The 56,090-nt window shown below is 71.0% G+C and carries 51 protein-coding genes (2 of these 51 cut by a window edge); 28 read left to right on the forward strand and 23 right to left on the reverse strand.

Annotation, left to right across the window (positions count from 1 at the left end; genetic code table 11):
• Nucleotides 1–154, reverse strand: partial view of a LysR family transcriptional regulator gene (locus ACFYRY_RS39410; protein WP_389157253.1) — the 5' end (the start) only. The gene continues 731 nt to the left of window position 1, outside the view; the window shows 154 of its 885 coding nt (coding positions 1–154); it begins with the start codon at nt 152–154; its stop codon lies beyond the left edge, outside the window.
• Between the two features lie 118 nt (nt 155–272).
• Between ACFYRY_RS39410 and ACFYRY_RS39415 the strand changes: the two genes are divergently transcribed.
• The 5 genes from ACFYRY_RS39415 (at nt 273) to ACFYRY_RS39435 (ending at nt 5,528) form a co-directional block, all read left to right on the forward strand.
• Nucleotides 273–944 (forward strand): succinate dehydrogenase, encoded by a 672-nt coding sequence (locus ACFYRY_RS39415; RefSeq protein WP_389157442.1) that lies wholly within the window; start codon nt 273–275, stop codon nt 942–944.
• 2 nt (nt 945–946) lie between these two features.
• Nucleotides 947–2,896: a fumarate reductase/succinate dehydrogenase flavoprotein subunit gene (locus ACFYRY_RS39420; RefSeq protein WP_389157255.1), complete on the forward strand. Its 1,950-nt coding sequence runs from the start codon at nt 947–949 to the stop codon at nt 2,894–2,896.
• Nucleotides 2,893–3,639 (forward strand): succinate dehydrogenase/fumarate reductase iron-sulfur subunit, encoded by a 747-nt coding sequence (locus ACFYRY_RS39425; protein WP_389157258.1) that lies wholly within the window; start codon nt 2,893–2,895, stop codon nt 3,637–3,639. Before ACFYRY_RS39420 ends, ACFYRY_RS39425 begins: the two co-directional genes overlap by 4 nt.
• A gap of 276 nt (nt 3,640–3,915) precedes the next feature.
• Nucleotides 3,916–4,686, forward strand: a complete 771-nt coding sequence (locus tag ACFYRY_RS39430; protein WP_389157261.1) for a GNAT family N-acetyltransferase — start codon at nt 3,916–3,918, stop codon at nt 4,684–4,686.
• Nucleotides 4,686–5,528 (forward strand): lysophospholipid acyltransferase family protein, encoded by an 843-nt coding sequence (locus ACFYRY_RS39435; protein WP_389157264.1) that lies wholly within the window; start codon nt 4,686–4,688, stop codon nt 5,526–5,528. Before ACFYRY_RS39430 ends, ACFYRY_RS39435 begins: the two co-directional genes overlap by 1 nt.
• 221 nt (nt 5,529–5,749) lie before the next feature.
• On the opposite strand, the gene ACFYRY_RS39440 is transcribed toward ACFYRY_RS39435, so the two are convergent.
• Together ACFYRY_RS39440 and ACFYRY_RS39445 are read right to left on the reverse strand one after the other, a co-directional pair.
• The gene (locus tag ACFYRY_RS39440; protein WP_389157267.1) at nt 5,750–8,092 is read right to left on the reverse strand and encodes an ATP-binding cassette domain-containing protein; all 2,343 of its coding nucleotides are present in this window, start codon (nt 8,090–8,092) and stop codon (nt 5,750–5,752) included.
• Between the two features lie 106 nt (nt 8,093–8,198).
• Nucleotides 8,199–9,197 (reverse strand): LLM class flavin-dependent oxidoreductase, encoded by a 999-nt coding sequence (locus tag ACFYRY_RS39445; protein WP_389157270.1) that lies wholly within the window; start codon nt 9,195–9,197, stop codon nt 8,199–8,201.
• Nucleotides 9,198–9,360: 163 nt separating this feature from the next.
• Here ACFYRY_RS39445 and ACFYRY_RS39450 point away from each other — a divergent pair, with 163 nt between their 5' ends.
• The gene (locus ACFYRY_RS39450; RefSeq protein WP_389157273.1) at nt 9,361–10,053 is read left to right on the forward strand and encodes a DNA polymerase beta superfamily protein; all 693 of its coding nucleotides are present in this window, start codon (nt 9,361–9,363) and stop codon (nt 10,051–10,053) included.
• 45 nt (nt 10,054–10,098) lie between these two features.
• On the opposite strand, the gene ACFYRY_RS39455 is transcribed toward ACFYRY_RS39450, so the two are convergent.
• Nucleotides 10,099–10,503, reverse strand: a complete 405-nt coding sequence (locus ACFYRY_RS39455; protein WP_389157275.1) for a (2Fe-2S) ferredoxin domain-containing protein — start codon at nt 10,501–10,503, stop codon at nt 10,099–10,101.
• A 136-nt stretch (nt 10,504–10,639) separates the two neighbouring features.
• Here ACFYRY_RS39455 and ACFYRY_RS39460 point away from each other — a divergent pair, with 136 nt between their 5' ends.
• Complete coding sequence (locus ACFYRY_RS39460; protein ID WP_389157278.1) at nt 10,640–11,131, forward strand: hypothetical protein; 492 nt, start codon at nt 10,640–10,642, stop codon at nt 11,129–11,131.
• A 47-nt stretch (nt 11,132–11,178) separates the two neighbouring features.
• Here the strand turns inward: ACFYRY_RS39460 and ACFYRY_RS39465 are convergent, their stop codons facing one another.
• Nucleotides 11,179–11,394, reverse strand: coding sequence for a dodecin (locus tag ACFYRY_RS39465; RefSeq protein ID WP_356773504.1), 216 nt, complete (start codon nt 11,392–11,394; stop codon nt 11,179–11,181).
• A gap of 337 nt (nt 11,395–11,731) precedes the next feature.
• Here ACFYRY_RS39465 and ACFYRY_RS39470 point away from each other — a divergent pair, with 337 nt between their 5' ends.
• The 3 genes from ACFYRY_RS39470 to ACFYRY_RS39480 all read left to right on the forward strand — a co-directional run bounded on the left by ACFYRY_RS39470 (nt 11,732) and on the right by ACFYRY_RS39480 (nt 15,024).
• Nucleotides 11,732–13,093 carry a sugar transferase gene (locus ACFYRY_RS39470; protein ID WP_389157445.1) on the forward strand — a complete coding sequence of 454 codons (1,362 nt, stop codon included), beginning with the start codon at nt 11,732–11,734 and terminating at the stop codon, nt 13,091–13,093.
• Between the two features lie 171 nt (nt 13,094–13,264).
• A complete protein-coding gene (locus ACFYRY_RS39475; RefSeq protein ID WP_389157281.1) occupies nt 13,265–13,900 on the forward strand; it encodes a putative colanic acid biosynthesis acetyltransferase in 636 nt (211 codons plus the stop codon).
• Entirely contained in the window at nt 13,897–15,024 is a 1,128-nt protein-coding gene (locus tag ACFYRY_RS39480; protein WP_389157284.1) for a glycosyltransferase, read from the forward strand. Before ACFYRY_RS39475 ends, ACFYRY_RS39480 begins: the two co-directional genes overlap by 4 nt.
• An 86-nt stretch (nt 15,025–15,110) precedes the next feature.
• On the opposite strand, the gene ACFYRY_RS39485 is transcribed toward ACFYRY_RS39480, so the two are convergent.
• Together ACFYRY_RS39485 and ACFYRY_RS39490 are read right to left on the reverse strand one after the other, a co-directional pair.
• A complete protein-coding gene (locus ACFYRY_RS39485; RefSeq protein ID WP_389157287.1) occupies nt 15,111–16,310 on the reverse strand; it encodes a glycosyltransferase family 4 protein in 1,200 nt (399 codons plus the stop codon).
• 32 nt (nt 16,311–16,342) lie between these two features.
• Nucleotides 16,343–17,323, reverse strand: coding sequence for an NAD-dependent epimerase/dehydratase family protein (locus tag ACFYRY_RS39490; protein ID WP_389157290.1), 981 nt, complete (start codon nt 17,321–17,323; stop codon nt 16,343–16,345).
• Between the two features lie 300 nt (nt 17,324–17,623).
• On the opposite strand from ACFYRY_RS39490, the gene ACFYRY_RS39495 reads away from it, so the two are divergent.
• The 5 genes from ACFYRY_RS39495 to ACFYRY_RS39515 all read left to right on the forward strand — a co-directional run bounded on the left by ACFYRY_RS39495 (nt 17,624) and on the right by ACFYRY_RS39515 (nt 24,391).
• Nucleotides 17,624–19,108, forward strand: coding sequence for a hypothetical protein (locus ACFYRY_RS39495; RefSeq protein WP_389157293.1), 1,485 nt, complete (start codon nt 17,624–17,626; stop codon nt 19,106–19,108).
• Nucleotides 19,105–20,685: a hypothetical protein gene (locus ACFYRY_RS39500; RefSeq protein WP_389157296.1), complete on the forward strand. Its 1,581-nt coding sequence runs from the start codon at nt 19,105–19,107 to the stop codon at nt 20,683–20,685. Before ACFYRY_RS39495 ends, ACFYRY_RS39500 begins: the two co-directional genes overlap by 4 nt.
• On the forward strand, nt 20,682–22,220 hold the full coding sequence (locus ACFYRY_RS39505; RefSeq protein WP_389157299.1) for a lipopolysaccharide biosynthesis protein: 1,539 nt from the start codon (nt 20,682–20,684) through the stop codon (nt 22,218–22,220). Before ACFYRY_RS39500 ends, ACFYRY_RS39505 begins: the two co-directional genes overlap by 4 nt.
• A 141-nt stretch (nt 22,221–22,361) precedes the next feature.
• Nucleotides 22,362–23,846, forward strand: a complete 1,485-nt coding sequence (locus ACFYRY_RS39510; protein ID WP_389157302.1) for a fibronectin type III domain-containing protein — start codon at nt 22,362–22,364, stop codon at nt 23,844–23,846.
• Complete coding sequence (locus ACFYRY_RS39515; protein ID WP_389157305.1) at nt 23,843–24,391, forward strand: adenylyltransferase/cytidyltransferase family protein; 549 nt, start codon at nt 23,843–23,845, stop codon at nt 24,389–24,391. Before ACFYRY_RS39510 ends, ACFYRY_RS39515 begins: the two co-directional genes overlap by 4 nt.
• Here ACFYRY_RS39515 and ACFYRY_RS39520 read toward each other — a convergent pair.
• Nucleotides 24,281–24,982 carry a CDP-alcohol phosphatidyltransferase family protein gene (locus ACFYRY_RS39520; RefSeq protein ID WP_389157307.1) on the reverse strand — a complete coding sequence of 234 codons (702 nt, stop codon included), beginning with the start codon at nt 24,980–24,982 and terminating at the stop codon, nt 24,281–24,283. The genes ACFYRY_RS39515 and ACFYRY_RS39520 overlap by 111 nt on opposite strands.
• 62 nt (nt 24,983–25,044) lie before the next feature.
• On the opposite strand from ACFYRY_RS39520, the gene ACFYRY_RS39525 reads away from it, so the two are divergent.
• Nucleotides 25,045–26,532, forward strand: a complete 1,488-nt coding sequence (locus tag ACFYRY_RS39525) for a hypothetical protein (protein WP_389157310.1) — start codon at nt 25,045–25,047, stop codon at nt 26,530–26,532.
• Between the two features lie 74 nt (nt 26,533–26,606).
• Here ACFYRY_RS39525 and egtD read toward each other — a convergent pair whose 3' ends face one another.
• The 8 genes from egtD to ACFYRY_RS39565 form a co-directional block, all read right to left on the reverse strand.
• A complete protein-coding gene (gene egtD, locus ACFYRY_RS39530; RefSeq protein ID WP_389157312.1) occupies nt 26,607–27,569 on the reverse strand; it encodes an L-histidine N(alpha)-methyltransferase in 963 nt (320 codons plus the stop codon).
• Entirely contained in the window at nt 27,566–28,393 is an 828-nt protein-coding gene (gene egtC / locus ACFYRY_RS39535) for an ergothioneine biosynthesis protein EgtC (protein WP_389157315.1), read from the reverse strand. Before egtC ends, egtD begins: the two co-directional genes overlap by 4 nt.
• Nucleotides 28,393–29,739 (reverse strand): ergothioneine biosynthesis protein EgtB, encoded by a 1,347-nt coding sequence (egtB, locus tag ACFYRY_RS39540; protein ID WP_389157318.1) that lies wholly within the window; start codon nt 29,737–29,739, stop codon nt 28,393–28,395. The genes egtC and egtB overlap by 1 nt, the downstream gene beginning before the upstream one ends.
• Nucleotides 29,736–31,073 (reverse strand): ergothioneine biosynthesis glutamate--cysteine ligase EgtA, encoded by a 1,338-nt coding sequence (gene egtA / locus ACFYRY_RS39545; RefSeq protein WP_389157321.1) that lies wholly within the window; start codon nt 31,071–31,073, stop codon nt 29,736–29,738. The genes egtB and egtA overlap by 4 nt, the downstream gene beginning before the upstream one ends.
• Nucleotides 31,074–31,519: 446 nt before the next feature.
• Entirely contained in the window at nt 31,520–31,966 is a 447-nt protein-coding gene (locus tag ACFYRY_RS39550) for a type II toxin-antitoxin system PemK/MazF family toxin (RefSeq protein ID WP_389157324.1), read from the reverse strand.
• Nucleotides 31,967–32,076: 110 nt separating this feature from the next.
• A complete protein-coding gene (locus tag ACFYRY_RS39555; protein ID WP_389157327.1) occupies nt 32,077–33,561 on the reverse strand; it encodes a flotillin family protein in 1,485 nt (494 codons plus the stop codon).
• Nucleotides 33,562–33,717: 156 nt separating this feature from the next.
• Complete coding sequence (locus tag ACFYRY_RS39560) at nt 33,718–33,936, reverse strand: hypothetical protein (RefSeq protein ID WP_389157330.1); 219 nt, start codon at nt 33,934–33,936, stop codon at nt 33,718–33,720.
• 26 nt (nt 33,937–33,962) lie between these two features.
• A complete protein-coding gene (locus tag ACFYRY_RS39565) occupies nt 33,963–35,387 on the reverse strand; it encodes an amidase (RefSeq protein ID WP_389157332.1) in 1,425 nt (474 codons plus the stop codon).
• 279 nt (nt 35,388–35,666) lie between these two features.
• Here ACFYRY_RS39565 and ACFYRY_RS39570 point away from each other — a divergent pair, with 279 nt between their 5' ends.
• Complete coding sequence (locus tag ACFYRY_RS39570; protein ID WP_389157335.1) at nt 35,667–37,061, forward strand: glycoside hydrolase family 43 protein; 1,395 nt, start codon at nt 35,667–35,669, stop codon at nt 37,059–37,061.
• A gap of 41 nt (nt 37,062–37,102) precedes the next feature.
• Here ACFYRY_RS39570 and ACFYRY_RS39575 read toward each other — a convergent pair whose 3' ends face one another.
• Both ACFYRY_RS39575 and ppk2 read right to left on the reverse strand, forming a co-directional pair.
• Nucleotides 37,103–38,161 (reverse strand): YihY/virulence factor BrkB family protein, encoded by a 1,059-nt coding sequence (locus ACFYRY_RS39575; RefSeq protein WP_389157338.1) that lies wholly within the window; start codon nt 38,159–38,161, stop codon nt 37,103–37,105.
• A gap of 86 nt (nt 38,162–38,247) precedes the next feature.
• On the reverse strand, nt 38,248–39,159 hold the full coding sequence (gene ppk2, locus ACFYRY_RS39580) for a polyphosphate kinase 2 (protein ID WP_389157341.1): 912 nt from the start codon (nt 39,157–39,159) through the stop codon (nt 38,248–38,250).
• A gap of 168 nt (nt 39,160–39,327) precedes the next feature.
• Here ppk2 and ACFYRY_RS39585 point away from each other — a divergent pair, with 168 nt between their 5' ends.
• The 7 genes from ACFYRY_RS39585 (at nt 39,328) to ACFYRY_RS39615 (ending at nt 47,588) form a co-directional block, all read left to right on the forward strand.
• Nucleotides 39,328–40,206: a hypothetical protein gene (locus ACFYRY_RS39585; RefSeq protein WP_389157344.1), complete on the forward strand. Its 879-nt coding sequence runs from the start codon at nt 39,328–39,330 to the stop codon at nt 40,204–40,206.
• Between the two features lie 220 nt (nt 40,207–40,426).
• Nucleotides 40,427–41,509: a LacI family DNA-binding transcriptional regulator gene (locus tag ACFYRY_RS39590; RefSeq protein WP_389157346.1), complete on the forward strand. Its 1,083-nt coding sequence runs from the start codon at nt 40,427–40,429 to the stop codon at nt 41,507–41,509.
• A 137-nt stretch (nt 41,510–41,646) separates the two neighbouring features.
• Nucleotides 41,647–42,987 (forward strand): ABC transporter substrate-binding protein, encoded by a 1,341-nt coding sequence (locus tag ACFYRY_RS39595; RefSeq protein ID WP_389157349.1) that lies wholly within the window; start codon nt 41,647–41,649, stop codon nt 42,985–42,987.
• Nucleotides 42,988–43,001: 14 nt separating this feature from the next.
• The gene (locus ACFYRY_RS39600) at nt 43,002–43,955 is read left to right on the forward strand and encodes a carbohydrate ABC transporter permease (RefSeq protein ID WP_389157352.1); all 954 of its coding nucleotides are present in this window, start codon (nt 43,002–43,004) and stop codon (nt 43,953–43,955) included.
• Nucleotides 43,952–44,785: a carbohydrate ABC transporter permease gene (locus tag ACFYRY_RS39605; protein ID WP_389157355.1), complete on the forward strand. Its 834-nt coding sequence runs from the start codon at nt 43,952–43,954 to the stop codon at nt 44,783–44,785. Before ACFYRY_RS39600 ends, ACFYRY_RS39605 begins: the two co-directional genes overlap by 4 nt.
• Before the next feature lie 42 nt (nt 44,786–44,827).
• A complete protein-coding gene (locus ACFYRY_RS39610; RefSeq protein ID WP_389157358.1) occupies nt 44,828–46,888 on the forward strand; it encodes a beta-galactosidase in 2,061 nt (686 codons plus the stop codon).
• Between the two features lie 31 nt (nt 46,889–46,919).
• The gene (locus ACFYRY_RS39615) at nt 46,920–47,588 is read left to right on the forward strand and encodes a formylglycine-generating enzyme family protein (protein ID WP_389157361.1); all 669 of its coding nucleotides are present in this window, start codon (nt 46,920–46,922) and stop codon (nt 47,586–47,588) included.
• Between the two features lie 25 nt (nt 47,589–47,613).
• Here ACFYRY_RS39615 and ACFYRY_RS39620 read toward each other — a convergent pair whose 3' ends face one another.
• Complete coding sequence (locus ACFYRY_RS39620) at nt 47,614–48,807, reverse strand: CaiB/BaiF CoA transferase family protein (protein WP_389157364.1); 1,194 nt, start codon at nt 48,805–48,807, stop codon at nt 47,614–47,616.
• Nucleotides 48,808–48,929: 122 nt separating this feature from the next.
• On the opposite strand from ACFYRY_RS39620, the gene ACFYRY_RS39625 reads away from it, so the two are divergent.
• Complete coding sequence (locus ACFYRY_RS39625; RefSeq protein ID WP_389157367.1) at nt 48,930–49,853, forward strand: NADP-dependent oxidoreductase; 924 nt, start codon at nt 48,930–48,932, stop codon at nt 49,851–49,853.
• 75 nt (nt 49,854–49,928) lie between these two features.
• Here the strand turns inward: ACFYRY_RS39625 and ACFYRY_RS39630 are convergent, their stop codons facing one another.
• The 3 genes from ACFYRY_RS39630 to ACFYRY_RS39640 form a co-directional block, all read right to left on the reverse strand.
• Nucleotides 49,929–50,387, reverse strand: coding sequence for a MarR family winged helix-turn-helix transcriptional regulator (locus tag ACFYRY_RS39630; protein ID WP_389157369.1), 459 nt, complete (start codon nt 50,385–50,387; stop codon nt 49,929–49,931).
• 165 nt (nt 50,388–50,552) lie between these two features.
• Complete coding sequence (locus tag ACFYRY_RS39635) at nt 50,553–51,542, reverse strand: helix-turn-helix domain-containing protein (protein WP_389157371.1); 990 nt, start codon at nt 51,540–51,542, stop codon at nt 50,553–50,555.
• A 100-nt stretch (nt 51,543–51,642) separates the two neighbouring features.
• The gene (locus tag ACFYRY_RS39640; RefSeq protein ID WP_389157373.1) at nt 51,643–52,617 is read right to left on the reverse strand and encodes an alpha/beta hydrolase; all 975 of its coding nucleotides are present in this window, start codon (nt 52,615–52,617) and stop codon (nt 51,643–51,645) included.
• Between the two features lie 246 nt (nt 52,618–52,863).
• Between ACFYRY_RS39640 and ACFYRY_RS39645 the strand changes: the two genes are divergently transcribed.
• Nucleotides 52,864–53,832: a TerC family protein gene (locus ACFYRY_RS39645; RefSeq protein WP_389157376.1), complete on the forward strand. Its 969-nt coding sequence runs from the start codon at nt 52,864–52,866 to the stop codon at nt 53,830–53,832.
• Nucleotides 53,833–53,924: 92 nt separating this feature from the next.
• Here ACFYRY_RS39645 and ACFYRY_RS39650 read toward each other — a convergent pair whose 3' ends face one another.
• A complete protein-coding gene (locus ACFYRY_RS39650) occupies nt 53,925–54,488 on the reverse strand; it encodes an NADPH-dependent FMN reductase (RefSeq protein ID WP_389157379.1) in 564 nt (187 codons plus the stop codon).
• Between the two features lie 116 nt (nt 54,489–54,604).
• Between ACFYRY_RS39650 and ACFYRY_RS39655 the strand changes: the two genes are divergently transcribed.
• Complete coding sequence (locus ACFYRY_RS39655; protein WP_389157382.1) at nt 54,605–55,252, forward strand: TetR/AcrR family transcriptional regulator; 648 nt, start codon at nt 54,605–54,607, stop codon at nt 55,250–55,252.
• A gap of 185 nt (nt 55,253–55,437) precedes the next feature.
• A protein-coding gene (locus ACFYRY_RS39660; protein ID WP_389157385.1) for a LacI family DNA-binding transcriptional regulator crosses the window boundary here: on the forward strand, nt 55,438–56,090 show its 5' portion. It continues 382 nt past the right edge of the window; 653 of the gene's 1,035 nt are visible here — the first part of the coding sequence; it begins with the start codon at nt 55,438–55,440; the stop codon falls past the right edge of the window.

Consider the following 56,090-nt stretch of genomic DNA (forward strand, 5'->3'; position numbering starts at 1 on the left):
GCGCCCGCCCGAACAGGTCCGCGCCCAACTCCCGCTCCAGCGCCTTGATCTGCTGCGACAGGGACGGCTGCGCCACATGGACCAGTTCGGCGGCCCGGGTGAAGTGCCGGGTCTCGGCGACCGCCACGAAGTACTGGAGCTGCTGGAACTGCATGCGTCCACGATAGCCCTTGGCTATGGAATCAAGCCGGACCATGTCTTGGACCGATCGCGCGGACGCCCGTAGCGTCAGCGACATGGCTCTGGCAACGCGGACGGACCGACGGCCGTCCTTGGCACGCACCGTGTGGGACTCCTCCGTCGGGAAGAAGACCGTGATGGCGGTCAGCGGCCTGATCATGCTGCTGTACCTGGTCGTCCACATGATCGGAAACCTGAAGATCTTCTTCGGGGCGGGCGAGTTCAACCACTACGCCCACTGGCTGCGCACCGTCGGTGAACCGTTCATGCACTACGAGTGGACACTGTGGCTGATCCGGGTCGTCCTGGTGGTCGCCGTGGTCGCCCACGCCACGTCCGCGTACCAGCTCAGCCGCCGGGACATCAGAGCGCGCCCCGCCACGTACGTCCACAGGAAACCGCGGGCCACCTACGCGACCCGCACCATGCGCTGGGGCGGGATCATCCTCGGCCTGTTCATCGTGTGGCACATCCTCGACCTGACGACCGGCACCGTGCACTCCGGCGGCTTCCAGGAGGGCCACCCGTACCAGAACGTCGTGGACACCTTCTCCACCTGGTACGGCAACGTCATCTACATCGTCGCGATGCTCGCCCTCGGCCTGCACATCCGGCACGGGTTCTGGAGCGCCGCCCAGACCCTCGGCGCCGGCAGCCGGACCCGCGACCGCGCCCTGAAGACCGTCGCCCATATTCTCGCGCTGCTGCTCACGGCCGGTTTCATCGCCGTACCCGTGGGTGTCATGACCGGAGTGGTGAGCTGAAGATGACTTCCTACGCGGACTACCGGACCGGCGAGCCGGTCGTCGATGCCAAGGCCCCCGAGGGGCCCGTCGAGGAGCGCTGGGACAAGCGCCGCTTCGAGGCCAAGCTGGTCAACCCGGCCAACCGGCGCAAGCACACCGTGATCGTCGTCGGTACCGGCCTCGCGGGCGGGTCGGCCGGTGCCACCCTCGCCGAGCAGGGCTACCACGTCGTCCAGTTCTGCTACCAGGACTCCCCGCGCCGCGCCCACTCGATCGCCGCGCAGGGCGGCATCAACGCGGCGAAGAACTACCGCAACGACGGCGACTCGATCCACCGGCTCTTCTACGACACCGTCAAGGGCGGCGACTTCCGGGCCAGGGAGTCCAACGTCCACCGGCTCGCCCAGATCTCCGTCGAGATCATCGACCAGTGCGTGGCGCAGGGCGTCCCGTTCGCCCGTGAGTACGGCGGACTGCTCGACACCCGCTCCTTCGGTGGCGTCCAGGTGTCGCGGACCTTCTACGCCCGAGGGCAGACTGGGCAGCAGCTGCTCCTTGGCGCCTACCAGGCGCTGTCCCGGCAGATCGCGGCCGGGAACATCGAGATGCATCCGCGGACCGAGATGCTCGACCTGATCGTGATCGACGGGAAGGCGCGCGGGATCGTGGCGCGGGACCTGATCACCGGGCGCGTCGGCACCTACTTCGCGGACGCCGTCGTCCTGGCGAGCGGCGGCTACGGCAACGTCTTCTACCTGTCGACGAACGCCATGAACTCCAACGCCACCGCCGTCTGGCGGGCCCACCGACGCGGCGCCCTCTTCGCCAACCCGTGCTTCACGCAGATCCATCCGACCTGCATCCCACGCACCGGCGAGCACCAGTCCAAGCTGACGCTGATGAGCGAGTCACTGCGCAACGACGGCCGGATCTGGGTGCCGAAGGCCAAGGGCGACGACCGGCCCGCCCACCGGATTCCCGAGGACGAGCGCGACTACTACCTGGAGCGCATCTACCCGTCCTTCGGCAACCTGGTCCCGCGTGACATCGCCTCCCGCGCCGCGAAGAACGTCTGCGACGAGGGCCGGGGCGTCGGGCCCGGCGGGCAGGGCGTCTACCTCGACTTCGCGGATGCCATCGAGCGGATGGGACGCGGGGCCGTCGAGGCCAAGTACGGCAACCTCTTCGACATGTACCAGCGGATCACCGACGAGGACCCCTACGAGGTGCCGATGCGGATCTATCCCGCCGTGCACTACACCATGGGCGGCCTGTGGGTGGACTACGACCTGCAGACCACCGTCCCCGGCCTGTTCGCGATCGGCGAGGCCAACTTCTCCGACCACGGCGCGAACCGGCTGGGCGCGTCCGCCCTCATGCAGGGCCTCGCCGACGGCTACTTCGTGTTGCCGGCCACCATCAACGACTACCTCGCCCGCAACCCGCACCACCAGAGCGTCACCGCCGAACACCCCGTCGTACAGGATGTGTTGGCGGAGACCGAGGACCGGCTGCATCTGCTGCTGGCCGTGGACGGCGACCGTACCCCCGACTCCTTCCACCGCGAACTCGGCGAACTCATGTGGGAGTTCTGCGGCATGGCCCGCACCGACAGCGGACTGCGCAAGGCGCTGGAGCGGATTCCGCAGATCCGCGACGAGTTCTGGCGGCGCATCAAGGTCCCTGGCGTCGGCGAGGAGTTCAACCAGTCGCTGGAGAAGGCCAACCGGATCGTCGACTACCTGGAACTCGCCGAGCTGATGTGCCTGGACGCCCTGCACCGGGCGGAGTCCTGCGGCGGCCACTTCCGCGAGGAGTCCCAGACCCCCGACGGCGAGGCCGCCCGCCGGGACGACGCCTTCGGGTACGCGGCCGCCTGGGAGTTCACCGGCACCGGCGAGGCGCCCGTCCTGCACAAGGAACACCTGGTCTTCGAGTACGTCCACCCCACTCAGCGGAGCTACGCATGAAGCTCACCCTGCGCGTCTGGCGGCAGAAGAACGCCGACGCCGACGGCGCGATGTCCACCTACGAGGTGGACGGAATCTCCTCCGACATGTCCTTCCTGGAGATGCTGGACACCCTCAACGAGGAACTCATCCTCAAGGGCGAGGACCCGGTCGCCTTCGACCACGACTGCCGTGAGGGCATCTGCGGAGCGTGCTCACTCGTCATCAACGGCGACGCGCACGGACCGGAGCGCACGACCACCTGCCAGCTGCACATGCGGTCCTTCCAGGACGGCGACACGATCGACGTCGAGCCGTGGCGGGCGTCCGCGTTCCCGGTGATCAAGGATCTGGTCGTCGACCGGACCGCCTTCGACCGGATCATCCAGGCCGGCGGGTACGTCTCGGTGCCGACCGGCGCCGCACCCGAGGCGCATGCCACGCCGGTACCGAAGCCGGACGCGGACTTCGCGTTCGAGCACGCGGAGTGCATCGGGTGCGGTGCCTGTGTGGCCGCCTGTCCCAACGGGGCGGCGATGCTGTTCACCTCCGCCAAGGTCAATCACCTCAACGTGCTGCCGCAGGGCGCGCCCGAGCGGGAGACCCGGGTGCTGGACATGGTGGCGCAGATGGACGAGGAGGGGTTCGGAGGGTGCACGCTCGCGGGAGAGTGCGCGACCGCCTGCCCGAAGGGGATTCCGCTCATGTCCATCACCGGGATGAACAAGGAGTGGCTGCGGGCCGCGCGGAAGGTCAAGCGGTGACGCCGTAGGGGGTACAGAGAACGTTCGCCGAGAACGTGCGGACGGGCGGGGCCGGGAGTGGTGCTCATCCCCGGCCCCGTCTCGCATCGGGCGGCCGCGCACCGGCGAATCTGGGGCCGCACACGACGCAAAAGGGACGGACCGTGCGTGAGTGCGCGCAGTTCAACCTCCCCACATCCGCGCTCCTGGCTCAGGTCACGTCCGCGCCAACCCGTGTCGGAAGAAACAGGGTGTACCGCCACCGTCCCCGAGTTGGCCCGTGCCCTGGAGTTAGCCATGACCGGCGTTTCCACGCTCGTCCGTCCCCCGCAGTCGACCGCTCCCGTCCGCTACACCGTCACCCTCGCCCGCGACGAGGCCGACGTGCGGGCCGCGCAGCGGCTGCGCCACGAGGTCTTCGCCGGGGAGATGGGGGCCCTGCTGACCTCCCCGCAGCCCGGCCTCGACGTCGACCCCTTCGACGCCTACTGCGACCACCTGCTCGTCCGTGACACGGTGACCGGTCAGGTCGTCGGCACGTACCGGCTGCTGCCCCCGGAGCGGGCCGCGATCGCCGGACGCCTCTACTCCGAGGGCGAGTTCGACCTCACCCCGCTCGACCCGATCCGCCCCGGGCTCGTCGAGGTCGGCCGCTCCTGCGTGCACCCCGACCACCGGGACGGCGCGGTCATCGGACTCATCTGGGCCGGCATAGCCCGCTACATGGTCGACCACGGCCACGAGTGGCTCGCCGGCTGCTGCTCGATCCCGCTCGCGGACGGCGGTGCCCTCGCGGCCGGCACCTGGGACCGGGTGCGGGACAAGCACCTGGCCCCGGAGGAGTTCCGGGTGCGGCCGCTGCTCCCCTGGGTGCCGCAGGACGTGAGTGTCCCGGCGCGCACCGAACTTCCCGCGCTGCTGCGCGGCTATCTGCGGCTCGGCGCCTGGGTCTGCGCGCAGCCCGCCCACGACCCGGACTTCGGGGTCGCCGACCTGTATGTGCTGCTGTCGATGCGCCGGGTCAACCCGCGCTACCTGCGGCACTTCCTCTCGCTCGTCCCGGCCTGATGAGCGTCTGGCTGCCCGGAGCGCCCTGCACCCCGAGGGCGTGCGTGGAAGGGACGGCGGCCGCCGCGGCCGTACCGCGGGCCGTGCTGCGGCTGGTGGCGGTCACGGTCCTGGTGCTGGCCGGGGTCCTGCTGTCGACGCTCGGCTGGGGGCGCTCGCGGGTGCGGGGGAGGATCCCGGCGGGGCCGGTGCGGTGGTGGTGCCTCCGGATCGTACGGGCCGCCGGGGTCCAGGTCCGGATCACCGGCGCCGCCGCGCCCGCCGGAGGACTGCTCCTGGTCGCCAACCACATCTCCTGGCTGGACATCCCCCTGCTCGCCGCCGTCCGCCCGGCCAGGATGCTCGCCAAGGCGGAGATCCGGCGATGGCCGGTGGCGGGGCCGCTCGCGGCGCGCGGGGGCGTCCTGTTCATCGACCGGGACCGGCTGCGGGCCCTGCCCGGCACGGTAGCCCATGTCGCGGACGTACTGCGGACGGGCGGGGCCGTCGCGGTGTTCCCCGAGGGCAGCACCTGGTGCGGGCGCGCCCAGGGGCACTTCCGCCGGGCCGTGTTCCAGGCCGCGCTCGACGCGGGCGTCCCGGTGCAGCCGGTGCGCATCCGCTACCGGCTCGCCGGGGGAGCGGCCAGCACCGCGCCCGCCTTCGTCGGCGACGACTCCCTGCTCGCCTCGGTGTGGCGGGTGGTGTCGGCACGGGGGCTGGTGGCCGAGGTCGAGGTACGCAAGGTGATCGCGCCGGGCCACCACCCCGACCGCCGCGCACTGGCCCGGGCCGCGCAACTGGACGCCCTGCCCGAGCCGGACCCCGTCCATACGGTCTCGCCGGCACAGGGGGCGTCCTGACGCGGGGTCGACTCCGGCGGCCTCGGCGGGAGTTCGGCCGCCGGGGCGCGCCGGGCGCGGCCGACCGGTCCGCGCTCCGTCGGCGCCGCCCTTCAGAGCGGCCTTGCGGTCTTGTCGGCGGGGTCGCGGGGCCAGTGGGGGTCGGCGGGGTCAGCCGTGTGCGTGCCCTCAGCCCCGGCGCCCCGCGAGCTCCGCCGGTCCGGCCGGCCCCGCCTGTCGTCTCAGGCGTCCCCGGACAGCGCCCGCCTCAGATACGTGGCCGTGGTGCTCCCCTCCGCCCGCGCCACCTCAGCCGGCGGCCCCGCCGCCACGATCCGTCCGCCCGCGTCGCCGCCACCCGGCCCGAGGTCGATCACCCAGTCCGCGCCCGCGACGACCGCCATGTCGTGCTCGACGACGACCACCGTGTGCCCGGCGTCGACGAGAGCGTGCAGCCGGCCCATCAGCACCTCGACGTCGGCCGGATGCAGACCGCTCGTCGGCTCGTCGACGAGGTAGAGGGTGTGACCGCGGCGCCCGCGCTGCAACTCGCTGGCCAGCTTGATGCGTTGGGCCTCCCCGCCGGACAGCTCGGTCGCGGGCTGACCCAGACGCGGATAGCCGAGGCCGACGTCCAGCAGGGCGCCGAGACTGCGGGCCACGGCCGGGGTGTCGGCGAAGAACTCAGCCGCCGCCTCGACGGTCAGGTCGAGCACCTGCGCGATGTTCCGCCCCCGGTACGTCACTTCCAGCGTCTCGGGGTTGTAGCGCGCGCCGCCGCAGTCCGGGCAGGGAGCGTAGGTGCTCGGCAGGAACAGCAGCTCGACGGTCACGTACCCTTCGCCCTGGCAGGTCTCGCAGCGCCCTCCGGGCACGTTGAAGGAGAACCGGCCGACGCCGTAACCCCGCGAGCGGGCCTCGTCGGTGGCCGCGAACACCTTCCGCACCACGTCGAACAGGCCGGTGTACGTGGCCAGGTTGGAGCGCGGGGTCCGCCCGATGGGCTTCTGGTCGACCGACACCAGCCGCCGCACGCCCGGCAGGTCCTCCGTGATCTCCCCGATGAGTGTGGACTTGCCGGATCCGGAGACGCCCGTGACCGCGGTCAGCACACCGAGGGGGAACTCGGCGCTCACCCCGCGCAGGTTGTGCCGGGTGACCGGACCGACCTTCAACTCGCCGCGCGCCGGGCGCACTTCGCGGTCGGGTACGGAGGACCGGTCGAACAGGTAACGCGCCGTGGCGGACTCCGCGACACCGGCCAGCTCCGCCACCGGCCCGCTGTGCAGCACCCGCCCGCCGTGCTCGCCGGCGAGCGGTCCCACGTCCACCAGCCAGTCGGCGCCGCGTACCACATCGAGGTGGTGCTCCACCACGAACACCGAGTTCCCGGACGCCTTCAAGCGCTCCAGCACCGTCAGCAGCGCCTCGGTGTCCGCCGGGTGCAGTCCGGCGGACGGTTCGTCGAGGACGTAGACGACTCCGAACAGTCCCGACCGCAACTGGGTGGCCAGCCGCAGCCGTTGCAGTTCACCCGCCGAGAGGGTCGGGGTGGCCCGGTCCAGGCTCAGGTAGCCGAGGCCGAGCTCCACCACGGGTGCGATACGGGACCTGAGGTCGGCGGTGAGTACCCGGCCCGCCTCCGAGGCGGCGGTTTCGAGAGCGGCCGCCAGCTCCACCAGCGGCAGTGCCGCCAGGTCGGCGATCGTGCGGCCCGTGAAGGTCACCGCCAGCGCCTCGGGACGCAGCCGGCTGCCGCCGCAGGCCGGGCAGGGAGCGCTGGTGAGGAAGCGCTCCGCCCTGGCCCGCAGGGTGGGGCTCTTCGAGTCCGCGAACGTCTTCATCACATACCGCCGGGCGCTCATGTACGTGCCCTGGTAGGGCCGTTGGATGCGTTCGGCGTCCCGGACCGGGTGCACGGTGACGACCGGCTGCTCGTCCGTGAACAGGATCCACTCGCGCTGCTCGGCCGGCAGCTCCCGCCAGGGCCGGTCCACGTCGTACCCGAGCGCGTCGAGGACGTCCCGCAGGTTCTTGCCCTGCCAGGCGCCCGGCCAGGCGGCCACGGCGCCCTCACGGATCGACAGTGCCGGGTCGGGGACCAGCGACTGCTCCGTCGTACGGTGCACCCGGCCCAGCCCGTGGCACTGTGGGCAGGCCCCGGCCGTCGTGTTGGGGGAGAAGGCGTCCGAGTCGAGCCGCTCGGCGCCCGGCGGGTAGTCCCCGGCCCGGGAGTACAGCATCCGCAGGGAGTTCGACAGGTTGGTCACCGTACCGACGGAGGAACGGGACGTGGGCGCCGACCTGCGCTGCTGGAGCGACACCGCGGGCGGCAGGCCGTTGATCTCACCGACCTTCGGCGCCCCGACCTGGTGGATCAGCCGACGCGCGTACGGCGCGACCGACTCGAAGTAGCGCCGCTGCGCCTCCGCGTAGATCGTGCCGAACGCCAGCGACGACTTCCCCGAACCCGACACGCCGGTGAACACGGCCAGCACGTCCCGGGGGATGTCGACGTCCACATCCTGGAGGTTGTGCTCGCGGGCACCGCGAACGCGGACGTATGGGTCGTGCGAGTCGGGCATGAGGGGGCACTCCGTACGGGTTTCCTGGACGGGTTTCCTGGCCGGGACGAGGACAAACCCCGCGATCCTATGCGAACCCGTGGGGCGGCGGCCGGGCGGGCGGGGCTCAGCGGGCGGTGATCCGGGCCAGCCGCCGATAGGAGTCCAGGAGGGCCTCCCGGTCGTAACCGCTCGTGGTGACCAGGACTTCCTCGGCTCCCGTCTCCTTCAGCACCGTCTCCAGCTCGTGCGCGACCTGCTCCTCGGTGCCGGCGATGTGCCCAGTCAGCCCGGACTCGTAGAAGCCGCGTTCCTTCTCGGTCATCGCCAGTGCCTCCACCCGCTCGGCGGACGGCAGCGGCGGGAAGGTGCCGTGGGTGCGCGCGTACGCCATGGACCAGGCCTCCGGTATCAGCAGCCGTCGGGCCTCCTCGGGCGTGGCGGACACCGCGATCGTGCCCGAGATGACGACGTACGGCTCCCGCGCCCACGGCGAGGGGCGGAACCGCGTGCGGTAGTGGTCGATGCCGCGCCGCATCTTCTCGCGGTTCCGCAGGTCACCGATGACCATGGGCAGCCCGGCGTCGGCCGCGATCGTCGCGCCCTCGCCCATGGCCAGGACGAACGGCGGCACCGTCAGCCCCTCGGCGGGGCGCGCGTGCACGCCCGTGGGGGACGTGCCCCGGAACCAGCCGAGCAGGTCGTCGAGCTGCGCCGCGAAATCGTCGGCCACGTCCTTGCCGCGCCCCAGCGCCCTGCGCACCCCGTCGGTGAAGCCCACGGAACGGCCGAGCCCCATGTCGATCCGCCCGGGGAAGAGGGACTCCAGCACCCCGAACTGCTCGGCCACCACCAGGGGCTGGTGGTTGGGCAGCATCACCCCGCCGGTGCCGACCCGGATCCGCTCGGTCGCGGCGGCCACCGCGGCGGCCAGCACGGTCGGCGCGGAACCGGCGACGCCGGGCACCCCGTGGTGCTCCGACACCCAGAACCGGTGGTAGCCCAGCTGCTCCAGTTCCCGCGCCATGCGCACGGTGTCGCGCAGCGCCTCGGCGTTCGTGTGGCCCTCCCGGGTCCGGGAACGGTCGAGGACGGAGAAGCGGGTGGCGGCGATCAGGGAACTCACACGGGGTTCAACGCGTGGCGGGCGGTGACATTCCCGTCCGCGGTCGGCCCGGCCGGGTCCGGGAAAATCCGGGTGACCGCGATCGGGCTGGTCAGCACAATGGGACACACCCTCCGCGGCGGCCGCACGTCCACCTCGTCACACCCAAGGAAGGCGGCTGACCGTGACCGTCCCGAACCTCCTGCTGTCCGGCGTCGTCGGCTCCACCGCGTACGGACTCGCCCACGCCGGCTCCGACGTCGACCGCCTCGGCCTGTTCGCCGCGCCCACCACCGACCTGCACGGCCTGCGCGGCCCGAAGGAGTCCCACGTCACCACGGCACCGGACCGTACCCTGCACGAGGCCGCGAAGTGGTGCCGGCTCGCCCTCGGCGGCAATCCGACCGTCATGGAGCTGGTGTGGCTCCCGGACGAGCTGTACGAGCTCCGGACGCCGCTGGGCGAGGAACTCATCGGCATCCGTACGTCGTTCCTGTGCGCGAAGCGCGTCCGGGACGCCTATCTCGGGTACGCCACCCAGCAGTTCCGCCGGCTGGAGCACCGCGGCGACGGCTCGTTCTCCGCGGACACCCGGCGGCGTACGGCCAAGCACGCCCGGCACCTGAAGCGGCTGTGCCACCAGGGTCTGGAGCTGTATGCCACCGGCCGGCTGGAGATCCGCGTCGAGGACCCCGAGGAGTACCACGCGTTCGGCGACCGGGTGGCCGCCGACCCGTCGGCCGCGCTGTCCCTGCTCCGCCACTACGAGACCGCCTTCGACGAGACCCGCGGCGTGCTGCCGGAGGAACCCGACGAGGCGGCGGCGGAGGCGTGGCTGCACCGGGTCCGCCGCCACTTCTACACCGCTGGACAGTGACGGGCGGTCGGCGGTCGGCTGTAGTGCTGCGTCCGGCTGGGATGCTCACCGCCGGGACCGGACGCGGGCGTCCCGGGGTGGCTGGATGAACTGCAACTCCAGCGTGAGCGGCGGCTCGGCGACACCGGGCCCGCCGGCCGCCGCCCACCGCACGACCTCCTCGGTGCTGTCGTCGTCCATGACGAACCCGATCCACACCGCCCGCCCGCCGGCCCGGCGCCCGGCAGCCGACGGGCGGACCACGATCACGTTGGCCTGGTCGCAGGGGCCCAGGCAGTCGGTCGTACGGACCCGGAATCCGTGTTCGGCGGCACCCGCCCGCAGCAGCTCCAGTTGCCAGGCCGGGTCGGTGCCGGGCTGTTTGCGGGCGTTGCCGCAGCAGCAGCCCCGGCAGACGACGAGCGTGCAGGAGGCGGAGCCGGACAGGGGTGTTCGGGGCGTCGAAGGCATGGGAGAAGCATGCGGCCCACGATGGTCACGCGATGCCGCCGGGGTGCCCGTCTCGAGGTCGTCGTCGCCGTGACCCGCAACTCCACGCAGTGGCCGCCGGGGGCGTGGGGCCCGCCGGGTGTCTAGGGTGGAACGTGTGACCGACAGCAGCAGTCTTCCGCTCGCCGTGTTCGACCTGGACAACACCCTCGCCGACACGGACCACCGGCAGCGGTTCCTGGAGCGCAAGCCGCGCGACTGGGACGGCTTCTTCGCCGCCGCGCCGCAGGATCCGCCGCTCGCCGAGGGCGTGGCGCTGGCCCTTCAGAGCGCTCGGGAGTGCGAGGTCGTCTACCTCACCGGCCGGCCGGAGCGCTGTCGGCGCGACACACTGGACTGGCTCGCCGCGCAGGGCCTGCCCGAAGGGCGCCTGTACATGCGGCCTGACAACGACCGCAGGCCCGCCCGACGGACCAAGCTGGAGACCCTCCGCCGGCTGGCCGGCACCCGGGAGGTCCGGGTGCTCGTGGACGACGACGAGCTGGTGTGCGAGGACGCCGAACGGGCCGGCTTCAGGGTCGTACGGGCACGCTGGGCGGCCCAGTCCGCGGAGCTCAAGGTGGCGCAGGAACGTGAGGGGCGGACCTGACGCCACTCCGCACGGATCGAGGCCCCACCGGGACCCGGTCCGGGACGTCAGTCCGACTCGTCCAGCCGGAAACCCACCTTCAGACCGACCTGCCAGTGCGCCACCTGTCCCTCCTCGATCTGGCCCCGTACCTGGGTGATCTCGAACCAGTCGAGGTTGCGGAGGGTCTGTGCGGCACGGGCGATGCCGTTGCGGACGGCCTGGTCGACGCCCTCGGGTGAGGTACCGACGATCTCCGTGACCCGATACGTGTGGTTCGACATGCGGGGCTCCTCTCCGCGGTGACCGTGATGTCACCTGTGCCGGCGCGCCTCGGTGCGCCTCGGCGCGTCACTCCACCATGCCCTGAGCGCCACACAGAGGCAGGTATAAAAGTACGATATTGCTACCCATCCAATGATATAAGAATCACATCCAAGGGCGTGACTGCGCGCGACTCTGGTCCGCGCGGTGCGCCCGTGATCTGTGATCGGGGGTTGAGAGGAGACCATGCGGCGGTTCAAGAACGCGATGTCCCGGCAGGCGCCAGTTCCCGTGGCGCGCCGCCCCGTCTACCGTGCGGAGACCCGGGCACGCTGGTACTGCCCCTTCTCGGTGTGTGTGGATCTGCTGTCCGCGGCCCTGCCGGTCGCCGCGGCGATCGTGAAGGTTCACGAACCCCACCCGCTGCGCCTGGCGGCCGCCGCGGCCCTGCTGTGGCCGCTGATCGGCGTGATGAGCAAGCGGTACACGTCCTTGGACTGGGGCGACAAGGGCGGCCTGCGGGCCGTCGTACGGGACTGGCTGGTCCTGGTCGGCGCTCTGGCGACGCTCCGTGTGGTCTGCGGGCTCGACAGCGTGCCCGCAGAGGCGTTCACGGCGCTGATCCCCGCACTGATCCTCACCGGCCTCTCACAGAAGCTGATTCACCGTCATCTGCTGGCGGCCCGCCGCCAGGCCCGCGCCCTGCGCCACGTGCTGGTCGTGGGTGAGCCCCCGACCGTCGACGCCGTGGTCGAGCAGCTCGCCCAGCGCACCGACCACGAGTACGTGATCGTCGGATCCTGCCCGGTGGGCGAGGGCGAGGTGCGCTCCGGGGTTCCGGTGTGCGTGCGACTGCCCTGCGAGGAGCCCGAGACACCCGAGGCGGACGCCACGGCGGTGCTCGGGGCCGCCGACGAACTCGCGGCCGACCTGGTCTTCGTGGCCCCGGGCCGGTACCTGTCCGGCGAGCGGGTGCGCCGGCTGTCCTGGATGCTGCACGACCGGGGCCGCTCGCTCATGGTGCTGCCCGGCATCGTCGACGTGGCACGCCGACGGGTGCAGCTGACCTCGGCGGCCGGCCTCACCCTGCTGCACATCGCACCGCCGCTGCAGCGCGGCGTGCACACGCTGGCCAAGTCCGTGGTGGACCGGGTGTGCGCCCTGGTGTTGATCCTCCTGCTCTCGCCGCTTCTGCTGACGCTGGCGCTCGCGGTCCGGCTGGGATCGCCCGGCCCCGCTCTCTACCGGCAGACCCGGGTCGGCTGGAACATGACGCCGTTCGCCATGTGGAAGTTCCGCACGATGGTGGTCGACGCGGACCGGCTCAAGGGCGGGCTGGAGGCGCAGAACGAGAACGACGGCCACATGTTCAAGATGCGCCAGGACCCCCGGGTCACCCCCGTGGGGCGCGTGCTGCGCCGCTTCTCGCTGGACGAACTGCCCCAGCTGTTCAACATCCTGTTCGGCCACATGTCCCTGGTCGGTCCACGCCCCCCGGTGCCCGAGGAGGTCGTCAAGTACAACGGGACGGAGATGCGCCGGCTCAGCGTCAAACCGGGCCTGACCGGGTTGTGGCAGGTGAGCGGACGGTCGGATCTGTCCTGGCGGGAAACCGTCGCGCTCGATCTGCGCTACGTCGACAACTGGTCCCTGGCCGGGGACATGAACGTCATGGTCCGCACCGTACGCGCGGTGCTGGACGGCCAAGGAGCCTACTGAGCACACAGGTGTCCCCGAGGGGCGTGCCGTCGACCCCCGGCACGCCCCTCGGGGCGGATCCTCCATCCGGGCAGGTCTGCCGCCAACACGCGGTGATCTCGGGTGATCCGTCCGCGGTGACGTGAAGGATCCCGGACGTGGACGTCTTGGGCCTCGGGAAGGGACACCGTCATGGCGCAGACCACAGCCGCACAGAGCACAACCGAACAGCCCCCGGGTGACGCCGGAGCGGAGCGGACGCACCGGCCCGTCGTGACGCGAACCCTCCGGGGCTTCACCGGTGCCGGCTACGACAAGGGGCGGCCCGTGCTGGTGCAGGCGGCCTGGTTCGCCGCCCTCCATCTGCTCTTCGTCAAGTGGTGGTTCCCGGCCCGCCTGCGGCCGGCCCTGCTGCGTGCCTTCGGCGCTCGCATCGGACAGCGGGTGCTGATCCGGCGAGGGGTGCGGATCCACTGGCCGTGGAAACTCGACGTCGGCGACGACGTGTGGATCGGCGAGGACGTCTGGATCCTCAACCTCGAACCCGTCACGATCGGCAGCGACTGCTGCGTCTCCCAGAGCGCGCTGCTGTGCACCGGCAGCCATCTCCGCCGGTGCGCCACCTTCGAGTTCGACAACGGCCCCATCCGGCTGGAGCCGGGCAGCTGGGTCGCGGCCCGCGCGGTGGTGCTGCGCGGCGTCACCGTCGGCAGCGGCGCGGTGGTGGGCGCCGGTGCCGTCGCCCACCAGGACCTCGCACCGGAGTCGGTCCTGACCGTGCGCGCCACCTCGGCGACGGCTTCGTCCGCGAAGGGGGCCACGGCATGAGACTGGTCCATGTGGTCACGCTGGTCAGCGACGACGGTGCCTTCGGCGGACCGACGAGCGTGGCCGTCGCCCAACTGGGGGAGTGCGCCGAACGCGGTCACGAGGTGACCCTGGTATCGCTGTGGCGGGGCCGGACACCGGCCTCGGACCGCATCGGCGCCGTCCGTTTCGTCTCCCGCCCGGCCAAGCGCCTGGTCCCGGGCCGGGGATGTCTGGGTCTCATGCATCCCCTGCTGCTGCGTGACCTGTGGCGAACCATGGGGCGCGCCGACGCCGTTCACCTCCATGCGGGACGGGACCTCGTCTCGCTCGCCGCGCTCGCCGTCGCCCGGCTGCGGCGCAAGGACTTCGTCACCCAGACGCACGGCATGGTCGAGCCCCGTACCGGTGTCGTCGCCCGGGTCTTCGACCGTCTGTACGTTCCCTTGCTGCGCCGGGCACGCTGCTGCCTCGTGCTCACCGACCGGGAGCGGCGCTCCCTGACCGCGGTGCTCGGCCCGGACGGGCCACCGCTGGTGTCCCTGCCCAACGGCCTGCGCACCACCGGTGACGGGCCGGGGCCCCGGCCGGGCGACGACCGCGAGGTGATCTTCCTCGCCCGGCTGCACCCGCGCAAACGCCCCGAGGCGTTCGTCGAGATGGCGGCCCTGGTGCACAAGGAGATCCCCGAGGCCCGGTTCACGCTCTACGGAGCGGACGAGGGATCCCTCCCGGCGGTGAACCGGCTCGTCGCGGACCGCGGGCTGACCGATGTGGTCTCCTACGGCGGTGCGCTGAGCCACTCGGCGGCGCTGGAGGCCTACCGGAGAGCCGCCGTGTACGTCCTCCCGAGCGTGCACGAGCCGTTCCCGATGACGGTCCTGGAAGCACTGGCCGAGGGGACGCCGGTCGTCTGCACGGACAGCAGCGGCATCGCCGCCGAACTGGAACGCAGGCACGCCGCACTGGTCACCGACGGCAGCCCGCAGGCCATGGCGGACGCGGTGGCCGCACTGCTCGCCGACGAGGGGCTGCGCACCGGACTCGCCGAGGCCGGCCACCGCGCGATCGACGAGGTCTTCTCGATCCGCGCGGTCGTGGACCAGTTGGAGGACATCTACCGGGGCCGACCGGGACGCCCGTGACCGGGCGCCGAACGTGCCGGCCGGCTCGGGCTCGCCCAAGCGACGCGAACCCGAGCCGGCCGGCACGTTCAGCGGTCACGCCGCCCTCAGCGCGCGGGGGCCCGGCCCACCGCCCGCAGGATGTCCTCGAAGCGGGAGGCACAGTCCTCCAGGGCGAACTCCCGCTCGGCCAGGGCACGGCTCTCCTTGCCCAGCGACTCGGCGCGCGCCGGGTCCAAAAGGACCTCCTGGACCCAGACGGAGGCCTCGTCGAGTGAGGACTCCTCCGGTGGGAAGACGGCCGACCCCGCCTGATGGAGCAACTGCGAGGCCAGGTTGTCGGCGGGCATCAGCCCGAGCACGGGGCGCCCGGCGCACAGATAGGACAGGGTCTTGGACGGCACCGAGAACTCCCCCGCGTCCGCCGCCAGCAGGACGACGAGGAGATCGCCCGTGCCCAGCACCTCGGGCAGTCGCTCGTAGGGCTGGAAGGGCAGCAGCGTCAGATCGACGCCACGCGCGGCCGCCGCCTGCCTGAGCACGGGCACGGCCGGGCCGTCGTTGACGACGACGAGACGTACCGGAGTGCCGCGGTCACGCAACCGCTCGGCCAACCGCACCAGCAGCTCCGGGTTGTGCTTCAGGCCCAGGGTGCCGGAGTACAGCAGCGTCCGCACACCGCTCAGACCCTGCTCGTCGGACCAGGCGTTGGCCCGGGACACCGGGACGATCTCGTCCAGCGGCGCCCAGTTGGGAATGACGGTCACCTTGCCGGAGGTGCCCCACTGCCGGTGGATCCGCACGAAGGACTCGGCGATCACCACGATGGCCGACGCCCGGCGCGCCGACCACTTCTCGCCCGCCCCGAAGACCCTGGCGGCGACGCCCATCGACTTCGCGACGTCGGCGGCGGCGAAGCTCTTCAACGCGACGGCGGTCACGTCCTGGTGCCACAGCACCCACGGGATGCGCAGCCGCCGCAGCGCGGCCGCCGCGACCACCAGCACCGGAATGGGCAGGTTGGACAGCAGCGCCACATCGGGTCTCTCGCGCTGTACCTGCCGGGCGAGTTCGAGGCCCAGCAGCGTCTCCTGGCGGAGCCGGCGGAAGTAGGCATCCTTCCGCAGCGCGGTGCTGTCCCCGATGGTGACGAAACGGAGGCCGGGGATGTCCCCGGCGAGGTTGCCCTTGCCGGAGACGTAGGCCGTACAGGTCGAGTGGACGACATCGTGGCCGCGTCGCGCCAGTTCCCGGCTCAGCTGGGCCTGGAACGGGTGGCCGCTGTAGTCGTGGACGAGGATCCTCATCGGTTGTCCGTGTCCTGATACTCGGTCGGGTGTCACTGGTGGGAGCGCTTGACCTGGTCGTAGACCCAGGCGTAGGTCCTCTCCAGACCGTCGGCCAGGGCGATCGACGGCTCCCAGCCGTGGATCTCGCGGATCAGGGTGTTGTCCGAGTTGCGTCCGCGCACCCCCTGCGGGGCGTCGAGCCGGTAGCCGCGCTCGCAGCGGACGCCCGCGATCTGCTCGACGATGTCGACGAGCTGGTTGATGGTCACCAGCTCCGACGAGCCGAGGTTGACCGGTACGCCACTGTCCCCGGCCATGATCATCTGGCTGCCGTGCAGGCAGTCGTCGATGTACATGAAGGAGCGGCTCTGCTCTCCGTCGCCCCAGATCTCGATCCGGTGCTCGCCCGAGAAGACCGCCTCGGCCACCTTCCGGCACACCGCGGCCGGAGCCTTCTCCCGGCCTCCTGTCCAGGTGCCGTGCGGGCCGTACACGTTGTGGTACCGGGCGACGCGGGTGACGAACCCGTAGTCCTCGGCGTAGTGGCGGCACATGCGCTCGGAGAAGAGCTTCTCCCAGCCGTAGCCGTCCTCCGGCTGCGCCGGATAGGCGTCCTCCTCCTTGAGGGCGGTGACGTTCGGGTCGGTCTGCTTGTCGGCCGCGTACACGCAGGCGGAGGAGGAGTAGAAGTAGCGCTCCACACCGGCCTCGTGTGCTTCCTTGAGCATGTGGGTGCTGGTCAGCACCGACATCATGCAGGCGGCCTTGTTGTTCTCGATGAAGCCCATGCCCCCCATGTCGGCGGCCAGCATGTACACCTGGCGGGCGCCCCGGACCCCCGCGCGAGCACTGTCCGGGAGCGACAGGTCGGCGATCACGTTCTCGGCGCCCTCGTGGACCTGGTACCACTCGTGGCGGGGCTTGATGTCGATGGAGCGGACGGTCAGTCCCTGGGCAAGGAGGTCGCCCACCAGGTGACCACCGATGAATCCCCCGCCTCCGGCGACGACGACGTCGACCTGCTTGCTCATGCGCAACTCCTCTGGGAATCCGGAGATCTGATGTGCGGTCAGTCGGCCCACCGCTGCGTGACGTGACGCCCGTTCCAGCACCGGCTGCGCGGAGACCTGCGCGATAAGCTATGCAGATTTGTCATGATTTGAGGTAAAAGGCACGCCGCCCGATATCCACAATCACCCGATGACTCTGTCTGGGTATGACCGCGCTGAAGTGGGTGAATCATGCGCGCCTAGGATGATTTGCGAATTAAAGGCGCTATATATCTTTCAGTGAAGATTCAGCCTGAATACTCGTTCGGCAGAGAGGTCGGGATGCAGGACGCGCGCGTCCGCAGTGTGGCTGCGGTCTCTGTCTGGGCCGTGGTGCTGACCGTCTTGCTGCCGGCGCTGATCCTCCAGTCGCACGGCCTGCACCTGTCGGCCGCACTCGCCCTGCAAGGTGTCGTCGTGGCACACACCGGTGGTGCGCTCGCCCGGGTGCTCTCCGCGACCACGGTGCGGTTCGTCGCCTTCGGCTTCTGGGTCTTCGCCTACATCTGGCTCGGCCTCGCGCCCCTGGCGATGCTCGCCACCGACACGTACCCGTGGTCCTACCGGACCAGCGAGGTGACGACCGTCGGGGCGGTGGCGGTCATCGAACTCGGACTCGTCGCCTACAGCGCCGGAGCGGCCCTCGCCGCCCGAAGGGGCCGCGCAAGCGTGGCCCCCACCGCGCCGGGGCTCATGGAACGCCTGCTCGCCCGCCGTCTGGCGCCCTGGCGCCTGCTGGCGCTGTGCGGGATCGCCGTCGTGTTCGCGGTGTTGCTGATCTCGGGCCAGCCCGGCCGGCTGGGCGCGTACTTCACCAGTCGGCAGGCCATCACCAAGTTCGGCGCCACCGACAACGTGGACGGTGCCTTCCTGCAGGTCCTGCTCAGCTGGTCGCTGTCCGTGCCCGCGTTCTGGGCCCTGCTGGGCCTGCTGCGGGTACCGCGCCTGCCCGGCGGCGACCGGTGGCTGCGCGGTGTCCGCTGGCTGCTGCTGCCGGTGCTCCTCGCACTGAACGTCGTCGTCAACAACCCCATCAGCAAGCCCAGGTTCTGGGTCGGCACGATCCTGCTGACCCTGCTGTTCACGATGCCCTGGTTGCGCCGGCCCCGTGTCTTCCGCGTCGCGGCGGTCGGTCTCATCTCGGCGCTCCTGCTCGTCTTCCCGTACAGCGACTACTTCCGCTACTCCGAACGGGAGGACGTCACCGTCGTCTCGCTCGCCGACCAGTTCACCGGCAACGGTGACTACGACGCGTTCCAGCAGGTGCAGACCGGGCTCGACTACGCGCGGGAAAACGGATACTCCCCCCAGGACGCGCTCGGCCCCGCGCTGTTCATGGTGCCGCGCACGATGTGGCCGGAGAAGCCGGACGACACCGGCATCACCCTCGCCGAGTACGCGGGATACGACTTCGTCAACCTTTCCGCACCCCTGTGGATCGAGAGTTACCTGTGGGCCGGCCCCTGGGCGGTGGTCGTCGTGTTCTGCCTGTTCGGCGCCGCCGGACGGCGTATGGACGACGTGCACCACCGGCTCCGGGACCAGGCAGGCACCCTGGCGGCGCTGTTGGTCCCGGCCTTCGCCTTCTACCAGATGGTCCTCCTGCGCGGCAGCCTGCTGGGCATCGCGGGCCCGCTGACGCTGCTGGTGGCCGTCCCGCTGCTCATCAGCACCCCTACCGGCAGGGCATCCCGGTTCCCCTCATCGGCGGTGCCGACCGGACCCATCCGTCATGCATCGATCTCCGGAACAGGAGGGCACCCGTGACCGGCCCCACTCCATTCGACGACCGGTACGACGAGCCGGACCAGCTACGCGACCAACTGCGCCGGCTCCTGCGCCACCGTGTCCTCATCACGCTGGGCATCCTCCTGGGACTGCTCGGCGGGCTGGCTCTGTCCCTGCAACGAGCCCACACCTACGCCGCCACCAGCGAAGTCCTGGTGCGCTCCACCACCGACCCCTTCGGGGCGGTCGGTGTCTCCGCCGACAACCAGGTCAGCATGAGCACGGAGCAACGGATCGCCGGCAGCGCGGCCGTCGCCCACCAGGCGGCGCGCCTCCTGGGCCGCCCCGGCAGCCAGGCCGGCATGCTCGGGGACCGGGTACGGGTCTCCAACCCGATGAAGTCCCAGGTACTCCGCTTCGAGTTCACCGCCCGCTCGCCGGAGCGCGCGGCGCGCGGCGCCAACGCCTTCGCCCAGGCCTATCTCGCCGACCGCAAGATCCGTAACAACGCCACCGTGCAGCGGGCCATCAGCGCCCTGGAGCAGCAGATCGCCGTGCTGAACCAGCGGCTGGCCCAGCAGCAGCTGGAGCGCGCGACCGCGAAGCCCGCCGCGCAGAACCAGCTCTACAACCTGCAAAAGCGCGTCCTCGACATCAGGTCCCGTGACACCGACGGCGGTGACATCGTCCGCGCGGCCCAGCCCCCCACCCTGCCGGTCGGACCGGGCCTGCGCACCCTGCTCGCCCTCGGGCTGGTCTGCGGTCTCCTCCTCGGCATCGTGCTGGCCTGGGTGCGCTCCGCCCTGGACACCCGGGTCCGGTCGGTCGGTGAGGTACGGGCCGCCCTGCGCTCGCCGGTGCTCGGCATCCTGCCGTCCGACGACGGCGGCGACGACGCCCTGCTGACGGTCGGTCACACCGACAGTCCTCGCACGGAGGCATACCGGGCCCTGGCCTTCAGGCTGCGGCAGATCGGCGGTGCCGCAGGTCCGGGCCAGGTACTCGTCGTGGCCCCCCGCCGGGCCGGCGCCGCCGAGGAGGTCGCCGCCAACCTGGCCGCGGCCCTGCGCGAGGAAGGGAGCGATGTCTTGTTGGTGGACGCCGCTCCCGACACCTCCGGCCTCGCCGCCCGTCTGCCGCTGGTTCCCTACGAAGCCTCCGCCACGGGGGAGGGGTACCCCACCGACGGTGGCGTCTACGTCGACGCCGGTGCGGCCGGCCGGTTCGCCTTCGCGTCGGGCGGCGTCACCGGGCCGTTCACCCGGGCGACCACCGCCGAGACGGACGCGACGGTGTCCGAGACCACCTCGTCCACCGTCGTCGTCTCGGGGCCCTTCCTCGCGCACGCCGACGCGCTGGCGGTCGCCCAGCGCGTCGACGGCATCCTCGTCATCGCCAGCCTCGACAGAACCCGGCGGGACGACCTCAGGCAGGTGCAGGAACTGATCGGCTGTGCCGGCGGACGTCTCTTCGGGGCCGTGCTCGACGCCGGGCGCCCCCGCCGTCGCCTCCGTGCCCTGTTCCGCCGCCCGAAGCACCGCCGCCCGTCGCCCGTCGACGCCTCGTCGATGGATCTGCCCCTGCAGGACGACCTGCTCACGGTCTCCCGTCGATGACCGCCGAAGCGACCACTCGTCGCCGCGCCGGGGCCACCGCCCCGAGCGCGGTGGCCGTGGCCGCCCGGGGCGGATGGTGGGGGATGGCGGGTTCCGTCGCGAACGCCGCCTTCTCCTTTCTTCTGGTCGGTCTGATCACCCGTGCCGTCGGGGCGAGCGGGGCGGGTGCCATCTTCACGGGCGTCGCCCTGTTCACCATTCTCAGCAACGCCTGCAAGCTCGGTGCCGACACCGGGCTCGTCCGCTTCGTCCCGCGCGACCTCGCCGTCGACGACGGCCGCTCGGTGGGCGGGCTGCTGCGGATGGCCCTCCTTCCGGCGGCGTTCGTCGCCACCGCGGCCGCCGTGCCCCTGGTCATGTTCCCCGCGGTGGCCACCACGCTGCTGCCCGAACTGCCTCCCGCGGACGCCATCGCCCTGGTCCGGCTCTTCGGACTCTTCCTGCCCGCCGCCACCGTGGGCGCCATCCTGCTGGGCGCGGCCCGGGGCTACGGGACGGTGGTGCCGTTCGTCGGCATCGAACAGATCGGCAAACCGGTCCTGCGGGTGCTGATCGCCGTCCCCGTGGCCTGCTACGCGCCCGGACTGCTGTCCCTGGCCTCGGCCTGGCTGCTGCCCGCCCTGGCCGGCTCGGTGGCCGCCTGGATCGCCCTGCGCCGCTGTCGCGCCCGTCACGGGACGAAGTACCCCACGGGAAACGGGACGCTGACCTGGCGGACCTTCTGGGGCTTCTCCGCCCCCCGCGCCGTCTCCTCCGTCTTCGACATCAGCGCGGCATGGATCGGCGTCATCCTGCTGTCCGTCCTGGCCACCGCCGACGAGGCGGGGGTGTACACCGCCATCGGCCGCGTCGTCACCGCGGGCACCCTCATCCAGCTCGCCGTCCGGCTCGCCGTCGCACCGGAACTCAGCCGTCTGCTCGCGGTCGACAAGGTCCGCGAGGCACACGAGCTGCACCGCGTGTCGACCTGCTGGATCGTGCTGTTCTCCTGGCCCCTGTTCCTCCTGGTCGCGGGATTCCCCCGGACCGTGCTGTCGGTCTTCGGACCGGAGTTCGTCCACGGCGCGCCGGCCCTGGTGGTGTTGTGCGCCGCCTCGATGGTGAACGTCGCGGTCGGCAACGCGCAGACCGTGCTCCTGATGGCAGGCAAGAGCTCCTGGCATCTGGCCGTCACCGCGGCGGCGTGCACGGTCCAGCTGACCGTCGGCTTCCTCGCCGTACCGGCCTGGGGCGTGCTCGGCACCGCCGTGTCCTGGGGCGCGGCCATCATCGTGGAGAACCTCGCGGCGGCCGCGCTCGTCCGGCTGCGCCTCGGCTTCCCCTCCGTGGACGGCGGCTACGTGACCGCCCTCGGACTCGGGCTGGCCGTCTCGGTCGTGTTGGCGGCCGTCCGCACGCTGGAAGGCGACACGCCATCAGGACTCGCCGTGGGAATGGCTTTGGGAATGTGTGTATTTGCTATTAGTTTGTGGCGATATCGGACGTCACTGAGGGTGAACGAGCTGGTCGGAGTGCTGCGCCGTCGCGCCGCATGAGACCGGACACGATCGACCGTCCGGGCCCACTCAGTAGACGTCCCCCCTTCGTTCCACTCACGCCACTGCCATCCGGGGTGTCCATTGCGCTTGAAAAAGCTCCGTACGAAATCGGTCACCAGGGCTGCTGTCACAACCCTCGTGTGCACCGCGGCCCTGCTCGACGCCTCCCTCGCCGCGGCCGCCGACGGCTCCGGCCCGTTCTCCGCCGATCCACTGAGCACCTGGCAGACGGATGGCATCGTCTGGTCGCTGGCCTCGGCGAACGGCGTCGTCTATGTCGGAGGCTCCTTCGACACGGTCCGTCCGCCGGGTTCCGCGCCCGGTCAGAAGACGGTGAAACGCACCAACTTCGCCGCGTTCGACGCCGTGACCGGCAAACTGCTGCCGTGCGCCCCGTCGTTCACCGGCCTGAACCACAGCCTGCGGGCCATGAAGGTCTCGCCCGACGGCCGAACGCTGTACGTGGGCGGTTCCTTCAACAGCGTCGGATCCACCCGGGTGGCCAACGCCGCCGCCATCAACACCGCCGACTGCTCACTGAGCGCGGACTTCCGGCCCGCCGTCTCCGCCACTGTCCGGGCCATCGACGTGACAGCCAACGCCGTGTATCTCGGAGGTGACTTCAGCCGGGTCAGCGGTCAGGCCAGAAGTCGCGTCGCCGCCCTCCAACCCAAGGGCCCCCTGCTGCCCTTCAAGGCGGATTTCGACCACCCGGTGCGCGCCTTGTCGGCCGCGCCCTCGCACGGCAAGCTCTTCGTCGGTGGCGACTTCGATTCGGTCAACGGTAGAAGCGACCACGCGTTGGTCACCCTCGACGCCGGCAGCGGCGCGACGCTCCTGTCCTATCCGGGCTGGTTCTCGTTGCAGGCGTCGGTGAAGGCGATCGTGCGTGACAACAGCCGTTTCTTCGTGGGCGTCGAGGGCCACGGGCCGACCATCCTCGAACCCCGCATCTCCGGCCGTCTCACCAACGGCACCATGGTGTGGAAGGACACCTGCCGTGGCGCCACCCAGGCACTCGTTCCCTTCCAGGGCGTCCTCTACAGCGCCTCGCACGCGCACGACTGCGCGGACACGCCCGGAGGGTTCCCCGAAAGCGGGGACCGGCAGCACCTGATGGCCCAGTCGATGACGGACCGCAGCATCCTGCACTGGTTCCCCGACACCAACGACGGGATGGGCGAGGGCGTGGGGCCGCGCGCCCTGGCGGTCGAGAAGGGCGTCCTGTGGGTGGGTGGTGAGTTCACCAAGGTCAACGAAAAGCCGCAGATGGGCCTCGCCCGCTTCGGAAACCGCGACACCGGAGCGCCCAAGGTTCCCGCCCTCTCGCTGGCAGCCGCCAAGCCCGGCAAGGTCACCATCGCCTGGCGCGCCTCCTGGGACCGTGACGACGCCGCGCTGACGTACAAGATCTACCGGGACGGGAAGCTCGTCGCGCGCAAGACCGAGTCCTCCGCCTACTGGGACCGCGCACAGATGAACTACACGGACTCCGTGAAGGCCGGCTCGCGCCACCGGTACACGATCGACGTGACGGACGGGACGAACACCTCGCGCAAGTCCGCCGCGCTGACCGTGGCCGTGCCGAAGGCCGCGTCCAGAACGGGCGGTGGCCACCGGTGACGCGCATCGGATTCGCACCCGGCGTCTATGACCTGTTCCACATTGGGCACCTCAACATCCTGCGCGAGGCCCGTCGGCACTGCGACCGCCTCGTCGTGGGAGTGACCACCGACGACCTGACCGTGCGTCTCAAGGGGAAGGTGCCGGTCATCCCGCTCGCCGAGCGCCTGGACATCGTCCGCAGTATTCGCTACGTCGACGAAGCCGTCGTGGAGTCGGAGGTCGACAAGCTGAACACCTGGAGACGGGTGGGCTTCCACGTCATCTTCAAGGGCGACGACTGGCGGGGAACCCCCAAGTGGGAGGAGTTCGAGCGCCGTTTCGCGAAGGTGGGCGTCGAAGTCGTCTATTTCCCCTACACCAGGCACACCTCCAGCACCCTGCTGAGCGGCGCGCTGAAAATGCTGTCCGCGCACGAGCCGCCGGAGATCCGCTCAGCTCAACTCGCGGAACCACTTGACCAGGAAGGCGGCCATGAACAGCACGTGGGCCAGCAACAGCGCGCAGTACACCGTGAGGAAGACGTCCTGACTTCCCAGGAATAGGAAGCTGACGCAGGTCAGGCCGTAGTCGACCGGCAGGAGCAGCACGGCCCGCAATCCCGCCGTCGACCCGGCCTGACCTCGGCCCGGAGTCCGCAGTTTGAGCTTCTCCGTCAGGATCCCGCCGAAGAAGATCACCACGGCCGCGAGCTGGAACACCATCGGTGCCAGCAGGTAAGCCGGGCTCGGCAAGGAGAAGAAGCGGTAGAACGACACCAGCACCACCAGGTGGAGGGCGACGATCTTGACGCAGTCCAGGACGTGGTCGAGCCATTCGCCCGACGGGCTTCCCGAGCGCTGCCCGCGCGCGAGCTGACCGTCCGCCGAGTCCAGGGCGAACCCCACTGCCAGAGCCGTGCCGACGCAGACGGACATCGTCGGTCCGGGGGGCAGCAGGGCCACCGCGGCCAGGGCCGGAAAGGTGAACAGGGCTCCTAGAACGGTCAGTTGATTGGGTGTCGCGCCCACTCGGTAGGCCACTGCGGCCAGCACCCGGCCGGCCGGACGATTGACGAACAAGGTGTAGAGCGACGCCCCCTTCGAGGGCTTCTGTGCCGTTGAGAGGTGTCTCAGCGCCTCGGCAAATTCGGACATGTTTCCTCTTGTTTGAAGAAATAGCTGGAAAGAAGGCGATTATGGCAGAAAGAGAAGGCCAGATGCCTCGTGTCAGCCGACGGCACGTTCTGCGTGGCGGAGCCTCGGTGCTGGCCGCGACGGCCCTGGCAGGCCACAGTGCGTACGCCGCCACGGGGCCGGGGGGCGGCCCCGGGCTGGGCCGCTCCTTCACCGGTGCGAAAACCTTCGTGATCGATGTGGCCGAGCTCGGAGCGGTGGGCGACGGGCAGGCCGATGACAGCGGGGCGTTCGAACAGGCCTACCGTCTCGCGGCGGAGAGGGTCCTTCGCGGGGTCGGGCGCACGGTGATCCAGATTCCGGCCGGCGAGTTCCTCATCACCCGTCCGTACGCACTGCTGAACGGTGTCGCTCCGACGCAGCCGGCCAACGGTCTGCGCTTCGCGGGCGCGGGCAAACGCATGACCACTCTGGTGTTCCGTCCGGCGACCGGCCCGGGCTCCTATCTGTGCCGCAACGAGAACATCTGGGCGAATCTCTCCTTCGAGCGCATGCAGTTCCGCTCGGCCACGCCGGGTGCCTCCTTCTTCAGCTCGTACTCCACCGGGCAGGCGCAGGACTACCGGTTCTCGGAGTGCGAGTGGATGGGCGAGTGGGAGTTCGGGCTCGCCCTGGACGGCACGGACACCAACTCGGAGATGCTGTGGGAGGCCTGCCGGGTCGGCGGGCGCTACCGCAGGGCCTTCCTGTACTCGGGTGTCACGGGCCGCAAGCAGGCGGACCCCAACGACCAGGACCAGTTCCTCAACTACTGGTTCAACGACATGAAGGTCGAGTACGAGTGGGGCAACTTCCTCGAGTTCCCCTACGGAGGGTCGATCACCTGCCGGGGCGGCTCGTACATCATCGGCGGCACCCGCCCTCAGAGCACCGAGGAATACGGCACCACCAGTACGTTCTTCCGCTTCCCCGTCGCCCAGCACCACGACTCGGTGCAGCGGTTCCACGCCCAGGACATCCGGTTCGAGGTACGCAACCCGGACGCGCGGATCATCGACAGCATGTGGAGGAGCGGAACGATCCACTTCAGTGACTGTGACGACACCGGGCTCGCCTTCAAGAGCTACTCCGCCGACGTACGTGCGCACCGCTACGCGGTGGGGCCGCGAGGGCCGCTGATCCGCTACGACTCCTGCCAGTTGGTGGGCCGCCACGAGTACCGGACGACCGAGAAGCAAGGATCCATGCCGACCGTCGCCCGCTACGACATGTGTCTGCTGCGCAGCCACCCGGCGAGCGAGTTCGCGGTCCTCGAAGGCACCGACCAGCCCGACCTGGTCAGCTTCGTCGACTGCCTGGAAGTGGCCGCCGACGGTACGCCCGTGGAGTCCGCGCCCTCCGCCGGGGGTACGTCGGCCGAGTCCGCGCCCCCCGCCGGGGGTACGTCGGCGGATTCCACGGCCCCCGCCGACGGCACGCCCACGGAGGCCGCGTCCGCCGCCCCCGTGTCCCCTGCGAGTCCGCCGCCACCGGTCGTCGGTGAGACCGTCCCGTCGACGGCGGGCGGGTGATCGCACCGAAGGGGCTCACCGGGGCCGACGCCGTCACCGGGGTGACGGACGTCGGCCCGCGGTGAGCGCCGCGGTCAGCGCGCCACGCTCAGCGACAGTGCGAAACGGCCCTCCCGATCCGTCCACCAGTGAGTCAACTCCAGCTCGGAGCGGGACAGTTCGGTGCGCACTCCGCTCTCCCGGAACTTCGCCGAGACCTCGGTGCGCAGTTCCTCGCCGGCCGCGAAGTCGACGGCGAGATCGAGCGCGGGGACCTTCACGGTCTGGGCCGTCCGGGACCGCAGCCGCATCTCGATCCAGTCGTTCTCGGCGTTCCACAGGGCCACGTGGTCGAAGGCCGCGGGATCGAAGTCGGCGCCCAGTTCACGGTTGACGACGGTCAGGACGTTCTTGTTGAACGCGGCCGTCACCCCGGCCGCGTCGTCGTACGCCCGCACCAGGACCTCCTCGTCCTTGACCAGGTCGGTGCCGAGCAACAGGGCGTCCCCCGGGGAGAGCAGGGCGCGGACGGCGGTCAGGAACGCGGCCCGCTCGACCGGCAGCAGATTGCCGATCGTGCCGCCGAGGAAGGCCACCAGGCGCGGACCCGGGGTCTCGGGCAGGGCCAGCCGCGCGGTGAAGTCGGCGATGAGCGCGTGCACGTGCAGACCTGGGCGGTCGGCGATGAGGGCGTGACCGGCCTGGGTGAGCGCACTCTCACTGACGTCCACGGGGACGTACGTGTGCAGGTCCGTGAGCGCTTCGATCAGATGCCGGGTCTTCTCCGAGGAGCCCGACCCCAGTTCGACCAGGGTGCGGGCGCCGGTCGCCGCCGCGATCTCGCCGGAGCGGGCGATCAGGATCTCCCGTTCGGCGCGCGTCGGGTAGTACTCGGGCAGCTCGGTGATCTGCTCGAACAGGTCGCTGCCGTGGGCGTCGTAGAACCACTTGGGCGGCAGTGCCTTGGGGGAGCTGGTCAGGCCCTGGAGGACGTCGGCGCGCAGGGCGGCCTCGGTGGCGTCCTCGGGCAGGGTGCGGGTCAGAAGGAACGGACTCACGTGCTGGGCTCCTTCGAGGATGAGGGTCCCCCCGCCCGGGCGGGGCCGGGAACGGGGGCGGGTGCCAGGTCTTCGCCCGGGTCCTTGAGCGGGGTGAGCAGCACCTCCGTGCGGCTCGCCGCGAGCAGGGTGCGGTCGGGGACCTCCCGCCAGTGCGGGTCGTCGTCGTACGGTTCGGAGGCCACGACCGTGCGACGGCCGGGCTCGGTGAGGTACCAGAGGGTGTCGCCCCAGGCGGTCGCGGTGATCGTCTCTCCGTTGGTCAGCAACAGGTTGAGCCGGGAGGCGGGGGCCGCCGCGGCGACCTCCAGGACCGTGTCGGCGAGGGCCTGGCCCTCCGTGTCGCCGCCCCTCAGCCGGGCCAGGACCAGGGCCCACACGAACGCGGAGTCGTTGCGCGCCTCCAGCGACAGCACGTCGGCCGGGGGCAGGCTCGCCACCAGCGGCGCCAGCGAACCGGGCCAGCCGGAGACCGCGCCGTTGTGGCTGAACAGCCAGGGCCCCGCGGCGAACGGCGCCGCCGCGGCCTCCGCGTCCGCGCCCGCCAGGGTCGCGTCCCGTACGGCGGCGAGCACCGCCCCCGAACGCACGACCCGGGCCAGGTCGGTGAGCGACTGGTCCGCCCAGATGGGCCCGGCGCGGCGGTAGCGGGCGGGCACCGGATCACCGTCGGCGTACCAACCCACGCCGAAACCGTCGGCGTTGACCGTCCCGTACCGCTGCCGCCGAGGCGCCCACGACTGCCGGTACAGACTGTGCGGCGGATCGGTCAGGACCTGGGCGAGCGGTTCCGGTGGGCCCACAAAGGCCAGGTGGCGACACATCAGACGGCCCCCGAGCGGGCGGTGCGGAACCCGGAGAAGATCTGCCGCCGGATCGGGTAGTCCCAGTTGCGGAACGTCCCCCGGCAGGCCACCGCGTCCACGGCGAAGGAACCGCCGCGCAGCACCTTGTGGTCCGGGCCGAAGAAGACCTCCGAGTACTCCTTGTACGGAAACGCCCGGAACCCCGGATACGGCAGGAAGTCGCTCGACGTCCACTCCCACACGTCGCCTATCAACTGCCGTACACCGAGCGGGGATTCGCCCTCCGGGTAGCTTCCGGCCGGTGCCGGGCGCAGATGCCGCTGTCCCAGGTTGGCGTGCTCGGGCGCCGGGTCGGCGTCGCCCCACGGATAGCGGGCCGAGCGGTCGCCTGCGGGGTCGTGACGGGCCGCCTTCTCCCACTCGGCCTCGGTGGGCAGCCGGCGCCCGGCCCAGCGGGCGTACGCGTCGGCCTCGTACCAGCACACGTGCAGCACCGGCTCGTCGGGCGGCACGACCTCGGTGACCCCGAAGCGGCGCCGCAGCCACTGCTTTCCGTCCCGGTGCCAGTACAGCGGCGCGTGGATGGAGTTGCGGCGGATGTGCGCCCAGCCGGCCGGTTCCCACCAGCGCTCGGCGTCGTAGCCGCCGTCCTCGATGAACGCCTGGTACGCGGCGTTGGTCACCGGGGTCGTGTCGATGTGGAACGGGGCCACCTCGCGCCGGTGCGCCGGGCGTTCGTTGTCCAGGGCCCAGGGTTCGGTCGAGGTGCCCATGGTGAACGGGCCACCGGGGACGAGGACTTCGGCCGGACCGGTGAACAGCGGCACCGGGTCCGGGTCGGGGGCGGTCAGGGCCTGGGGGCCCCTGCGGAGCTGATGGGTGATCAGCATGGTCTCGTCGTGCTGCTGTTCGTGCTGCGCGATCATCCCGAAGGCGAAGCCGGCCTCGGTCAGCCGGGTGCCGTGGAACGCGGCGCGCTCCAGCACGTCCAGCACCCGTCCGCGGACGTCAGCCGCGTAGCCGCGGGCCTCCGCGGGTGCCAGCAGGGGCAGGGTGGGGCGTGCGGAGCGCGGGTGCTCGAAGGCGTCGTAGATGCTGTCGATCTCGGGCCGTATCGCCTCCTGCCCGGCGACGGTCCGCAGCAGCCACTGCTCCTCCTGGTTGCCGATGTGGGCGAGGTCCCACACGAGCGGCGACATGAGCGGCGAGTGCTGGGCGGTCAGGTCGGGCTCCTCCACACAACTGGTCAGGAGTGTGGTGCGCTCCCGCGCGGTGACGAGGGTGTTCAGCGCCCGGTCACGGAACGTCTCGGCATCGAGGGAGGCGGAGCCGGCGGTATCGGTGTCGATGGCGGCGTCGGTCATGTGCGGATGTCCTTCCCGTGAGCGGTGGGGATCTCTCCGGCCGAGTGGGGCCGGGACCCGGAGAGGTCCGTGCCGCGCAGGTGGTCGAGCAGATCTTCGGCGGGGCAGCGGCCCCGGATGACGTAGCGGTCCCGGTACCCCGCGACGGCGGCCGTCACCTCCGGGGTGGCGCCGAGCCGGGGCAGGGCGTCCAGGGCCGCCGCGAAGCACGCCACGGCCGCCTCCCGCAGCTCCGGGTCCCGCAGACCCTGCCGGGCCGCGTCGAGCCACAGCGGATTGTGCGGCGCGGGCAGCGACCCGCCCCGTTCGGCCAGCGGTTTCACGATCCGGTAGACGGTCTCGGCGGCCTCCGGGTCGTCGAACAGGGCCGTCGTGACGGCGAGCGGCACGATCCAGCCGTCGTCGCCGGGCTGCGCGTCGATCATGCGCAGTTCCAGGTGACCGCGCGGCCTGATCGGCGGGAACAGCGTCGTGACGTGGTAGTCGAGGTCCGCCCGGGTCGGTGGTCTGGGTTCCCGCGAACGGGTCCACTCCCGGAACGTCAGGCCCTCGGGCACGACCCACGGTCCGCTGTCCTGCCGTACGCACATCACCGGGGCGTCCAGGACGTGCCGGGCCCAGGCGGTGCGCGGGTCCGTGTCCAGGGCGGGCGCGCCGGCGCGGCCGGGGCCGATCTCCATCCACAGCAGCTGCCGCGTCGAGAGCCAACCGGTGGGCTCCGACCCTGCCAGGGGGGAGTTGGCGAACGCGGCCACCAGCACCGCGCCCAGCTGGTGCGCGAGCCACCAGCGCCGCCCGAGCCCCAGCGGGCCGGGCTCCTCGTGTCCGGCGTCCAGGCACACCTGGACGGAGGCCGAGGTGCACATCATGGCGCGGCCCGCCGGGCCGGTGCGGTCGAGACAGGCCTCCATGGCGTCATAGCGCGGTTCACGCAGGAACCGGCGGGGCGGGTGCCAGGGATCCTGGCCGACGCCGACGAGACCGAGGCCCTCCACGGCCAGCGCGGCGCGGACGGCGGTCAGGTCGGCGGAGACGGTACCGATGCACTCCATCAGGGAGGCGGCGGGCGGCGAGCTCAGTTCCAGCTGGCCACCGGGCTCCACGGTGAGCGCCGACCTCAGGGGCACGGTACGCGCTGCGGCATAGGCCGCTTCGAGTCGTTCGGGTGTTACGGGGAGCTGCGGCGCGCGCAGCTCGTGGACGAGCCATTCCACCTCGACCCCGACGGTGCGGGGCGGGCCGGTCTTGAAGCAGATGCCCCGGACCAGGGCCTCCACCTCGGGTTCTGTGACTGCGGTACGGGGCTCCGTACAGTCACTTATTGAATCGGACATGTCGGGATCCTCCTGAGATTCCACCATGCCGCCGACCCGGGTTCTGATGGGCCGGGCCGACACCATCCGTCCTACCCAAGACCTTCACGCCGATCAGCACAAGGGGGCAAATCGTCGTCATCGTCGCCTGTGATCTCCGTTTCCTGGATGTTCCGGAGGAGTTCTCCGGATGGCCGGGGGTCGCGAAAACTCATTGCACGACATGACCAGAATCGCTCACGATGCGGGCATGGGCACGGCGGGGAGATCACGGCGGGGGAGTCCGCGCGGCACGCGCTCATGGCGCGCACGGGGGTGGCGCCATGAGCGCGCGCCTGCGCGGTACCGCGCGGCAGACCGTGGGGCGTTTCCGGAGTGTTGGCTTCGGCCATCGGAGTGATGTCGCCGGGGCGGAAGTGCCGTCGACGGGCCGGACGGGGGAGCGGCGCCGGACGGCGTGGGCCCGGTCAGCTCCAGCCGTAGCGTTCCCCCAGCCGGTGGCGGACCAGGTTGAACCGCATCCGGTCCAGGGCGCACGCCTCCCGGCGCATGCCGTCCTCGTGCAGCCGCAGGACGCGGTCCACGGCGACCCATGAGTCCCGCCCGGACCGGTCCCAGGGGCCGCTGCCGATCGGCACCCACTCCCGGTCCCCGTCGTGCCGCTTGCTCGACAGCTGGACGGCGAGGACGGTGCCGCCCGCTTCGCGGGCGACGACGAGGACGGGGCGGTCCTTGCCCCGGCCGTCGTTCTCCTCGAAGGGGACCCAGGTCCAGACGATCTCGCCGGGATCCGGGTCCCCGTCGTGCGCGGGCGAGTACTCCGTGCGCACCCGGCCCACCTTTCGGGGGTCGGCCTCGACGGTGGCGGAGGGGCCGAACCGGCCGGGGACGTTCTCATCGGTAGACGCAGTCACGGAGGCAACGTTAGGGCCGGGGCCCCGGGGCGGCTCACTCGCCCCTAGCCCCGCGCCCGCCACCTCCGGACCACTGCCCGGTCGGTGCCCCCGCCGTCACGCCCCGCCCGTCACCCCCCGTCCTCCACCGCGACCTTCTGCGCCGGCGGCGGCACGGCCCCGTTGAGGGACGAAGTCCCGTGCGTCGCCTGCCCGTTCTGGTTCATCGAGGCCAGCAGCTGACGGGCCAGGCCGAGCCCCGTACCGCCCATGGTGAGCGCCTTGGCGAGCATGTCCGCCATACCGTCGGCGCCGTTGAGCACCACCATGTTGTCCACGCTGCCGAACGCGGACGCGCCGGCCTTCACGATCTCCGGCCAGTTCTCGGCGAGTTGCTGGGCGACGACCGCCTCCTGGTTCTCGGCGAGGGCGGCGGCCCGCGCCTTGATGGTCTCCGCCTCGGCGAGCCCCTGGGCCTTGGTCGCCTCGGCCGCCGCGAGACCCTTGGCCTGCGCCGCCGCGGCCTCGGCCTCACCCGTGGCCCGGGTCGACGCGGCGGTGGCCGCGCCCCTGGCCTTCGTCGCCTCGGCCTCGGCACCCGCGGCCGTCTTCACCCGGGTCGCCTCTGCCGCGGCGGCCAACTCCGTCTCCTTCGCCTTGGCCTCGGCTCCCGAGATCCGCGCGTCACGTTCGGCTTCGGCCAGCGTGCGCTTCTCGTAGGCCTTCGCGTCCGCGGGTTTGCGGACGTCCGCCTGGAGCTGCTGCTCACGGCGTTGCGCTTCCAGCTCGGCGACCCGGGTCTCCTGCACGACGACCTCCTGCCGGGCGGCGGCGTCGGCGAGCGGCCCGGCCTGGCGGGCCTTGGCGCCCGCCTTGTCACGCTCGGCCTGGTAGCCGGCCTGCAGGATCTCGCTGTCCCGGGTGGCCTGCGCCATCCGGGCGAAGGACTGCTGCTCGGCCTCGGTGGCCAGCCGGTTCGCCTCCGCCTGCGCGATCCGCGCGTCCCGCTGCACGGCCGCGGCGTGCGGCATCGCCAGGTTCCGGATGTACCCGGTCGGGTCCTCGATCTCGTGGATCTGCAACGAGTCCACGATCAGCCCCAGCTTCTCCATCTCGGTGCCGCAGGCGGCCCGGGTCTGCCCGGTGAGTTTCTCCCGGTCGCGGATCATGTCCTCGACCGTCAACCCGCCCACGATGGACCGCAGATGACCGGCGAACACGTTGTGCACCCGCTCCGACATCAGCTTCTGCTGGTCGAGGAAACGGCGGGCGGCGTTGGCGATCGACACGAAGTCGTCGCCCACCTTGAAGATGACCACGCCCCGCACCTTGAGCGGTATGCCCTGGTGGGTCACGCAGTCCACGTGCAGTTCGGTCTCGTTCAGGTCGAGTGACATCTTGCGCACCGCCTGCACCCCGGGCAGTACGAGCGTGCCGCGCCCGGTGACGATACGGAACCCCATGCCCTCCTCGAGGCCTTCCGTGCGGTGCTTGGACCCGGAGATCACCAGAGCCTCGTTGGGTTCGGCGACCCGCCACATCATCTTGAACAGACCGATCAGAACGAGAACGGCGACAACCGCCGCTCCCGCAACGACGCCGACAACCATCGGCATACGCCCCCTTTGGATGGTGCCCTCTCGGCACCGAACGAAGGGAGTGTGCGCCTGCCCGGGCCGCGGGTGAAGACGCCGGCGCATCCTTGTCGAAACCTTGACGCGGACGGCTCTCACCTGCGACGCGTGTGGCTCACCTGTCGTACGCCCGGACCCTCAACTGTCGTACGCCGCCGTGACGTAGACCGTCCTGGGCGCCAGGTACTCCACGACCATCACCACCGTGCCCGGCTCGATGCGGTCCGTGCCGGAGGCGGGGTGGGCGAGGAAGTGCTCGGCGCCGCCGCGCACCCGGACGATCACCTCGCCGACCAGCCCCGGCCCGACCGTCCCGGTGACCCGCCCCATCAACCCGACCATCGACGCGTCGTCCATGGGCACAGGGTAAGCGCGGAACCTCCCTAAACGACCGGTGAGTCGGTGGCCGTGACCGGCGGCGGCCACGCCTCGTGCCAGCGCGCCCGCGCCTCCAGCTGCGCGGCGAGGGAGATCAGCAGCGGCTCGCTGTTGGCCGGCCCGAGCAGCTGGGCGCCCACCGGCAGGCCGCCCAGGACGAACCCGGCGGGCACGTTGATCCCGGGCCAGCCCAGGACGTTCCACGGCCAGGCGTAGGGACAGGCGGCGATCATCGCGCGGTCGGTGGCCAGACCGTTCAAGTCCAGCAGCGCGCCGATGCGCGGCGGGGGAGCGGCCGTGGTCGGCGCGAGGACCACGTCGTAGGAGGTGAAGAACCGTCCGATACGACGGTGCAGTACCGCCTCGGCGCGCCGGGCCACCCGCAGCGGCGCCCCGCCGAGCAGGCCGCCCAGCCGTGCGGCCCCCCGGGTCCGGCGGTCCAGGAGCGCCGGGAAGGGTGCCTCGCGGACGCGTTCGGCGATGCCGGCTGTGGCGCGGGGGACGAAGGTCAGCCCGATCTGGCCGTACGGCGGGTCGGCCTCCTCGACATGGTGCCCCAAGTCGGCCAGCAGCTCGGCGAGTTGGACGACCTGGTCGCGCACCTCCGGGCGCAGCCGGGCGGGCACCGCGGTGAACGGCGGCCGGAGGGAGAGTGCGATGCGCAGCCGCCCGGGGTCGCGGCCGACGGCCTCGGCGGCACGTACGGCCGGTGGCCGGTGCGGGTCCTGCGGATGGTTGCCGCTCGCCGCGTCCAGCAGCAGAGCCGCGTCGGCGACCGTGCGGGCGAGGGTGCCGTTGACCGTGATGCCCTGGAAGGACTCGCCGCGCGGCCAGGTGGAGATGCGGCCACGCTGCGGTTTGATGCCGATCAGGTGGGTCCAGGAGGCGGGGATCCGCACCGATCCGGCACCGTCCGAGCCGAGTGCGGCCGGCACCAGACCGGCGGCGACGGCGGCCGCCGAACCGCCCGACGAGCCCCCGGGTGTGTGCTCCGGGCTCCACGGATTGCGGGTCGCGCCGAAGGCGGGGCCCTCGGTGAAGGGCCACTGCCCGAACTCGCAGGTGTTGGTCTTGCCGACGATCACGGCGCCGGCCGCGCGCAGCCGCCGTACCGCCTCGCCGTCCTCCGCGACCGGCGGGAACTCACCCTGACAGCCGAACGCGGTCGGCTCGCCCGCCACGTCCATGTCGTCCTTGACGGCCACCGGAACCCCGAGCAGCGGCTTGCGGATCCCGGCGGCCAGCTCCTGGTCCGCCGCCTCCGCCTCGGCGAGCGCCGCTTTCGTCCGTACGATCCGGAAGGCGTTCAGGGACGACTGGGAGGCCTCGATCCGCGCCAGGGCCGCTTCCACGAGCGCCCGGGCGGTCACCTCCCCGGCGGCCAGCGCGCGGGCGGACTCCGTCAGGCCTGCGGAACGGTCGAGCGTCATGCGGGACACCTCCGAAAGCGCGTTCTCCACCGCACGGTAACGTCCGCGAGGGTTCGGCGGCATGTCTTCGGCGGTGGCGGGTTGGCCGGCGAAGGCGACCCGGGCACCACAGATGGCCCACAGGAAACCGCAGGGTCATGCGCGAACCATTGACGGTTCAGCGGCTCACCCCTACTTTCTGATCGCATTCCCGAACCTTGTTCGGCACATCGAACGCCGCGCGCCCCGAACGTATGAGCCGAACGTTGAGCCGTATGAGTCCGAGAGTGAGAGCCGCCCGTGAGTACCCGACCCCCCACGTCGTCCCCGTCCCGTCGTAGCCTGCTGCGCGCACTGGCCGTCCTGCCGGCTTCGGCGGTGCTGCTCGGCGAGACACCAGGACTGTCCGGCACGGCCCTCGCCGCCGCGCCGCCGAGCGGCTCCGCCACCCGCTACACCATCGTGCCGTTCCTCAACAGCGACGACGGCACCGTGAACGTCTACCAGTCCGACGACGCCACCGACTTCCGGCTCGCCCGGTCCTCCGCGTACAGGCCGCCGAGCAACCGGATCCGCGACGCGAGCGTCCTCAAGCACACCGACGGCTCCTACTACCTCACCTACACGACCCACACCTGGCAGGACCCGAGCACCACGATCGGCTTCGCCCGCAGCTCGGACCGGCTCAACTGGACCTTCCTGTACGACTATCCGGTCCCGATCACCAACCTGTCCCGGGCCTGGGCACCGGAGTGGTTCGTCGACAGTGACGGCAGCGTGAACGTCATCGTGTCCTGCTCGACGGCGAACGACGAGTGGATCTTCACGCCGTATCGGCTGAGGGCAACCAACTCCGCGCTGACCGCCTGGAGTTCACCGGTGGCCCTGTCCGGGATCGGCGCCAACCACATCGACACGTACATCGTGCGGACCGGCTCGACCTATCACGCCTTCACCAAGAACGAGACGGCGAAGTACATCGAGTACGCGACGGCCTCCAGTCTCACCGGCCCGTACACCATCAGACGCACCGGCGACTGGGCGGGCTGGGGCAGTTACCGCGAGGGCCCGGCACTGGTGCAGCTCGACAACGGCGGCTGGCGGATCTTCTTCGACGGCTACGGCGACGGCACCTACTACTACAGCGACAGCTACGACACCTTCGCCACCTGGTCCGCGCCGACCGCGCTGCCCGGCGTCTCCGGAACCGCCCGGCACTTCACGGTGGTCAAGGAGACCGTCTCCGGCGGTCCGAGCCTGGCGAAGAACGTCACCCGTTCCTTCCGGTCGGGCAACTTCCCCACCCGCTACTGGCAGTCCCAGTCCGCCCTGCTCAACCTCCCCGTGGTGACCGGCTCCAGCAGCACCGCCGAGAAACAGGCGGCCACCTTCACCGTCGTCGCCGGCCTCGCGGACACGAACGGCTACTCCTTCCGGGACAGGGCCGGCAACTACCTGCGGCACTGGGACTTCCGGGCCCGTTTCGACGCGAACGACGGCACGTCGACCTTAGCCAGGGACGCCACGTTCATCGCCCGCACGGGCAGCGCGTCGGACTCCGTCCGCTTCGAGTCGTACAACTACCCCGGCCACTACCTGCGCCACTACGACTACCAACTCCGGGTCGACCGCGCGAACGGCACGGACCTCTTCCGGCAGGACAGCTCCTTCGTGCCGGTGACGGCCTGGGCCTGAGCGCCCCCTTGTCGACCTGTCGCCGGCGGGGAGCGCGGTCCTCATGTGAGGCCGCGGCGGTCCTCCTCGTCCCACTTGCGGGTGTCGCGCGGCTGGACGTACGGCTCCTTCTCGGCCGGATGGCCTCCGGCGACGGCGCGCTGGCGCGACAGTTCCGCGTCGAACTCCAGGCCGAGGAGAATCGCCAGGTTGGTGATCCACAGCCACACCAGGAAGATGATCACGCCGGCGAGTGCTCCGTAGGTCTTGTTGTACGAGCCGAAATTGGCCACGTACAGCGCGAACCCCGCGGAGGCGATCATCCAGATCAGCAGCGCGAGGAAGCTGCCCGGAGTGATCCAGCGGAAGCCGCGGACCTTGGCGTTCGGGGCCGCCCAGTACAGGATCGCGATCATGATGGTGACCAGGATCAGCAGCACCGGCCACTTCGCGATCGACCACGCCGTCAGCCCCGCGTCGCCGACCCCGAGGGCGGTGCCCACCTCTTGTGCGAGACCGCCGGTGAACACGACGATCACCGCGCTGATCACGGCCATCACCATCAGGACCGCCGTCACGCCGACGCGCACCGGCAGCACCTTCCACACCGGACGGCCCTCGGGGACGTCGTAGACCGCGTTGGCGCTGCGGATGAACGCGGCGACATAGCCGGACGCCGACCACAGCGCGAGCGCCAGGCCCACGATCGCCATGATCGAGCCCAGTCCGGCGTTGCCCTGCATCTTCTCCACGGCGTTGCGCAGGATGTCCTGCGCGGCGCCCGGGGCGAGCTTCTGGATGTTGTCCAGCACCTGCTGCGTCGCGGACTGTCCGACGACGCCCAGCAGCGACACGAGCGCGAGCAGCGCGGGGAACAGCGCCAGGATTCCGTAGTAGGTCAGGGCTGCCGCCCGGTCGGTCAGCTCGTCCTTCTTGAACTCCTTCAGGGTGCCTCTCAGCACTTCCTTCCAGGAGCGTTTGGGCAGGTCAGTCGGGCTTTTCGGGGCCCGCTGCTCCACCTGCTCGTCCGGCCCCGCGTCCAGGGTCCGCTGAGTTTCGTCCTCGCGGCCGGTGTCGGCGCGTCCGCCGTGCCGTCCATGCCGCCTCAGTGTTCGTACCATTGCGGCCGGGTATCCGGCCTGCCGCCGCTTAGACGTGCATTTCGTACATATCGGATTTTTCTTCCGGGAGGGGTGGAGCTGATCCCCTACACGGGTGCGGGAACGATGTCGTCCTCGCCGGCCTCCAGGAGGGTGGCCGCCGCGCCGACGACGCGCGGGTCGGGACGGCCGACGACCTCGTCGTCCTTGTCCGAGTACTCGAAACGCGCCAGCACGCTTCGCATGGCCTCCACCCGGGCCCGCTTCTTGTCGTTGCTCTTCACCACCGTCCACGGCGCCTGTTCGGTGTCCGTCTCGCGGAACATGGCGACCTTCGCGGCGGTGTAGTCGTCCCAGCGGTCCAGCGAGGCCAGGTCCATGGGGCTGAGCTTCCACTGCCGTACGGGGTCGACCTGGCGGATGGTGAAGCGGGTGCGCTGCTCGCCCTGCGAGACCGAGAACCAGAACTTGATCAGGTCCACTCCGTCGTCGACGAGCATCCGCTCGAAGGCGGGCGCCTGCCGCATGAAGCGCCAGTACTCGTCGTCCGTGCAGAACCCCATCACCCGTTCCACACCGGCCCGGTTGTACCAGGACCGGTCGAACAGCACGATCTCGCCGGCGGTCGGCAGATGCTCGACGTACCGCTGGAAGTACCACTGACCGCGTTCGCGTTCGGTCGGTTTCTCCAGGGCCACCACACGGGCACCGCGGGGATTGAGGTGTTCGGTGAACCGCTTGATGGTGCCGCCCTTGCCGGCCGCGTCGCGCCCTTCGAAGACGATGACGAGACGACGGCCGGTGTCCTTGATCCAGCTCTGCAGCTTCAGCAGTTCGATCTGCTGGAGCCGCTTGTGCAGGTCGTACTCCCCGCGCTCCATGCGCTGGTCGTAGGGGTAGTTCTCCCGCCAGGTGTCGATGGGGGTGCCGTCCGGCCGGATCAGCACCGGGTCGTCGTGGTCGGTGTAGTCGACGCGCAGCCCTGACATCAGTTCGGTCGTCTCGCCCTTGTGCTCCATGCCCCGATGGAAGCAAGCGCGGTCGTACTCCAGGCGAACCCTAGGCAAAGCCCGTGTGCGGGGCGCGTCGGGCGGAGGACGCCTCGAAGAGGGCGCGACGCGGCAACCCGTACGGCTTCGGCGGCGACGTGTGGGTGAAACCCCGCCCCCCACCGAGGGAGTTCACCCATGCGCACCCGCTTAGCGCGCCTGGCCGCCGTCCTCTCCGCCCTGGCCGTGCTGTTGGCCGCACCCGGCATGGCGGCCTCCGCGGCGTCGGCCGCACCGGCGACGTCCGCCGCGCGCGCCGCCGAGGACTGGAACCCGCCCGCCAACCTGGTCCAGCCGCTGAACGAGGTCTGGAACCACGTCCAGTCCACCTACCCGGACCTGTACGGCTTCCGTAACTACGGCTGGGACCAGGTCATGGCCAACAAGGGAAGCGTCAACTACTGCGTCCGCTGGGAGTCCGACGCCCCCGTCTCCGCCGCCCTGCGCGACCGCGTGCACGCCGCGCTGAAGAAACAGTTCGCCAAGTGGATGGCCGCCATGGTCGAAGGCGGCAAGGGACACAACGCGTGGCCATACACCACCGTCCCCGTCAACATCGTCGGCTGGGCGGTGAAGAACCGCTCCACCCTCCAGTGGACCGACAACTCCGTCGACATCTACGCCGGAAACCTCGACGGCGGCGGCGCCCCGCAGTGCTCCCCCGACTGCGGCCGCTTCTTCCACCAGGACGGCAACTACTCCAGGTGCCCGGGCGGCGCGGCCCGCCACTACGACCAGTCGCTGTGGCTGACCAAGGGCTTCCAGGGCGGCGCCGGCGGCGACTGGGGCCAGCGGGTCGGCCAGGAGTACTTCACCGGCGCGCTGAGCCAGGAGAACATCCACATCTATCTGCACGAGGTCGGCCACACCTTCGGCCTCGACGATTTCTACGACTGGACTCCGACCGGCCAGTGCTGCTTCCTCATGAACGCGGGCAGCGCCACCCAGATCACGGAGTTCGACAAGTGGATGTTCCGCGACTTCTGGCGCCACCTCAAGAACCGCTACGGCCTCTGACCGTCCTCACCCGGCCTCTCGCCCACGGATGACCGAGCCCTCTTCGGCCGGTCACCCGTGGGCACGACCATCCGACGGCGCCGTTCGACGACGTCCGACCCATTGACGTGCCTCCGGGCCTCTGGCAACGTCTGACTACGTAGTCATGCAGTTCCGCCCCATCCGTGCGGGCTGTTATGACTACGTAGTCCATGGTTCGGAACTCCCCGAGGAGGGGCACATGGCGACCACCGGAACCGCACGTCGGCGTCGTGGGCCCGGCATGACCGAGGTCGCCCGGGCCGCCGGTGTCTCGCAGAAGACGGTGTCCCGGGTCGTCAACGGCGAACCGTACGTCAGCCCGGAGGTGCGCGACCGCGTGCTGCGGGTGATCCGTGAGCTGGACTACCGCCCGAACAACGCGGCCCGCGCCCTGCTCCTGGGCCGCTACCGGCGGATCGGCGTCGTCTCGCTGGGCACCGCCCTGTACGGCCCCTCCACCCTGCTGATCGCCCTGGAACGGGCGATGCAGCGGGCGGGGTACTCGTTCGCCCTGGCCAGCACCCTGGAGGGCGAACCGGGCGAGGCGGGGACCGCCCCGGACGGAATCGGGAGCAAGATCGCCGCCGCCGTCGAGGCACTCCTTGAGCAGGGCGTGGACGGGATCGTCCTGTCCGAACCGATCGACGACGGCACCCGGCTCCGGCTCAGCGCGGACGTGCCGGTGGTCAGCCTCGGCGAGGGCGTCGAACTCGCCGAGGGAGCCTGCACGGTGGTCCGCGCCGACGGGGTCGCCGCGGCCCGGCTGGCGACCGAGCACCTGCTCTCGCTGGGCCACCGCACGGTCTGGCACATCCCAGGGCCGCAGGACTGGTGGGCCGCCCGCGACCGGCTGCGCGGCTGGCGCGAGGCCCTCGCCGCCGCTGGCGCCCCCGAACCACCGCTGCCGTCCGCGGGCGACTGGAGCCCCGCGTCCGGACACGCCGCCGGACGGCAACTCGCCCCGCTGCGCGACGTCACCGCCGTGTTCGCCGCCAACGACGACATGGCCATCGGCGCCCTGCGCGCCTTCGCCGAGGCCGGACGGTCCGTCCCCGGCGAGGTGAGCGTCGTGGGCTACGACGACATCCCCGCCGCCCCCTATCTGTCACCGCCCCTGACCACCGTCCGGCACGACACGGCCGCACTCGCGGACCAGGCCGTCGACGTGCTGATCGCCCTGATCGAGGGCAGCCCCCGCCCGGCCCACCAGACGGCACACGCCGTCGAGTTGGCCGTACGGGCCTCCAGCGGTCCGGCGCCCGGTCCGACCCCCGTCGACTGATCCCGCCCGTACCACTGCCCCGCGTTCGTGGCCCGGGACGGCCACGCCCGCGCCCCCGAAGCCGCACCACGTCCCGCCCCCCTGTAGCCGCACCACGTGAGGAGTCACGTGTGTACCCGCCCCTGCCCTCTCCCCCCATGCCCCCCACGCCCCTCACCTCCCGCCGTACCCTGCTGCGCGGCGCCCTCGGTCTCGGCGCGGCCAGCGCGCTGACCGCCTGTTCGGGCGAGAGCACCACGGCCCGCACCGCCGGAGACGTGACCCTGTCCCTGTGGACCCACGACCCCGGTTACCAGGCCTTCTTCACCAAGGGCATACCGGCCGCCGACCGGGCCACCGACTTCCGCTACCACCTCGACGTCACCCGTGCCGGAGCCGCCGACCTCGTCACCAAGCTGCTCGCGCAGGCGGTCGCCGGACGCGGCACCCCCGACACCGTCGGCTTCGAGATCGGCAACTTCCCCCGCGTGCTGCGCGGCGACATCGCCCCGCGCCTGCTGCACGACTTCACCGCCGACATCGCCGCCGTCCCCGGCCTGAAGGAGGACCTCCTCCCGGCCCGCACCGCCCCCTACAGCCAGGACGGCAGGGTCTACGCCTTCGACTCCGACACCCCCATGGTCGTCTACTACTACCGCGACGACCTCTTCACCAAGTACGGCATCCCGAAGGACACCCCGACCTGGGAGGAGTTCGCCGCACTCGGCGCCCGCGCGTACCGGGACCACGGCGCCTCCCTGTGTGTCGTCAGCACCGCCGGGAGCGATGTCGGCCAGCTCGTCGGCTCCTTCCAGATGCTGCTCTACCAGCGCGGCGGGGCCTTCTTCGACGCCGACCAGAACCTGGTCCTCGACTCGCCCGAGGCCGAGGAGGTGCTGCGTTTCCTGTGCGACGGGCTGCGCACCGGCTTCGTCGTCGACGTCTCCGACTACTACGGGGCCTCGATGCAGACCGCGCTCAAGCAGGGCAAGGTCATCGGCCTGCCCATGGCCATCTGGTTCAAGAACTACGGGCTGATGCCCAACGTGCCCGAGCAGAAGGGGAGATGGCGGATCAGGGCACTGCCCCGGTTCACCGACGACGGCAGGACGACAGCCGCCCTGGGCGGCACCGGCTTCGGCGTCCTGACGGACAAGGCCAACACCCGCGCCGCCACCGAGTTCCTCCTCGCCACCTGGCTGACCCACGAGGGCCAGGTCCGCCGCTTCACCGAGACCGGCTACCTCCCCACCCGTCGGTCCGTCTACCAGGACCCCCGGCTCAACGCCATACGGGACGGGTTCTGCGGAGGTCAACGTCTCTTCAGCCTCTACCGCACCCTGCTCCCGGACGTGCCCGCCGTCCACCAGAGCCCCGACCAGTCGATCCTCTACGACGTACTCGCCGGCAACCTGCTGCGCGCCTACCACGGCGACCTGACCCCACGTCAGGCACTGAAACAGACCGCGGCCGACTTCCGCGACCAGGCCGGACGGTAGGAGGACAGGCCACCATGACCACAGCCCTCACCGGAAAAGGAGTCGGCCGCCCCGCACGCGGCGCGCGTGAACCGGACGGCACGGCACCCATGGCCCGCCCCAGGCGGACCTTGGCTCCCTACCTCTTCATCTCACCCTTCTACGTCCTCTACGTCCTGTTCATGCTGGTGCCCGTCGGAGTCTCGCTGTGGCTGAGCCTGACCGAGTGGGTCGGTCTCGGCGCCCCGCGCTGGGTCGGCCTGCGCAACTACCGGCTGCTCGCCACCGACATCAGCTTCCACCGGGCCCTCGGCAACACGGCCCTCTTCGTACTGGTCGCCATCTGCGTGATCGTCCCGCTCGCCCTGCTGATCGCCCAGGCACTGCACACCCGCGGGCTGCGCGCCCGCGACCTGTGGCGGACCGCCTACTTCGTGCCGATCGTCGTCTCCCCGATCCTGGTCGCGCTCGTCTTCGGCCTGTTCTTCGACCGGCAGTTCGGTCTGCTGAACTCCGTGCTGCGCGCCCTGTTCGGCAGCGGCGGCGTCGACTGGCTCGGCGACCCCCAGCTGGCCAAGGTGAGCATCGGACTGGTGATGCTGTGGCGCTGGACCGGCTACCTCACCATCTTCTTCCTCGCCGGACTCCAGGCGGTGCCACGGGAGTTGTACGAGGCCGCCGCCCTCGACGGCGCCGGACGGCTGCGCACCTTCAGCACCGTGACCCTGCCGGCCCTGAAGCCGGTGACGGCCTTCGTCGTCGTCACCTCCTTCATCGGCGCGGCCCAGATCTTCGAGGAGCCGTATCTGCTGACCGGCGGCGGACCGGCGGAGTCGACGCTGTCGGTGTCGATGTTCATCTACCGGGCCGCCTTCCAACGCCAGCAGTTCGGCTACGCGGCCGCCGCGGCCGTCGTCCTGTTCGTCCTCGTCTTCGGGCTCAGCCGGCTCTTCAACCGCGTCCTCGGCATCGGGAGGGCAGCCGCGTGAACACCACCGGCACCAGGAGCGGGCGCGTCCTGCTCCACGTCACCCTCAGTCTGCTCCTGCTGGCCTTCCTCGCCCCGCTGCTGTGGGCGCTGAGCGGTTCGTTCAAGCCGCGCGGCGACATCTTCGGTTACCCGCCCGCCCTGTTCCCCGACCCGTTCACCCTCGACAACTACCGCACTCTCCTCGCCGAACAGCCCTTCCTGCGCTGGTTCCTGATGAGCACGGTGGTGGCGGTCGTCGCCACCGTGGTGTCGGTGTTCGTGTGCGCCCTGGCCGGCTACGGCTTCGCCAAGTTCCGCTTCGCGGGCAGGACCCTGCTGTTCAACGTGATGTTCAGCTCGCTGTCCATCCCGTTCGCGGTGGTTCTGGTGCCGCTGTTCGTGATGCTGGTGAAGACCGGCCTCGGCAGTCCCTGGTTCGCGCTGATCGTGCCGTGGGTGGCGCCCGCGTTCGGGATCTTCATGATGCAGCAGTACATCGTGCAGTCGATCCCCGACTCGGTGCTCGAAGCCGCCCGCATCGACGGGGCGGGCGAGTTCGGCATCTTCCGGCGGATCGTGCTGCCCCTGCTGCGGCCCTCGCTCGGGGCGCTGGCCGTGTGGACCTTCCTGCAGAGCTACAACAGCTTCCTGTGGCCGCTGGTGCTGGTCACCGACAGCTCCCAGTACACCCTGCCGCTCGGACTGCAGACCCTGTTCGTGTCGGAGCAGAGGCAGTACGACCTGGTCCTGGCCGGCGCGGTGCTGGCGGTCCTGCCCGCCGTCGTCCTCTTCGTGGTCCTGCGCAAGCAGCTCCTGGAAGGCCTGTCCACCGGAGCCGTCAAGGGCTGACCGACCGCACCGACGACCCCTCAACCACCGTATGGGAGAGACATGTTCGAGCTTCCGCGCCGGGTTCTGTTCGGCGCCGCCTACTACCACGAGTACCAGCCCCACGAGCGGTTGAAGGACGATCTCGACCTGATGGCCGAGGCCCGCTTCACGGTGATCCGGGTCGGCGAGTCCGTGTGGTCGACCTGGGAACCGGACAACGGCCGCTACGACCTCGACTGGCTGCAGCCGGTCCTGGACGGCGCGCACGAGCGGGGCATCTCGGTGATCCTCGGGACCCCGACCTACGCCGTACCGCCGTGGCTGGCCAGGCAGTACCCGGAGATCGCGGGGGAGCGGCGCACGGGTGAGCGGATCGGCTGGGGCGGCCGTCAGGAGGTCGACCTCACGCACCCGGCGTTCCGCTTCCACGCCGAGCGGATCATCCGCAGGATCGTCGCCCGGTACGCCGACCACCCCGCCGTGATCGGCTACCAGGTCGACAACGAACCCGGCCTGCACCTCCTGCACAACCACGGCGTGTTCCAGCGCTTCGTCGACGAACTCCGGGCGCGCTACGGGGACGTGGAGACCCTGAACCGCGAGTGGGGCCTGGTCTACTGGTCGCACCGCCTGTCCACCTGGGCCGACCTGTGGACCCCGGACGGCAACGCCCAGCCGCAGTACGACCTGGCCTGGCGGCGCTTCCAGGCGAAGCTCGTCACCGAGTTCATCGCCTGGCAGGCCGACATCGTGCGCGAGTACGCCCGCCCCGGCCAGTTCGTCACCACCTGCATCTCCTACGACCGTCCGGCCGTCGAGGACGACAAGCTGACCGAACGGCTCGACGTCACCGCGGGCAACCCCTACTACACGATGCAGGACGCCCTGGAGCTGCCGGACAAGGGTGGCGCGGGCCAGGACTGGACCACCAACGGGACCTGGGCGCTGTACCGCAGCGCCGACCGCATGTACGCCTCCCGCCAGGAACCCTTCCTGGTCACGGAGACCAACGCCCAGGCCATCAGCTACCCCTGGAACAACCGCCCGGCCTACGACGGCCAGTGGCGGCAGGCCGCCTGGGCGCTCGTCTCCCGGGGCGCCTCGATGATCGAGTACTGGCACTGGCACACCCTGCACTTCGGTACCGAGACCTACTGGGGCGGAATCCTGCCCCACAACGGCCGTCCCGGCCGCGTCTACCGCGAACTCGCCTCACTGGGAGCCGAGTTGGAGAAGGCGGGCGACTTGGTGGCGGCGCTCACCCCGGACGCCGACGTGGCCTTCCTGTACGACGGTCCCAGCAAGTGGGCGCTGCAGGCGCAGCCACCGCTGGCCACCGCCGACGGGGGGCCGGACGGGCGGTCGTACGAGCAGATCTTCGACGCCTTCTACCGGGGCGCCTTCGACGCCGGTCTCCAGGCCCGGGTCCTGCACCCCGGCCGGCTCGCCGACGCCGAGCTGCCCCCGGTGCTGGTCGTCCCGGCGTTCTACGCGGCCGACGACGACACCCTCGACCGGCTCCGGGCGTACGCCGAGGCGGGCGGCCACCTGGTCCTCGGCCCGCGTACCGCCTACGGCGACACCGAGGCACGGGCGCGCACGGACGTCCAACCCGCACGGCTGGCCGAGGCCGCCGGAGTGACGTACGACGAGTTCAGCAACCTGACCGAGGCGCTCCCGGTCACCGGGACGGCCACGCTGCCCCTGCCGCCGGGGGCTCGGGCCCTGCACTGGGCCGACGGTCTGCGACCGCGGGGCGCCGAGGTGTTGGCGGCCTACCAGCACCCGCACTTCGGCCGCTGGCCCGCCGCCACCACACAACGCCACGGCAGCGGACGGATCACCTACGTCGGTACCGTCCCCGACGCCGACTTCGCCCGCGCCCTGTTCGCGTGGTCGGCCCCCGACGACCCGTGGCGACCGTCCCACCCGAGCGTCACCTCGGCCTCGGCCACCGCACGCGACGGCCGCCGCGTGCGCTTCCTGCACAACTGGTCGTGGGAGCCGGCCTCGGTACCCGTACCGGAAGCCGTACGGGATGTGCTGTCGGACACGCGGTACGCGCGAGAGGTCCCGCTCGGCCCCTGGGACGTCAAGGTACTCACCGACGAACTCCCCTAGGACATCCGTGACTTGGTGAGATCATCCGGGCATGGACCATCAGATGATCACTGTTCCGGCCGGCCAGGTCACGCTGTCCGACCGGCGCACCGAGCGACGCTGGGACGTGCGGCTCGACTCCTTCCGGCTGGCGGCACACCCGGTCACCCAGGAGCAGTACGCCCGGGTGACCGGCGCTCGCCCGAGCACCGCGCGGGGAGACCGGCTGCCCGTCGAGAACGTCTCCTGGCAGGACGCGATCCGGTTCTGCAACGCCCTGTCCGAGCGCGCCGGACTGCCGCCGGCCTACCGTCTCTCGGCCGACGGGGAGAACGCCGAGTGGGACCCGGACGCCGACGGATACCGGCTGCCGACCGAGGCGGAGTGGGAGCACGCCTGCCGCGCCGACACGACCGGACCGCGCTACGGGCCCCTCGACGAGATCGCCTGGTACCGCGGCAACGCGGACGAACGCATCCATGAGGTCGGCGGCAAACAGCCCAACCCCTGGGGCCTGTACGACATGCTCGGCGACGTCTGGGAGTGGTGCTGGGACCTCTACGACCCCGAGGTGTACGGCAGTTACCGGGTGCTGCGAGGCGGCGGCTGGTTCGACGAACACTGGAGCTGCCGGGCCTCGGTACGCCGCCGCAGCCACCCGACGTTCCGGGTGGACGACGTGGGATTCCGCCTCGCGCGTTCCGCGCCGGGCAGGTCCTGACCCATCGCGCCGACACGGGAGTCGTTCAGATCACCGCGTCGGCGCGCAGCGCCTCGATGGCGTCGTGGCCGTGGCCGAGCTCCGTGAGGATCGTCTCGGTGTGCTCACCGACAGCCGGTACGGAGTCCATACGCGCCGGCAGCCCCGCCAGGTCGGCCGGTGGCAGCAGCGCCCGCACCCGTTCCCCGCCGGGCACGCCCACCTCGCGCCAGCGTTCGCGACCGGCCAGCACCGGGTGGTCGAGGAACGCGGCCACGTCGTTGACACCGGCGCACGCGATGCCGATGCCCTCCAGCTCTTCGAGGATCCGATCGGCGTCGAAGCGGCCGACCCGCTCGGCGACGATCGTGTTGAGCTCCTCGCGATGGGCGACCCGGTCGGAACCGGTGGCGAAGCGCGGGTCCTCGGCCAGCTCGGGCCGATCCAGGAAGCGGGCGCACAGAGCGATCCACTCCCGCTCGTTCTGGATGGAGAACAGCACGTCCTTGCCGTCGGCGGCGGTGAAGGCGCCGTAGGGCGCGATGGTGGCGTGCTGGGTGCCCAGGCGCGGCGGCTGGGTGCCGCCGTACAGGGTGTAGTAGGCGGGCTGGCTCATCCACTCCGCCAGCGCCTCGAACAGGGACACCTCGACCGGGTGTGCCGTGCCGGTGGTGGCGCGTGTGTACAGGGCCGTGAGGACGCCGCTGTAGGCGTACATCCCGGCGGCGATGTCGGCGACGGAGATGCCCGTCCGGGCGGTCTCCTCGGCGGTCCCGGTGAGGGACACCAGGCCGGTCTGGCACTGCACCAGCAGGTCGTACGCCTTGCGGTCGGCCCAGGGGCCCCGAGTGCCGTATCCGGAGATCGTGCACGGGATCAGCCGGGGGTGACGCTCGCCCAGCGCGCCGACGCCGAGGCCGAGACGGTCGGCCGCTCCCGGAGCCAGGTTCTGTACGAACACGTCGGCGCCGTCCAGGAGTTGGTGCAGGATCTCGCGGCCCCGGGGGTCTTTCAGGTCCAGGGTGAGGGACTCCTTGGACCGGTTGAGCCAGACGAAATAGCTGGAGTGTCCGTGCACGGTCGTGTCGTAGCGGCGGGCGAAGTCGCCGTCACCGGGCCGCTCCACCTTGATCACCCGGGCGCCGAGATCGGCGAGCTGGCGGGTGGCGAAGGGGGCGGCGACGGCCTGCTCCAGGCTGACCACCGTGATCCCGGACAGGGGACGCTGCGGGAGGCTCATGGGGCCCATTTGTACGGGCGCGCCGAAGACGCTGTCAACGGTATCCACCACCGCTGACCTGTGCTTTTCCCGGCCCCCGAGGGGGTGAGCGCAGGCGCGGGCCGTGTGATTTCATGGTGACCATGAAGGCCATCGCACTGCAGAAATACGGTCAGGACCTGGAACTGGTGGACCACCCGGAGCCCAAGGTGGCCCCTGGTGAGGTGCTCATCCGAGTGAAGGCGGCCGGAGTGAATCCGGTGGACTGGAAGTTGGGGGAGGGGTACCTCGACCCCATCATGGAGGTGCGCTTCCCGATGATTCCCGGCTGGGACGTGGCCGGAGTCGTCGAACAGGTCGGCCTGGACGTCGAGGCGTTCGCGCCCGGCGACGAGGTGTACGGCTACATCCGCAAGGACTGGGTGCAGCAGGGCTCCTACGCCGAACTGGCCGCCGCACACGTCCGGATGCTCGCCCGCAAGCCGTCCTCCCTCAGCTGGGAGGAGGCCGCGGGGCTCCCGCTGGCGGGGCTCACCGCCTACCAGTCGATCAAGCGGGTCGGGGTCGGCGCCGGTGACACCGTCCTGGTCCACGCCGCGGCCGGCGGGGTCGGCATGTGCGCCGTCCAGATCGCCGCCGCCCTCGGTGCCCGGGTCATCGGCACCGCGAGCGAACGCAACCACGACTTCGTGCGCTCGCTGGGCGCGGAGCCCGTGACCTACGGCGACGGACTCGCCGACCGGATCCGCGCGGTGGCCCCGGACGGGGTGGACGTGGCCCTCGACTTCGTCGGCGGGGACGCGGTGGAGGTCTCACGGCAGGTCCTGAAGAGCCCCGAGCGCCTCGCCTCGGTCGTCGACGCGGCCGCGGCCGAGACCGGCGGCCACTACGTGTGGGTACAGCCCGACTCGGTCGGCCTGACGGCGCTCGCGGAACTGGCCGACCAGGGCCGGCTCTCCGTGACCGTCGCGCGGACACTGCCGCTCGCCGAGGCAGCGGAGGCCTGGCGCCTCAGCCGCGAGGGCCACACGCGCGGCAAGTTGGTGCTGACCGTCGGCGAACGCTGACGGCCGTCCGGCAGGTGCGGTCGGTGCACGCCGCGGGTCGGCGTGCACCGCGGGCCGGTGCCTTGCGCTTCGGCCTCAGGCCGGTGCGCCGAGCGTCTCCACGGCCCGGACCAGCGGGGCCAGTTCGGGGGTCCGCGCGGCCTCATCCAGGGCTTCGCGCAGGGCGGCCTCGTTCGTGGGGCGCGCCTCTTCGAGCAGCGTCAGGCCCGCCTCGGTGACGTTGGTGTAGATGCCGCGGCGGTCGGTGGGGCACAGGTAGCGGGAGAGCAGTCCGCGGTCCTCCAGCCGGGTCACCAGGCGGGTCGTCGCGCTCTGGCTCAGTACCACCGCGTCGGCGACCTGCTTCATCTGCAGGTGGCCGCCCTCCCCGTCGTGCTGGCGGCTGAGCACGTCGAGCAGCGAGTACTCGCGCACACTCAGGTCGTGCTTCGCCTGCAGAGCCCGCTCGATGTGGACCTCGATCCTGCCGTGCAGCAGCGAAAGCGCACACCAACCCTGTGCGAGGGCGGTGAGCGCGGGGTCTGTCGCGGTCATGGGGCCTGCTCCTCCGTCCCGAGGCGACTGACGTCACTGACGTCCAGGATATGGCATGGACGAAAATTCCGGCGGGTGCGGTTATTGCGCGCCTGCAAGCAGAATGCCGCTGTGCATCGTCGCGTGAGTTCCGGCGACTGCTCCCGGTGACCGCTCGGCAGTGGGCTACGGTCGCGCCAAGTGCCGCATGGTCAGGGCCAGATGGAGTCGAAGGCGACCCTGGGGTGTGCGCACCGGCCAGCCGAGCAGGTGCTCGGCGTGGGTCAGGCGGTCCTGGAGCGTGGAGTGGTGGACGTTGGCCTCGGCGGCGGCCGCGCGCAGGCTCGCCGTCGAGGCGACCGCGTGCAGGGTGGGCAGCAGCCAGGGCGTGACCGCGGCGGCCGCGTCCAGGTCGTGGACGTCCGGCGGCGGCTCGGCGCCCGGTGCGACCAGGTCGGCCAGCAGCGCGATCCCGCCGAGTTCGTCGGCGTACACCACGCGTTGGCCGGGGTCCTGGGCGGTGCCGTCGGCGGTGAAGCGCAGGGCGGTACGCGCCGCGGCCCAGGAGTGCGGCAGGTCGAGGACCGGGACGGCGGGGCCGACCCCGAGGCGTCCCGCGGACGGCGCGGTGTCCGGGTGCGCGGCGACGACCCGCGGCCTGCCGTCGTGGGGTGCCAGCGCGCGTGCCGGTGCCGCGGGGTCCAGACCGAGCCCGCGGGCCGCGTGCAGGCGGGCCTGGTCGGGAGCCGTGGCGTCCAGGACCGTCTCGACGAGCGCGGGGTCGTCGGCGGGGGCCCGGCCCCGGGTGCGGTCGAGGACGAGACGTACGGCGCCCGCGGCCCGCTCCAGGATCACCGCGTCGACGACGCTGGGCCCGGCCTCCGCCCGCTCCAGCCACAGGGCGGGCGGTCCGCCCGGGGCCAGCGCGGCGGACGGCCACGCGGGGTCGGGCGGGCCGTCCGCGTCCCGGCGGGTGCCGTCGGCCTCGACCCGGACCTGCACCCGCCGCTCGGCGTCGACCAGTCGGGCGGGCACTCCGGCCAGCACCGCGGCCCCGCGCACCAGTGCCTCCAGACCGGCCCGGGACTCGGCCAGTCGGTCGAAGTAGGCGATGACCTGGACGGCGGCACCAGCGTCCGGGTCCAGCGCGGTCAGGCGCCCGGCCAGCTCTTTCATACGCCCATGGTGCGGCATGCGGTCACGTTCCGTGGAGCCTTGCGGTGGGATTCCGCCGGGTGGGCCCGGAACGCGCGGTGGGGGCGGGCCTGGGGCAGCCTCAGTCGGCCAGCAGCCTCCGCAGCCAGGTCAGCTGGGCGGCGCGGGCCGTCTGGGAGACGGCGGCCTGAGGGGCGAAGCCGTCGAAGCCGTGGAAGCCGCCGGGCCACACATGCAGCTCGGCCACCCCGCCGGCCTGCCAGATGCGGGAGGCGTAGGCGACGACCTCGTCCCGGAAGGTCTCCGCGGACCCGACGTCGAGGAAGGCCGGAGGAAGGCCTGACAGATCCTCCGCGCGGGCCGGGGCCGCGTACGCGGGGACGTCGGGACCGCCGCGCAGCTCACCCAGCAGGGCCGACCAGCCGGTCTCGTTCGCCGTCCGGTCCCAGACGCCGAGGCCCGCCATCTGGTGGGAGGACGGAGTGTCGTTGCGGTCGTCCAACATGGGGCACAACAGCAGCTGACCGATCGGCCGCGGCCCCTTGCGGTCCCGGGTGAGCAGGGCCAGCGCCGCGCTCAGGCCACCGCCCGCGCTGGCGCCCGCGATGACGATCCGCTCCGGGTCGCCCCCTATCTCGAGGGCGTGTTCCGCCGTCCACACCAGGCCGGCGTAGACGTCCTCGACGGGCGCCGGATGCGGATGCTCGGGCGCCAGCCGGTACTCCACGGACACCACGACCGCGCCCAGCTCCCTGGCCCAGGTCAGCGGACCGTCGACCCCCACCCGGTTGTTGCCGAGGATCATGCCGCCGCCGTGCACGTGGTACAGGACGGGCAGCGGGGACCCGATCGCCCGGTCGGCGGGGCGGCAGATCAGCAGCGAGATCTCCGGAGCGTTCTCGGGGCCGGGCACCGTACGGTCCTCGACCTCGAAGAACCCGTCCATGGTCAGGTCCAGATCGGCCAGCATCTCGATGCCCGGGCCCTGACGCACGGTGTCGATCTCGTCCGGGGTCAGACCGGGTGACACGACGTCCTTGATCAGGTCGAGGGCGGCGGCCAGTTCGGGGTCGAACGGGGGTGGGACGTGACTCATGGCGTCTCCTCATGCGGAACACGGCGGCTCGTGGCGCCATGATCCGCACATCGACGCCTTCGAGGGGCGCCGCCGTCCGGCGGAAGCTGCCCGCCGTCTGGCGGGTGGCACCCGCGACTTCCGGCCAGACCTCGTCCGGACCTGCTGCTTTTTACCAGCAGATGGCCTGTTCTTCACCTGCTGTGAGTGGAACGCCTCGGAGGCGCTGACAACGCTGTCGATGCCCCCCACGCATCAGGAGTAACAGTGGACGTCTCTCTCACCGTCTGGCTGCTGACCGTCGCGGCCCTGTGCGCCCTTGTGGCGGCGGATTTCTTCATCGGCCGAAAACCCCATGACGTCTCCCTCAAAGAGGCGGGCATCTGGACGGTCGTCTGGGTCGTCCTCGCCTGCCTGTTCGGCGTCGGGCTCTTCCTCTACGCCGGCGCGAAGCCCACCGGCGAGTTCTTCGCGGGGTACATCACCGAGAAGTCGCTCAGCGTCGACAACCTCTTCGTGTTCGTCCTGATCATGGGGAAGTTCGCGGTGCCGTCCCAGTACCAGCAGCGGGTACTCATGGTCGGCGTGGTCATGGCCCTGGTGCTGCGCGCGGGCTTCATCGCGGCCGGAGCGGCGATCATCTCCACGTTCTCCTGGGTGTTCTACCTCTTCGGCGCCTTCCTGATCTGGACCGCCTGGAAGCTGGTCCAGGACGCCCGCAAGGAGGGCCATGAGGAGGAGTACCAGGAGAACAAGCTGCTGAAAGCGGTGGAGAAGCGCTTCGGCGTGGCCGACCGGTATCACGGCACCAGGCTGTGGATCGAGGAGAACGGCAAGCGGGTCATGACCCCGATGCTGGTCGTGATGCTCGCGATCGGCTCCACCGACGTCCTGTTCGCCCTCGACTCCATCCCCGCCATCTACGGGCTGACCCAGGACCCGTACATCGTGTTCACCGCCAACGCGTTCGCCCTGATGGGGCTCAGGCAGCTGTACTTCCTCATCGGCGGCCTGCTGCGGAAGCTGGTGCACCTCAGCTACGGGCTGTCGATCATCCTCGGGTTCATCGGCGTCAAGCTGGTCCTGCACGCGCTGCACGAGTCCGGGGTCCACGTCCCAGAGATCAGCATCCCGGTCTCCCTGGGCTTCATCGTGCTCGTCCTGGCGGTCACCACCCTCACCAGCCTGTGGGCGTCGAGGAAGCAGGAAGCCGCGGAGGTCGAGCGCCCGGCCTGACGGACGACGCGAAGGGGGCCGGAGTTCGTGGACGTCGCGGACCTGCCGCGGGTCGTGAACTCCGGCCCCCTCCCGGGGCCTCAGGGCGTGGATCAGGCGGCAGCGGCGTCGTCCGCGTGGCCGTGCAGACGGGCGACCACCTCGGTCAGCTGCGCGGCGACCTCGGCGTCGTCGGCCGGGTGGGTCTCGGCGAAGCGGGTCACGGAGCCGGGGATCGAGAGCTTGATGTCCTCGATCACCTTGGCGCCGGCGATGCCCGCGGACTTGCGGGTCTCGTCCTGCGCCCAGACACCGCCGAACTGGCCGAACGCGGTGCCGACCACGGCGGTCGGCTTGCCGCCGAAGCCGCTGGCGCCGTACGGACGGGACAGCCAGTCGATGGCGTTCTTCAGAACGGCCGGGATGGTGCCGTTGTACTCGGGCGAGAAGAGCAGGAAGGCGTCGGCGGCCTGAGCGGCCTCACGCAGCTTGGCGGCGGGGGCCGGCACGCTGCCCTCGACGTCGATGTCCTCGTTGTAGAAGGGGATGTCGGCCAGGCCCTCGAACAGCACCACGTCAGCGCCCTCCGGAGCGAGCTTGACGGCCGCCTCGGCGAGCTGACGGTTGTGTGAACCGGCGCGAAGGCTGCCGACGAGTGCAAGGATGCGAACAGACATGCGAAAACTCCAAGGCTAAGCGGTGCCGTCTAAGATCCGGACCGAGGTCCGCTTACGTTGTAGCATCCTAAACGGACCGAGGTCCAGTTTTCTTCCGGATGCTTTACGCTGAGTTCATGTCCGCCTTTCCGCCCCTGCCCGCCGAACCGTCGCAGTCGACTGTCACGCCCGAGGTGCTCCAGCTCGGCGGCGCCGAGGAGCATCCCTGTCTGCGTGCCGACGCCGCCCGCAACCGGGCCAGGCTGCTGGAGGCCGCGGCGCGACTGGTGGCGGAGAACGGGCCGGCCGGAGTGACGATGGAGGCGGTGGCAGTCGCGGCGAACGTCGGCAAGGGCACTGTCTTCCGCCGCTTCGGTGACCGCACGGGCCTGTTGACGGCGCTGCTCGACCATTCCGAGAAGAAGTTCCAGGCCGCCTTCCTCGGCGGCCCGGCCCCACTCGGTCCGGGCGCGCCGCCCGTGGACAGGCTGCGGGCCTTCGGGCGGGCCATGCTGCGTCGCTCGGTCGAAGAACTGGACCTCCAGCTGGCGGCCGAACCATGCCCGGACCGTCGTTTCTCCGTGCCGGCCCGCGTGGTGCAGCGCGGCCATGTCGCCATGCTGCTGCGGCAGGCGGCGCCGGACGCGGACAGCGACCTTCTCTCCCACACGCTCATGGGGTACCTGAGTCCCGTCCTGATCCACCATCTGACCCGGCAGTGCGGGATGCCGCTGGAGCGGCTGGAGAGCGGATGGGACGATCTGGTCGACCAGCTGACGGGTTGACGGGTCATGGGCTGACGGGCTGACAGGTTACGGGCCATCAGCTGAGGAACTGCTGAGCGGCTGGTGAGAGGCGCGCGGGCGAGGGTGAGTCCGCCTGTGCGGGCATATGCCCCCCGAACCGATTCGGTCGCGAAGTTCCCCCACTCGAAAGCCCGGTCACAGGTTCTGCAAAGATGCCGTACGTCATGGTGCAGATACCGAAAACACCCGTGCCCGCGCCGCCCTTACCGCGCGCTGTACCCACGAGCGCCGATGTGGCCCGCCTGGCCGGAGTCTCGCGTGCGACCGTCTCCTACGTCCTCAACAACACCAGTGCCGTCCGGATCAGCGAACCCACCCGCCGTCGCGTCCACGAGGCCGCGAAGGAACTCGGGTACGTGCCGCACGCCGCGGCCCGCAGCCTGCGCGCCGGACACAGCCGCATGGTGCTGATGCCCACGCCGACCTTCCCGGTGGGCCCGCTCTACGCCCGGTTCCTCAGTGAGCTCCAGTGGGAGCTGGGGCGCCTCGACTACACGGTCGTGCAGTACGGAGCGGTCGGACTCCAGGGCGACGACGCCGCCCGCGCCTGGGCCGAACTCCGGCCGGTCGCCGTGCTGTTGCCCGGCTCCGACCTCGGCCCGAAGGGCGTGACGGTGCTCAAACGCTCCGGCGCCCGGGCCGTGATCACGTTGGGGCCCGACTCCGTCGAGGGGGCCCACGCCCTGCTCATGGACCACGAGGCCGTCGGCCACTGCGCCGGCACGCATCTCTACGCCCGGGGCAGGCGCCGTATCGGAGTCGTCGTACCCCAGGAGACGGGGCTGGGGTCGTTCTCCGCGCCCCGCCTCCAAGGCGT

This window comes from Streptomyces sp. NPDC005263 (assembly GCF_042872365.1).
Taxonomy (GTDB): domain Bacteria; phylum Actinomycetota; class Actinomycetes; order Streptomycetales; family Streptomycetaceae; genus Streptomyces.

Bases quoted from the DNA above. Each gene is read 5' to 3' on its own strand.
- ACFYRY_RS39655 (WP_389157382.1), top strand. From the start codon at position 54,605: ATGTCCGCCTTTCCGCCCCTGCCCGCCGAACCGTCGCAGTCGACTGTC.
- ACFYRY_RS39425 (WP_389157258.1), top strand. From the start codon at position 2,893: ATGAAGCTCACCCTGCGCGTCTGGCGGCAGAAGAACGCCGACGCCGAC.
- ACFYRY_RS39465 (WP_356773504.1), bottom strand. From the start codon at position 11,394: ATGTCGAACCACACGTATCGGGTCACGGAGATCGTCGGTACCTCACCC.
- ACFYRY_RS39455 (WP_389157275.1), bottom strand. From the start codon at position 10,503: ATGCCTTCGACGCCCCGAACACCCCTGTCCGGCTCCGCCTCCTGCACG.
- ACFYRY_RS39505 (WP_389157299.1), top strand. From the start codon at position 20,682: ATGACCGCCGAAGCGACCACTCGTCGCCGCGCCGGGGCCACCGCCCCG.
- ACFYRY_RS39485 (WP_389157287.1), bottom strand. From the start codon at position 16,310: ATGAGGATCCTCGTCCACGACTACAGCGGCCACCCGTTCCAGGCCCAG.
- ppk2 (WP_389157341.1), bottom strand. From the start codon at position 39,159: ATGGAGCACAAGGGCGAGACGACCGAACTGATGTCAGGGCTGCGCGTC.
- ACFYRY_RS39565 (WP_389157332.1), bottom strand. From the start codon at position 35,387: ATGACGCTCGACCGTTCCGCAGGCCTGACGGAGTCCGCCCGCGCGCTG.
- ACFYRY_RS39420 (WP_389157255.1), top strand. From the start codon at position 947: ATGACTTCCTACGCGGACTACCGGACCGGCGAGCCGGTCGTCGATGCC.
- egtA (WP_389157321.1), bottom strand. From the start codon at position 31,073: ATGTCCGATTCAATAAGTGACTGTACGGAGCCCCGTACCGCAGTCACA.
- ACFYRY_RS39620 (WP_389157364.1), bottom strand. From the start codon at position 48,807: ATGAGCCTCCCGCAGCGTCCCCTGTCCGGGATCACGGTGGTCAGCCTG.
- ACFYRY_RS39525 (WP_389157310.1), top strand. From the start codon at position 25,045: ATGCCTCGTGTCAGCCGACGGCACGTTCTGCGTGGCGGAGCCTCGGTG.
- ACFYRY_RS39490 (WP_389157290.1), bottom strand. From the start codon at position 17,323: ATGAGCAAGCAGGTCGACGTCGTCGTCGCCGGAGGCGGGGGATTCATC.
- ACFYRY_RS39560 (WP_389157330.1), bottom strand. From the start codon at position 33,936: ATGGACGACGCGTCGATGGTCGGGTTGATGGGGCGGGTCACCGGGACG.
- ACFYRY_RS39435 (WP_389157264.1), top strand. From the start codon at position 4,686: ATGAGCGTCTGGCTGCCCGGAGCGCCCTGCACCCCGAGGGCGTGCGTG.
- ACFYRY_RS39575 (WP_389157338.1), bottom strand. From the start codon at position 38,161: ATGGTACGAACACTGAGGCGGCATGGACGGCACGGCGGACGCGCCGAC.
- ACFYRY_RS39625 (WP_389157367.1), top strand. From the start codon at position 48,930: ATGAAGGCCATCGCACTGCAGAAATACGGTCAGGACCTGGAACTGGTG.
- ACFYRY_RS39475 (WP_389157281.1), top strand. From the start codon at position 13,265: ATGGCGCAGACCACAGCCGCACAGAGCACAACCGAACAGCCCCCGGGT.
- ACFYRY_RS39640 (WP_389157373.1), bottom strand. From the start codon at position 52,617: ATGAGTCACGTCCCACCCCCGTTCGACCCCGAACTGGCCGCCGCCCTC.
- ACFYRY_RS39480 (WP_389157284.1), top strand. From the start codon at position 13,897: ATGAGACTGGTCCATGTGGTCACGCTGGTCAGCGACGACGGTGCCTTC.
- ACFYRY_RS39555 (WP_389157327.1), bottom strand. From the start codon at position 33,561: ATGCCGATGGTTGTCGGCGTCGTTGCGGGAGCGGCGGTTGTCGCCGTT.
- ACFYRY_RS39590 (WP_389157346.1), top strand. From the start codon at position 40,427: ATGGCGACCACCGGAACCGCACGTCGGCGTCGTGGGCCCGGCATGACC.
- ACFYRY_RS39585 (WP_389157344.1), top strand. From the start codon at position 39,328: ATGCGCACCCGCTTAGCGCGCCTGGCCGCCGTCCTCTCCGCCCTGGCC.
- ACFYRY_RS39440 (WP_389157267.1), bottom strand. From the start codon at position 8,092: ATGCCCGACTCGCACGACCCATACGTCCGCGTTCGCGGTGCCCGCGAG.
- ACFYRY_RS39520 (WP_389157307.1), bottom strand. From the start codon at position 24,982: ATGTCCGAATTTGCCGAGGCGCTGAGACACCTCTCAACGGCACAGAAG.
- egtC (WP_389157315.1), bottom strand. From the start codon at position 28,393: ATGTGTCGCCACCTGGCCTTTGTGGGCCCACCGGAACCGCTCGCCCAG.
- ACFYRY_RS39635 (WP_389157371.1), bottom strand. From the start codon at position 51,542: ATGAAAGAGCTGGCCGGGCGCCTGACCGCGCTGGACCCGGACGCTGGT.
- ACFYRY_RS39650 (WP_389157379.1), bottom strand. From the start codon at position 54,488: ATGTCTGTTCGCATCCTTGCACTCGTCGGCAGCCTTCGCGCCGGTTCA.
- ACFYRY_RS39610 (WP_389157358.1), top strand. From the start codon at position 44,828: ATGTTCGAGCTTCCGCGCCGGGTTCTGTTCGGCGCCGCCTACTACCAC.
- ACFYRY_RS39600 (WP_389157352.1), top strand. From the start codon at position 43,002: ATGACCACAGCCCTCACCGGAAAAGGAGTCGGCCGCCCCGCACGCGGC.
- ACFYRY_RS39630 (WP_389157369.1), bottom strand. From the start codon at position 50,387: ATGACCGCGACAGACCCCGCGCTCACCGCCCTCGCACAGGGTTGGTGT.
- egtB (WP_389157318.1), bottom strand. From the start codon at position 29,739: ATGACCGACGCCGCCATCGACACCGATACCGCCGGCTCCGCCTCCCTC.
- ACFYRY_RS39615 (WP_389157361.1), top strand. From the start codon at position 46,920: ATGGACCATCAGATGATCACTGTTCCGGCCGGCCAGGTCACGCTGTCC.
- ACFYRY_RS39495 (WP_389157293.1), top strand. From the start codon at position 17,624: ATGCAGGACGCGCGCGTCCGCAGTGTGGCTGCGGTCTCTGTCTGGGCC.
- ACFYRY_RS39595 (WP_389157349.1), top strand. From the start codon at position 41,647: ATGCCCCCCACGCCCCTCACCTCCCGCCGTACCCTGCTGCGCGGCGCC.
- ACFYRY_RS39430 (WP_389157261.1), top strand. From the start codon at position 3,916: ATGACCGGCGTTTCCACGCTCGTCCGTCCCCCGCAGTCGACCGCTCCC.